Below are 55,643 nucleotides of genomic sequence, written 5' to 3'. Positions count from 1 at the left end.
ATCCTCAGTGCCCGCACGATCTGCGGCTCGTCGTCCACCACCAGCACGGTGGCACCCTGCTCGCTCATCGCACCCCCTCCTCCTCGAATTCGACAACGTGGGCGGGCAGCGACACCACGACCGTGAGCCCGCCGCCGGGTGTGTCCTCGGCGCGGATCGTGCCGCCCATCGCCTCGGTGAACCCCTTCGCCACCGACAGTCCCAGCCCGACGCCCGGGGTCGTGTCCCGGTCGCCGCCGAGCCGCTGGAACGGCGCGAACGCCGAATCCGCCGCTCCCTTGCGCAGTCCCTTGCCGTGGTCGACGATCCGCAGCTCAACCCGGCCCGAATGCGCGCTGGCCCGCGCCGACACCGGGGCGCCGCCGTGGCGCAGCGCGTTGTCGAGCACGTTTGCCACCACCCGTTCCAGCAGGCCGGGGTCGGCCAGCACCGCGGGCAGGTCGTCGGCCACCGCCACCTGCACCGCCGCCGAGCCGTCCACAGTGGACAGCGCGTGCGCGACGACCTCGTCGTAGCCGACCGGACGCAGGTGCGGGCGGACCGCGCCGGTCGCCAGGCGCGAGGAGTCCAGCAGATTGTCGATCAGCCCGGCGAGCCGGTCGGCCGACAGCTCGATGGCCTCCATCAGCTCCGCCGTGTCCTCTTCGGACAGCTGCAGGTCGGCGGCGCGCAGGCTGCCGATCGACGCCTTGATCGACGTCAGCGGCGTCCGCAGGTCGTGCCCGACCGCCGACAGCAGCGTCGTGCGCAGCTCGGTCGCCTCGGCCTTGCGCTCGGCCCGCGCCGCCGCCGCGGCCGTCCGCTGCTGGCGCAGGGCCAGCAGGGCCTGCCCGGCCACGGCCTCCAGGACCCGCCGGTCCGCCGCCGGCAGTGCCCGCCCGCGCAGGGTCAGGTGGACGTCAGCGGTGACGGCGATGTCGACGTCGGCTTCGTCCGGGTCGGCGCACGGGTGCTCCCCCGCGGTCGCCACGCACTGCCACTCGCCGTCCTGCTTTTCCAGCAGGGTCACCGAAGTCAGCGCGAAGTTCTCGCGGACCTTCGCCAGCAGCCGCTCGATCGGGTTCGGGTCGGTCAGGACGGTCCGGGCGTAGGAGGCGAGCAGCGCCGCCTCGGTCCGGGCCCGCGCCGCCTGGGTGGCCCGGCGCGCGGCCTGGTCGACGACCAGGGCGACGAGCACCGCGACCACGACCATCGCGATCAGCGTCACGAGGTTCTGCGGGGTGTGCACGGTGAGCGTGTACAGCGGGGGCGTGAAGAAGAAGTTGAGCAGCCCGGCCCCCAGCAGGGCCGCCACCAGCGCCGGGCCGAGCCCGCCGACGAGCGCCACGACCACCGTGGCGAGCACGTAGGAAATGACGTCGGTGGCGAAGTCCAGGCCGCTCGGCAGGAAGAAACCGACGGCGGTGACGAGCACGGGCAGCACGACGCTCAGCACCCAGCCCGCGACCAGCCGCGGCAGCCCCAGCGGGCTCGCGCCCAGCCGGGCCCGCAGGCGCCCGCCCGCTTCGTCGTGGGTGACCATGTGGACGTCGATCGGCCCGGAGCGGCGGACCACCGACGCGCCGATGCCCTCGTCGAACAGCCGCGCGACGCGTGAGCGCCGCGAAGTGCCGATCACCAGCTGGGTCGCGTTGACCCCGCGGGCGAAGTCGAGCAGGGCGGCCGGCACGTCGTCGCCGACGACCGTGTGGAACGTCGCGCCGACCTCCTCGGCCAGCGTGCGGCAGCGGGCCATCGCGGCAGGCCCGATCCCGGACAGGCCGTCGCCACGCAGGATGTGCACCACCTGCAGCTCCGCGCCGGCCCGGGTGGCGATCCGGCTGGCGCGGCGGATGAGCGTCTCGCTCTCCGGCCCGCCGGTGATCGACACGACGACGCGCTCGCGGGCCTCCCACGTGTCGGTGATCCGCTGCTCGGCACGGTAGCGCTGCAGCGCGACGTCGACCTGGTCGGCGACCCAGAGCAGGGCCAGCTCCCGCAGCGCGGTGAGGTTGCCGGGGCGGAAGTAGTTGCCGAGCGCGGCGTCGATCCGCTCGGCCGGGTAGACGTTGCCGTGGGCCAGGCGCCGCCGCAGCGCCTCCGGGGTGATGTCGACCAGCTCGAGCTGCTCGGCGCGGCGGACGACCTCGTCCGGCACGGTCTCCTGCTGGGTGACGCCGGTGATCCGCTCGACGACGTCGTTGAGGCTCTGCAGGTGCTGGACGTTGACCGTGGACAGCACGTCGATGCCCGCGTCGAGAAGTTCCTCGACGTCCTGCCAGCGCTTGGTGTTGCGCGACCCCGGCACGTTGGTGTGCGCCAGCTCGTCGACCACCGCGACCTCCGGGGCGCGGGCGAGGATCGCGTCGACGTCCATCTCGTCGAACGCGCGGCCGCGGTGCTCGGCGTGCCGCCGCGGGACGATCTCCAGGCCGTCCAGCAGCTCGGCCGTCTTCGCGCGGCCGTGGGTCTCCACCAGCCCGACGACGACGTCGGTGCCGCGGTCGCGGCGGCGCCGTGCCTCGCCGAGCATGGCGAAGGTCTTGCCGACGCCCGGTGCCGCGCCGAGGTAGATCCTCAGCTCTCCCCGGCGCGGCCTGTTCTCCGTGGTCACGCTGTCAGTGTGCCCCTCCGGCCGCGGCGCGCACGGCCAAGTTGAGCGGGAGCACAGCCACGCCGGGGACGCCGATCCCGGCCCCGCTCGTGTTCTGGGCGATCAGCTGCTTCACCCGGTCGAGGGGCAGCCCGGTGTTGCGGGCGACCCGCGGGGCCTGCAGATCGGCGTAGGCGACGCTGATTGCCGGGTCGAGGCCCGAACCCGACGCCGTCACCGCGTCCGGCGGCACCTGATCGGGCGTCACGCCTTCGCGCTTCGCGATCTGGTCACGCCGTTCCTGGATGGACTTCACCAGGTCCTCGTTGTACGGGCCCTTGTTGGACGCCCCGGAGGGCATGTCGGGCCCGGCCGCCGAGGGCCGGGTGTGGAACCACGGGTCGTGCGCCGGGTCGGCGGGCACCGGGTCGATGCCGATGAGGGACGACCCGGCGGCCTGGCCGTTCTGCGTGACGATCGAGCCCTCGGCGTTCGCTTCGAGCCCGGGGATGCGGGCGACCGCCCACACCGCCAGGGGGTAGAGGATGCCGAGCAGGACGGTCATGACGAGCAGGACGCGCAGCCCGGCCCAGGTCTGCTTGACGAGCGTGGACATCGAAGTCACCCGATTCCCGGAATGAGGCGGACGAGGTGGTCGATCAGCCAGATCCCGAGGAACGGGCTGACGATGCCACCGAGGCCGTAGACGAGCAGGTTGCGGCGCAGCAGCGCCGAGGCCGATGACGGCTTGTACCGCACGCCGCGCAGGGCCAGCGGGATGAGCACGACGATGATCAGCGCGTTGAAGACGACCGCCGACAGGATCGCCGACTCCGGCGTGGCCAGGTGCATGATGTTCAGCGCGCCGAGCTGGGCGTAGATGCCGGTGAACATCGCGGGCAGGATCGCGAAGTACTTGGCCAGGTCGTTGGCGACGCTGAACGTCGTCAGCGCGCCGCGGGTGATCAGCAGCTGCTTGCCGATCTCGACGATCTCGATGAGCTTGGTCGGGTCGCTGTCGAGGTCGACCATGTTCCCGGCCTCCTTGGCGGCCGAGGTGCCGGTGTTCATCGCGACGCCGACGTCGGCCTGGGCGAGCGCGGGGGCGTCGTTGGTGCCGTCGCCGGTCATCGCGACCAGGCGCCCGCCCTCCTGCTCCTTCCTGATCAGCGCCATCTTGTCCTCGGGCTTGGCTTCGGCGAGGTAGTCGTCGACGCCGGCGTCCGCGGCGATGGCCTTGGCGGTGAGCGGGTTGTCGCCGGTGATCATCACCGTCTTGATGCCCATCGCGCGCAGCTCTTCGAAGCGCTCCTTCATGCCCGGCTTGACGACGTCGGACAGCCGGATCACGCCGCGCACCACGGTGTCTTCGGCGACGACGAGCGGCGTCCCGCCCTGCGCGCTGATCTCGTCGACCACGCGCTCGGTCTCCTCCGGGAAGTCACCGCCGTTGTCGCGCACCCAGGCGCGGACAGCGGACGCGGCACCCTTGCGGATCCGGCGGCTGCCGATGTCGAGGCCCGACATCCGGGTCTGCGCGGTGAAGGGCACGAACTCGCCGTGCTCGTCCTGGTCGGCGTAGGCCGACGTCAGCTCGACGACGCTGCGGCCTTCGGGCGTCTCGTCGGCCAGGCTGGCCAGCCGCGCGGCGCGGGCGAGTTCGTCCGGAGTGGACGCCCCGACCGGGATCAGCTCGGTGGCCCGGCGGTTGCCGAAGGTGATGGTGCCGGTCTTGTCGAGCAGCAGCGTCGAGACGTCGCCCGCGGCCTCGACCGCGCGGCCGGACGTGGCCAGGACGTTGCGCTGCACCAGGCGGTCCATCCCGGCGATGCCGATGGCGCTCAGCAGCGCGCCGATCGTCGTCGGGATGAGGCAGACCAGCAGCGCGGTCAGCACGATCACCGACTGCTCGGAGCCGGAGTAGCGGGCCATCGGCTGGAGCGCGACGACGGCGAGCAGGAAGATGATCGTCAGCGTCGAGAGCAGGATGGTCAGCGCGATCTCGTTGGGCGTCTTCTGCCGCGACGCGCCTTCCACCAACGCGATCATGCGGTCCACAAAGGACTCACCGGGCTTGGTGGTGATCCGGACGACGATCCGGTCGCTCAGCACCGTGGTGCCGCCGGTGACCGCGCTGCGGTCGCCGCCGGACTCGCGGATGACCGGGGCGGACTCGCCGGTGATGGCCGACTCGTCGACGGTCGCGATGCCCTCGACGACGTCGCCGTCACCCGGGATCACCTGTCCCGCCTCGACGACGACCAGGTCGCCGATCTGCAGCTCGACGCCGGGTACCTGCTCTTCGCCGTCGTCGGTGAGCCGCCGGGCGACGGTCTCCTTCTTCGCCCGGCGCAGGCTTTCCGCCTGCGCCTTGCCGCGGCCTTCGGCGACGGCTTCGGCGAGGTTGGCGAACAGGACCGTGAACCACAGCCAGACCGCGACGAGAACGGTGAACACGCTCGGGTCGGTGATCGCGAAGACGGTGGTGAGCGCGGAACCCGCCCACACCACGAACATCACCGGGTTGCCGAGCTGGTGCTTCGGGTTGAGCTTCCGCAGCGCCTCCGGCAGCGACTTCCAGAGCTGGCGCGGGCTGAAGACGCCGGCGCCGACCCGGCCCGGAGTTCCGGGGGAAGTCACCTGGGGGCGTTCTTCGGTGACGGTCATGCGAGTGCCTCCGCGATGGGCCCGAGCGCGAGCGCCGGGATGAACGTGAGGGCCGCGACGAGCACCACCGTGCCGGTGAGCAGGGTGGCGAACAGCGGCCCGGTGGTGGGCAGCGTGCCCGCGGTCTCGGGCACCTTGCGCTGCGCGGCCAGCGAACCGGCCAGGCAGAGCACGGCGAGGATCGGCACGAACCGGCCGATCGCCATGGCGACGCCGAAGGAGGACTGGAACCAGTCGCTCGTCGCGGTCAGGCCGCCGAACGCACTGCCGTTGTTGTTGCCGGTCGAGGCGTAGCCGTAGAGGATCTCGGACAGCCCGTGCGCGCCGCCGTTGCCGAGCGCGCCCGCCGTGCCGGGCAGCAGCAGTGCGATCGCCGAGCCGAGGAGCACCACGGTCGGCATCGCGAGCATCGCGATCGCCGCGCAGGTCACCTCGCGCCTGCCGAGCTTCTTGCCCAGGTACTCCGGGGTGCGCCCGACCATCAGCCCGGCCAGGAACATCGCGATGATCGCCAGCACGAGGATGCCGTAGAGGCCGGTGCCGACGCCGCCGGGCGAGATCTCGCCGTAGAGCATGTTCAGCATCGATCCCCCGCCGCCGAGGCCGGACAGGCTGTCGTGGGCGCCGTTGACCGCGCCGGTGGACGTGCCCGTGGTGGTGTCGGCGAACAGCGACGTCAGCCCGATGCCGAACCGCTGTTCCTTGCCCTCCATGCTCGCCCCGGCGGCCAGGGCGGCCGGATTGCTCGCGTGGGCTTCGGAGAACCAGATGAGCGCCAGCGAGGCACCCCAGAGCAGGCCCATCACGCTGAGCAGGACGTATCCCTGGCGGCGGTTGCCGACCAGCGTGCCGAACGCGCGGGTCAGGCTGACCGGGATCACCAGGATGAGGAACAGCTGGACGAGGTTCGACCAGGCATTGGGGTTCTCGAAGGGGTGCGCGGAGTTGGCGTTGAAGATGCCGCCGCCGTTGGTGCCCAGTTCCTTGATGGCCTCCTGGCTGGCCGCGGGCGCGAGCGCGATCGTGCCGCGGCTGCCGTCCGGTCCGGTGACGGTGACGCCGGCCTTGAGGCTCTGCACGACGCCGAGGGCGACGAACACGAGCGCGAACAGGAACGCCATCGGCAGCAGGACGCGGATCGTGCCGCGGGTGAGGTCCACCCAGAAGTTGCCGAGCCGGTCGGTCTTCGCCCGGACGAACCCGCGCGTCACCGCGATCGCCACGGCAAGGCCGACGGCCGCCGACAGGAAGTTCTGCACGGTCAGCCCGGCCATCTGGACGAAGTGGCCCATCGTCGTCTCGGGGACGTAGGACTGCCAGTTCGTGTTGGTGACGAACGAGATCGCCGTGTTGAACGCGACGCCCGGGCTCACCGCGCCGCGGCCGAGGTCCCACGGCAGGAGCGGCTGGAGCCGCTGCAGCAGGTAGAGCAGGACGACCGAGACGAACGAGAAGCCGAGCACGCCCGCGGCGTAGGTCGGCCAGCGCTGCTCGGAGTCCGGGTCGACGCGGAAGAGCCGGTAGAGGCCCTTCTCCAGCTTCAGGTGCTTCCCGGTGGAGAAGACGCGCGCCAGGTAGTCGCCGAGCGGTTTGTGGACCGCGGCGAGGGCGACGAGCAGGAGGCCGAGCTGGATGAGCCCGGCGGTGGTGTCGGTCATTTCAGAACTTCTCCGGCCTGATCAGCGCGACGAACAGGTACACGAGCAGGCCCAGCGCCAGCAGGCCGCCGACGACGTCGGCCACGGTTCCGGCGCCGTTCACAGCTTCTCCAGCCCGCGCAGCGTCAGCGCGAGCACCACGAAAACGCCGATCAGCAGGACGGCGTAGAGCAAGTCGGCCACAGGCACCTCTCAGGACAGGTCACCGGATCCGGTGACCGGGGACGACGTCACTGTGCGTCCCCGGAACGCCGTCGCGAAGGCCGGCTGATGGCGCCTTGATGCTTTCCTGACGGCCGTTTACGCGTCCTTGACGGCCGGTGGCGGCGGTCACGCAAGCGTTTGCCCCGATGTGGCTGCATGTAGTTGGTCAGTGACTCACACCACAGGACGTGACCAAATGAGCGCGGAACGTGCAATTCGGGCAGACAAGATCTCCGGACCGTGTTACACCTGGGTTACCGATAGTTGTATCGGCTAAGCAATTTCAGGGAGGGGTATCCCCATGTGCGGTATCGCCGGCTGGGTTTCCTACGACGCCGACCTCACCCGCCGCCAGGACGTCGTCGACGCCATGACGGGGACCATGGCCTGCCGCGGCCCGGACGACTCGGGCACCTGGGTGCGCACGCACGTCGCGCTCGGCCACCGGCGGCTGGCCATCATCGATCTGCCCGGCGGCCGTCAGCCGATGACGGTGTCCACGCCGAACGGCGACATCGCGATGGTCTACAGCGGTGAGGCCTACAACTTCACCGAGCTGAAGGAGGAACTGACCAAGCTGGGCCACACCTGGGAGACCGACAGCGACACCGAAGTGGTGCTGCACGGCTACCTGCAGTGGGGCGACGCGGTCGTCGACCACCTCAACGGCATGTACGCCTTCGCGATCTGGGACGAGCGCGACGACCGGCTCGTCATGATCCGCGACCGGATGGGCATCAAGCCGTTCTACTACTACCCGACCGCCGACGGCGTCCTGTTCGGCTCCGAGCCGAAGGCGATCCTGGCGAACCCGCTGGCGGCCAGGGTGGTCGACACCGACGGCCTGCGCGAGCTGATGGCGTTCACCAAGCGGCCCGGCTGGTCGCTGTGGAAGGGCATGGAGGAGGTCCGGCCCGGCACGATCGTCACCGTGTCGCGCGAGGGCGTCCGCACCCGCACGTACTGGAAGCTGGACGCCAAGCAGCACACCGACGACCAGGAGACGACGGTCGCCCGCGTCCGCGAGCTGATGACCGACATCGTCAACCGCCAGCTCGTCGCCGACGTCCCGCGCTGCGTGCTGCTGTCCGGCGGTCTCGACTCCAGCGCCGTCACCGGCCTGGCGGCCGCGCGTCTGGCGGAGCAGGGTGAGCAGCTGCGGACGTTCTCGGTCGACTTCTTCGGCCAGGAGGAGAACTTCAAGCCGGACGAGATGCGCGACACCGCGGACTCGCCGTTCGTGCGCGACGTGGCCGCGCTGGTCGGTTCGGCGCACAAGGACGTCGTGCTGAACCCGGCCGAGCTGACCGACCCGGAGGTGCGGCGCGCGGTCCTGCGGGCGCGGGACATCCCGGCCGGGCTCGGCGACATGGACACGTCGCTGTACCTGCTGTTCAAGGCGATCCGCGGCGAGTCGACGGTGGCGCTGTCGGGCGAGTCGGCCGACGAGGTGTTCGGCGGCTACCGCTGGTTCTTCGACGAGGCGTCGGTGAACGCGGACACGTTCCCGTGGATCGCCTTCCGCAGCGCGATGATGAGCGAGCGGACGTCGCTCTACACACCCGAGCTGATGGCGAAGATGGACCTGGACTCCTACCTGCGCGACGAGTACCGCTCGGCGGTCGCTTCCGTCGAGCACCTGGACGGCGAGTCGCCCGTCGAAGCCCGGATGCGGACGATCTGCCACCTGCACCTGACCCGCTTCGTGCGGATGCTGCTCGACCGCAAGGACCGCGCGTCGATGGCGGTGGGCCTGGAGGTCCGCGTCCCGTTCTGCGACCACCGGCTGGTGGAGTACGTGTACAACACACCGTGGTCGCTGAAGACGTTCGACGGCCGCGAGAAGAGCCTGCTGCGGCACGCGACCAAGCACGTCCTGCCGGAGTCGGTCGCCCAGCGGGTGAAGAGCCCGTACCCGTCGACCCAGGACCCGGGCTACGCGGCGGCGCTGCAGCAGCAGGTCAAGGAGGTACTGGCCGAGCCCGGCCACTCCGTCTTCGGCCTGGTGGACCGGTCCTGGGCGCATCGGGTGTCCGAAGTGGACCCGGCAACGATGGACCCGGCGGCCCGCGTCGGCCTGGACCGGCTGCTGGACCTGTACCACTGGATCGAGATGTACTCGCCGGAACTGCAGCTGGACTGACTCTCAGGCCGTGAATGCCGCCTCGACGGGGCATTCACGGCCTGAGCCGCAGCACGGCGGTGACCTCGTCGCCCTCCGTGGTGAGTGCCGCCCCGAGGCCGCCGAGGAGGGCGCGGGCGCCGCCGTTGCCCGCCGTCGTCGAGGCGACGAAGCTTGCCGCGCCGCTTTCGCGGGCTTCGGCCAGCAGCAACGCCGTCACCTGCCTGCCGATGCCGCGGCCGCGGGCGGCGCGGCTCAGCCAGATGCCCGCCTCCAGCGCGTCCCCGTGCGGCTCCAGCCGGGCCGCGCCCACCGCCGTGCCGTCGACGTCGATCACCCACGTGCGTTCCACCGCCGTCGCCGGGTCGAGGGAGCGGGCGCGGTGGAAGGCCAGGAACGCCGCGCGGCGCCGGGGTGTCCAGCCGGGCGGGTCGTCGACCGGGGGCATGACCTCCAGCGGGTCGGCCCCGGTGACGGCGGCTTCGAGCAGCCGGGCCAAGGTGTCTTCGTCCAGCGGCGTCAGGCGGATCACGCCCGCAGTGTCGCCTCCGTGCGGGTGCGGCGCGACCGGATTTCCGCCAGTCCACGCAGGAACCGGACGTACGACGACCATCGGGCCGGCTGCGCGACGCGGCCGGTCAGTGCCCGTTCCGCGCGGTCGAGGAGCTGCTCCAGCAGGGCGTCGTGCAGGGGGCGGAAGACCAGCGGCCAGGTCAGCCGGGCCCAGCCGTGCAGGGACGCCGTCAGGACGTGGGTCAGCGCGTCGCCGTCGACGGTGAACTCGTGGTGGCCGTGGACGCCCGCCGGTGCCGTGAAGCGGAACCGCAGCCGGTCGGGCTCCGCCTCCTCCAGCACGTAGCGGATCGGCCCATGTCCGGCCGGCGTGCCCGGGACGCGCGGGCCGTCGAGCCGGGTCGGCGGCCAGTCCGCCACCGGCCAGAGCTCGTCGGCCGGGGTGCCGAGGGTGTCGAGGAGCCGGACGAGATCGTCCCGGTGACCCGGGAACCGGCGGGTGTGCACGTTGCGGACCACGGTGAAGCCCTCCCAGTTCTGGAGACTGTCCTCCAGAACTTATTAGAGCATAGTCTCTACAACATGGGCCGCCCCGCGACGCACACCACAGCACAGTTCCTGGACGCCGCCACGGCGTTGTTCGCCGAAGGCGGCGCCCGCGCGGTCACGATGGCCGCGACGGCGAAAGCCGCGGGCGCGCCGAACGGCTCGATCTACCACCGCTTCCCGGACCGCCCGGCCCTGCTGTCCGGCCTCTGGATCCGCACGCTGCGCGACTTCCAGGCGACGTACATCCAGGCACTCGGCGACGCGGCCACCCTCGACGCGGCCGTGTCGGCGGCGGTGAGCGTCGTCCGCTGGTGCCGCAAGCACCCCGCGGGCGCCCGGGTCCTCGACGCGGGCAAGCACGCCTTCGGCCCCGCCGACTGGTCGGCCGAAGCCACGGCGGCGCTGGCCGAGGCGGAGCAGGAGCTGCGCGACGCCCTGAAGCGCGCCACGCTCACCCTGCCCCCGCTCACCGGCTGCACGGACGAGGACGTCGTCCTGGCCCTGGTGGAGGTCCCCCGCGCGGTGGTCCACCGGTACGTCTCGAGCGGCCGCACACCGCCGCCGAAGGCCGTGGACCTGGTGGAACGCACCGTCCGGAAGCTGCTCAGGCCGTGATCAGCGCCGGACTTCCTCCAGGCGGACCGGACGGCGCTCACGGCGGGAGACCTCGCAGGCCTCGGCGATGTAGAACGCTTCGAGCGCGTCGGCCGCGCCGCAGGGCGAAGGCGCGCGGCCCGCGACGACGTCGAGGAAGGCCCGCAGCTCCGTCGTGTACGCCGCACGGAAGCGCTCCATGAAACCCGGGTACGGCGGGCCCGGCAGCGGGGCCACGCCCGGCTCCGCCGAGCGCAGCGGCGACCGGTCGTCCAGGCCGACCACCACGCCCGACACCGAGCCCAGCACGTCCAGCCGGACGTCGTAGCCCGCGCCGTTGTAGCGGGTCATCGAGACCGTCGCCAGGGTTCCGTCGTCCAGGGTCAGCGTGGCCGCCGCCGTGTCGACGTCGCCCGCGTCCGCGAAGAACTGCTCGCCGCGGTTGGCTCCCGTCGCGTAGACCTCCGCGACCTCGCGGCCGCTCACCCAGCGGATGATGTCGAAGTCGTGGACGCCGCAGTCGCGGAACAACCCACCCGAGTGGGCGACGTACTCGGCCGGCGGGGGTGCCGGGTCGAACGTCGTCGCGCGCAGCGTGTGCAGCCAGCCCAGCTCGCCCGACGCCACCGCCGCCCGCGCCGCCGCGTAGCCCGCGTCGAAGCGGCGCTGGAAGCCGATCTGGACCGGCACGTCGGAGCCCTCGATGCGGTCGATGACGGCCAGCGTGCCCGGGATGTCCGCGGCGACCGGCTTCTCGCAGAACACCGGGAGGCCCGCGTCGACCGCCGCGATGATCAGGCCGGGGTGCGCGTCGGTGGCCGCGGTGACGACCAGCCCGTCCAGTCCCGCGGTGAACAGCTCCTCCAGGGAAGCCGATTCGACACCCAGCTTCGCCGCGGCGGAAGCCGCACGCGCGGCGTCGACGTCGGCCACGACGACCGACTCGACCTCCTCGAAGCCCTTGAGCGTCTCGGCGTGCGCGGTGCCGATCCGGCCGGTGCCGGCCAGTCCCAACCTCATCGTCATGACCTTCCTGTCGCGGAAAACGGGGCGGTGGTCGCACGGACCACCAGGGAGGGGTGCAGCAGGTGCCGGACCGGCTCCGTGCGCTCCCCGCGGACGCGCTCGATCAGCGCTTCGAAGGCCAGCCGCGCCATGTCCTTGCGCGGCTGGTCGATCGTGGTCAGGGAAAGGTGCCGCAACGCGGCGAGCGAGGTGTTGTCGTAGCCGACGACCGAGACGTCCCCCGGCACCCGCAGCCCCGCCTCTTCCAGCGCCGAGATCGCCCCCACGGCGTTGAAGTCGTTGCCGGAGACCAAGCCCGTGGGCAGCTCCGCGCGCGAGTACGCGGCCAGCAGCTCGCGCACGGCCTTCTCGCCCCCGATGTCGGTGTGCTCGCTGCGCACGACGATCGGCTCCAGGCCGTGCCGCCGCATCGCCGCCTCGAAACCGCGCCGTCGCTGCGCCGCTCCGGCCGCGCCGCCGCCGTCGAGGTGCGCGATGCGCCGGTGCCCGAGGCCGACCAGGTGGTCCACGGCCAGCGCGGACCCCGCCTCGCCGTCGTCGTTCACCGTGTCCACTGTGGACGCCCGCGTCGTCCGGGACACCAGCACGACCGGGCACTGCCGGGCGGCGACCTGGATCGCCGAGGCAGGGACGACCGGGGAGAGCAGGATGATCCCGGCCGGGCGGAAGGAAAGCAGGTTGTGCAGGGCGTTCCACTCCCGCGTGGGACTGCGGCCGCCGGTGTTGAGGATCAGGTCGAACCCCGCGGCCTGCGCGGCGGTGTCCAGCTCTTCGACGATGTCGGCGAAGAAGGCGTTGCGCAGGTCGTTGACCATCACGCCGAGCACCGTGGACGTGCGGCTGGCCAGCGACCGCGCCATCACGTGCGGCTGGTAGCCGAGTTCTTCGGCCGCACGCAGCACGGCCGCGCGCCGGGCTTCGGAGACCTTCGGTGAATTGTTCATCACCAGGGAGACCAGCGCGCGGGAAACTCCCGCACGCGCGGCGACGTCCTCCATCGTCGGGCGCACCGTCCGCACCTCCCTGAGCACCGGAAACCCACCCTTGACTTTGCTGTGACGGACGCTACAAGATTAGAGCGCTCTAATCAATAGAGCGCTCCAACGGACCAACGGAGGCCCCTGTGACAGCGACGTTCCGAGTAGCCGCCGCGCCGATCTCCTGGGGCGTCTGCGAAGTCCCGGGCTGGGGCCGCGTGCTGGACGCGGCCACCGTGCTCGGCGAGATGGCGGAACTGGGCGTCCAGGCCACCGAGCTGGGCCCGCCCGGCTACCTCCCGCGCGACCCCGCCCAGCTGCGCGAGCTGCTCGGCCGGTACGGCCTGACGCTCGTCGGCGGCTTCCTCGCCGTCGTGCTGCACGAAAACCCGGAGAACGCGCTGAAGGAGGCCGAGGAGTCGGCCGCGCTGTTCGCCGCCTGCGGGGGCGACGTCCTCGTGCTCGCCGCCGCCACCGGTCTCGACGGCTACGACGACCGCCCGCGGCTCTCCGACGCCGAATGGGCGACGCTCGTCGAAACCGCCGGCAAGATCCGGGACATCGCGGCCCGCCACGGCCTGCGCACGGTGCTGCACCCGCACGTCGGGACGCACGTGGAGCAGCAGGCCGAGGTCGAGCGGTTCCTCGACGGCTCCGATCTCGGGTTGTGCCTGGACACCGGGCACCTGATGATCGGCGGGACGGATCCGGTGGAGCTGGCGAAGCGGTATCCCGAACGGGTGGGGCACGTGCATCTCAAGGACGTCCGGGAAGACCTCGCGGCCGAGGTCCGCGCGGGCAGGCTCGGCTACACCGAAGCGGTCGGGCGGGGCCTGTACACCCCGCTCGGCGAGGGGGATGTGGACGTGGCGGCGATGGTGCGCTCCGTCCAGGCGGCAGGCTACGACGGCTGGTACGTCCTCGAACAGGACACCGCCCTCGGCGCGGAGAGTCCCGACGACCTACCCCGGCGGGACACCGAGCGCAGCCTGGCCCACCTCACGAAGATCATCGGCTCTCTGTAGACCCCCCTGGTCCCAAAGGAGTGACTGTGTTTTCCCTCAAGAAGCTGGCAGGCGTGGCGGCGATCGCCGCCACCGGCCTCGTGCTCTCCGCGTGCAGCGGCCCCGCGGCCGACAACTCGAACAGCAACAACAACCCCAGTTCCGCGACCGTCGCGGCGCCGAACGCTGGCGGCCCGCTCAAGGTCGCCGTCGTCACCCACGGCAGTGCCGGCGACGCCTTCTGGAACGTCGTCAAGAACGGCGCCGAGCAGGCGGGCAAGGACCTGAACGTCGGCGTCGACTACTACTCCGACGGCGACCCGGGCAACCAGGCCAAGCTGATCGACAACGCCGTCGCGCAGAAGGTCGGCGGCCTGGTCGTCTCGATGGCCAACCCGCAGGCCCTGCAGACGTCGATCCAGAACGCGGTCAAGGCGGGCATCCCGGTCATCACGATCAACTCCGGCGAGGACTCCAGCGCGGCGTTCGGCGCGATCGCGCACGTCGGGCAGAGCGAGGGCCTCGCGGGCCAGGGCGCCGGCCAGCGGCTGAAGGCGGCAGGCAAGACCAAGCTGCTGTGCGTCATCCACGAGGCGGGCAACATCGGCCAGAACCAGCGCTGCGACGGCGCGAAGCAGACCTTCGGCAACGTCACCACGCTGCAGGTCGACATCTCCAACCCGACCGACGCACAGGCCCGCATCCGCGGCGCCCTGCAGTCCGACCCGTCGATCGACGCGGTGCTGGCGCTGAACTCGCAGGTCGCGGCCCGTGCCGTCGCCGCCGCGAAGGAGGCGAGCTCCAAGGCCCAGGTGGCGACGTTCGACCTGAACGCCGACGTCGTCGCGGCCATCAAGGACGGCAGCATCCTCTTCGCCGTCGACCAGCAGCAGTACGAGCAGGGCTACCTGCCGATCGTGTTCCTCAAGCTGTACAAGGAGAACGGCAACACCATCGGCGGCGGCAAGCCGGTGCAGACCGGCCCCGGCTTCGTCGACAAGACCAACATCGACACCATCGCCCCGTACGCCCAGCGTGGTACCCGATGACCGCAGCAATCCAGGCACAACCCGACGAACGCATAGCCAGTAAGAGCCTGATCGACCGGCTGGTCGTCCGGCCCGAGATCGGCGCGCTGCTCGGCGCGGTGCTGGTGTTCGTGTTCTTCTCCGTCGTCACCAGCCAGTTCCTCAGCCCGCTGGGCGTGGCGACCTGGCTGGACGACTCCTCGACGCTGGGCATCATGGCCGTCGTGGTCGCGCTGCTCATGGTCGGCGGCGAGTTCGACCTCTCCGCCGGCGTCATGACGGCGTCGACGTCGCTGGTAACGGCGATCCTGGCAACGCAGGCGGGCTGGAACGTCTGGCTCGCGCTCCTGGTGTCGCTGGCGTTCGCCCTGGGCGTCGGCGCCTTCAACGGCTGGCTGGTGATGAAGACCGGCCTGCCCAGCTTCATCGTCACGCTGGGGTCGTTCCTCGCGCTGCAGGGGCTCAACCTCGGCGTGACACGGCTGGTCACCAACACCGTCCAGGTGTCGGGGATGCGCTCGACCAGCGGTTACGAGTCGGCGGGCGCGCTGTTCGCGTCCACTTTCGACATCGGCGGCACACAGTTCCAGTCGTCGATCGTCTGGTGGATCGTGGTCACGGCGATCGCCGCCTGGCTGCTGGTGCGGACCCGGTTCGGGAACTGGATCTTCGCCGTCGGCGGGTCGCAGGTGTCGGCCCGCTCGGTCGGCGTGCCGGTGGTGCGCACGAAGATCCTGCTGTTCATGGGCACCGCGCTCGGCGCGTGGCTGGTCGGCTCGATCAACATCCTGCGCTTCGCCAGCGTGCAGGCCAACCAGGGCATCGGGCTGGAGTTCCAGTACATCATCGCCGCGGTGATCGGCGGCTGCCTGCTCACCGGCGGGTTCGGCTCGGCGGTGGGCGCGGCGATCGGCGCGCTGATCTTCGGCATGGCGCGGCAGGGCATCGTGTTCGCGCAGTGGAACAGCGACTGGTTCATGCTGTTCCTCGGCATCATGCTGCTGGCCGCGGTCCTGGTCAACAACGCCTTCCGGCGCCGTGCGGAGAGGGTACGCCGATGAGCCTGCTGGAAGTCCGCGACATCGGGAAGACCTACGGCAGCGTGATCGCGCTGCGCGATGTGTCCACTGTGGTCAATGCCGGTGAGGTCACCTGCGTGCTCGGCGACAACGGCGCCGGGAAGTCCACTTTGATCAAGATCCTGGCCGGCGTGCACCAGCACGACCGCGGCGAGTTCCTCGTCGAGGGCGAGCCGGTGCGGTTCTCCTCGCCGCGCGAGGCACTGGACCGCGGGATCGCGACGGTGTACCAGGACCTCGCCGTGGTCCCGCTGATGAGTGTCTGGCGGAACTTCTTCCTCGGCTCCGAGCCGACGACCGGGTTCGGCCCGTTCCGGATGCTCGACCGCAGGAAGGGCCGCGAGACGACCAAGAAGGCGCTGTCCGACATGGGCATCGACCTGCGTGACGTCGAGCAGCCGGTCGGGACGCTCTCGGGTGGTGAACGCCAGTGTGTCGCCATCGCGCGGGCGGTCTACTTCGGCGCGAAGGTGCTGATCCTCGACGAGCCGACGGCCGCGCTGGGCGTCAAGCAGGCCGGGGTCGTGCTGAAGTACGTCGCGCAGGCCCGTGACCGCGGGCTCGGCGTCGTGCTGATCACGCACAACCCGCACCACGCCTACCCGGTGGCCGACCGGTTCCTGCTGCTCAAGCGGGGTGCCGCGCTCGGGCACTACGAGAAGTCCGAGATCGGCATCAACGAGCTGACCCGGCAGATGGCGGGCGGTGCCGAACTGGAAGCACTGGAACACGAGCTGCGGCAGGTGGAGAAGGCGTGAGCCCCGCCGACGCACTCTTTCCCGCGGAGGCGGCATGACCATCGAGGCGTTGACGATCGGCCGGGTCGGGGTCGACCTCTACCCGGAGCAGAGCGGGGTCCCGCTGGCCGGGGTCAGCACGTTCGCCAAGTCGCTCGGCGGGACCGCGACCAACGTCGCGGTCGCCGCCGCGCGGCTGGGCCGCCGCACGGCCGTGCTCACCAAGGTCGGGCCGGACGGCTTCGGCGACTACGTCCGGCAGGCACTGGACGGCTTCGGGGTCTCACCGTCCTATGTGGGCACTTCCCCGGAGCTGCAGACACCCGTGGTGTTCTGCGAGCTGAACCCGCCCGCGGACCCGCCGCTGCTGTTCTACCGCTCCCCCATCGCCCCGGACCTCACCCTGACCGACGACGACGTGCCGTGGGACGTCGTGGAGTCGGTGCCGCTGCTGTGGGTCACCGGCACCGGCGTCTCCGCCGAGCCCGCGCGGGCCACCCAGCGGAAGATCCTCGAAGCCCGGGGACGGCGGGAGCACACCGTGCTGGACCTGGACTACCGGCCGATGTTCTGGCCCTCGGTCGAGGAGGCGCGGGCGGAGATCGGGGCGATGCTCGACCACGTGACGGTCGCGGTCGGCAACCGCACCGAGGTGGAGGTCGCCGTCGGCACCGCGGACCCCGACACCGCCGCGGACCGGATGCTCGACCGCGGGCTGCGGCTGGCCGTGATCAAGAAGGGCGCCGAAGGCGTGCTGGTGGCGACCCCGGACGGCCGCTGGACCGTCCCGCCGCAGCGCGTCGAGGTCGTCTGCGGGCTCGGCGCGGGCGACGGCTTCGGCGGCGCCCTGATCCACGGTCTCCTCGCGGGCTGGGACCCGGTGCGCATCGCGGAGTACGCGAACGCGGCGGGCGCGCTCGTGGCGTCCCGGCTGGCCTGCGCCGACGCCATGCCGACCGCGGAGGAGATCGAGGAGCTGCTGTGATCCTCACCGACGAGCGGTGGCGGGACCTGCTGCACGTCCGCGCCACGGACCCGGGCGCGGTCCGGCAGGCCTACGCGACCCGCAAGCGGCGGTCCCGGCTGCTGTCCGACCAGGGCACCCTGTTCCTGGTCGCCGCCGCCGAGGGGGACGGCGAGGGCCGGCGGACGCTGCTGGAGCGGCTGCTCACCGCGCTGGAGAACCCCGCTGTCGACGGCGTCCTCGGCACCCCGGACGTCGTCGAGGAGCTGCTCCTGCTCGGCGCCCTGCACGACAAGGTCGTCTTCGGGGCGATGAACCCCGGCGACCGGTTCACCGGCTACGACGCCCGCACGCTGGTCGACTGCGGCCTCGACGGCGGACGGCTGCTGCTGCGCCTGCCCGGCACCGCCGCGGCACTGCAGGCCTGCGCCGACGCCGTCACCGAGCTGGCCGCGTACGGCCTGATCGCCCTGATCGAGCTGCCGGAGGACCCGGCGCCGACAGCGCGGGCGGTCGCGGTCGCGTCCGGCCTCGGGACGACGTCGGCGCACACCTGGCTGCGGCTGCCGCCCCCGGAGTCGGCCGCCGTCCTGGACGCCACGACGCTGCCGGTGGTGCTCCGCGACGCGCCGTCGGACTGGATGCTGTCGCACCCGGTCGTCCGCGGCCTGGTCCTGGACCACACCCGGCTCGGCGGGAACGCCGGGGCTGCCGTCGAAGCCGCCGCAACGGCACTGGAGGCCGCGAAGTGAGCAAGCTGCACCGTCCTTTCGGGACACTGTCCGACGACGCCGACCCGGTCCGGCTCACCCCCGACAGCGCGGGCTGGACCTACACCGGGCTGCGGGTCCTGGGCCTGGCGCCGGGCGAGACGCGGGTCGTCCACACGGGTGAGTACGAGGCGTTCGTGCTGCCCCTGTCCGGCTCGGCGACCGTCCGGGTCGACGGCCAGGCCTTCGAACTCCGCGGCCGCGACTCGGTCTTCACCCGGGTCACCGACTTCGCCTACGTGCCGCGCGAAGCCGAAGTCGAGGTGTCGGCAAGGGACGGTCTCGAAGTCGCGCTGCCGATGGCACGCTGCACCCGCCGTCTGGAACCGAAGTACGGACCGGCCGAAGACGTCCCGGTCGAGGTGCGCGGCGCCGGGCAGGCGACGCGGCAGGTGACCAACTTCGGCGTCCCGGGGGTGTGGGACCACGCCGACAAGCTCAACGCCTGCGAGCTGATCACCCCGGGCGGCAACTGGTCGTCCTACCCGCCGCACAAGCACGACGAGGCGTCCGAGTGCGAGGTCGTCAACGAGGAGATCTACTACTTCCGCATCGCCGGCCGCGACGGCGTGACGCCCTCGCGCGAAGGCTTCGGCCTGCACCGGACGTACACGGGCGACGGCGAGCTGGACGAGGACGTCGCCGTGCGCGACCACGACGTCTTCCTCGTCCCGCGCGGGTATCACGGGCCGTGCGTGGCCGCGCCCGGCTACCCGATGTACTACCTGAACGTCCTGGCCGGGCCCGCTCCCGAACGGTCGATGGCGTTCTGCGACGACCCCGCGCACGGGTGGGTCCGCGACACGTGGGCGGCGCAGGACCCCGACCCGAGATGTCCCGTCACAAGTCACGAAGGGCGTGTTCAGTGAAACTCACGACGGCTCAGGCGCTGGTCCGCTGGCTTCTCGCGCAGCGGTCGGAAACCCTGGACGGGCGCGAAGTCCCGTTGTTCCCCGGCGTGTTCGCGATCTTCGGGCACGGCAACGTCCTCGGCCTCGGCACCGCGCTGGAGGAGCACCGCGGCGACATCCCGGTCTGGCGCGGGCACACCGAGCAGGGCATGGCGCTGGCCGCGGTCGGCTACGCGAAGGCCACGCACCGGCGGCAGGTCGGCGTCGTGACGTCGTCGATCGGACCGGGCGCACTGAACATGGTGACCGCGGCGGGCGTCGCGCACGCGAACCGGCTGCCGGTGCTGCTCCTGCCCGGCGACACGTTCACCAACCGGGCACCGGACCCGGTGCTGCAGCAGATCGAGCCGTTCGGCGACGCGACGGCCACGGTGAACGACGCCTTCCGCGCGGTCTCCCGCTACTTCGACCGGATCACCAGGCCCGAGCAGCTGATCTCGACGTTGCCGCAGGTCGCCCGGGTGCTCACGGACCCGGCCGACGCCGGGCCGGTCACCCTCGCGCTGCCGCAGGACGTCCAGGCGGAGACCTACGACTTCCCGGAGGCGCTGTTCGAGCCGGTGCTGCACCGGCCGCTGCGGCCGCGCCCGGACCGGCGGTCGGTCACCGAGGCGGCAGCGGTCCTGCGGTCGGCGCACCGGCCCCTGCTCGTGCTCGGCGGCGGTGTCCGGTACTCCGGTGCCGGGCAGCGGGCGCTCGACTTCGCCGAGCGGCACGGCATCCCCGTCGTGGAGACGACCGCGGGCCGGACGCTGGTGCCGCACGACCACCCGTTGCACGCGGGCCCGCTGGGCATCACGGGCTCGACGTCGGCGAACGCCGTGGCCGCGGCCGCGGACGTGGTCCTCGCGGTCGGGACGCGGCTGCAGGACTTCACGACCGCGTCGTGGACGGTCTTCTCCCCCGACGCCCGGCTGGTGACGCTGAACGCGGCCCGGTTCGACGCGGTCAAGCACGGCGCGCTGGCCGTCGTCGGGGACGCCGACGCCGGTCTCGTGGACCTGTCGGCGCAGTTGGAGAGCTGGCGCGTGGACACGTCGTGGACCGCGCGGGCGGCGGCCGAGCGGGCGTCGTGGGACGCGCACATCGGCTCGCTGCGTTCGGCTGCCGGGGACATCCCGTCGTATGCGCAGGTGGTCGGCGTGGTGAACGACCTGTCCGCGGCGGACGACTACGTCATGACGGCGTCCGGCGGCCTGCCGGGCGAGCTGATCGGCGGCTGGCGCGGGTCCGGGTCGCTGTCGATGGACGTCGAGTACGGCTTCTCGTGCATGGGCTACGAGCTGTCCGGCGCGTGGGGCGCGGCGATCGCGTGGCCGGGCCTGGTGACGACGCTGCTGGGCGACGGCTCGTACCTGATGCTGAACTCCGAGCTGTTCTCGGCGGCGTTCGCGGGCCACCCGTTCGTCGCGGTGGTGTGCGACAACGACGGCTACGCGGTGATCGCCCGGCTGCAGGAGGGCCAGGGCGGCAAGCCGTTCAACAACTTCTACGCCGACTGCACGACTTCGCATGCCTCGCCGCCGCGGGTGGACTTCGCCCGCCACGCGGAGTCGCTGGGCTGCCTGGTGTTCACGGCGTCCACAGTGGACTCGCTGCGGGAGGCCTACGCGGCCGCCCGCGAGGCGGCGGTGACGCAGCGGCGTCCCGCCGTGGTCGTGGTGAAGACGCAGCCGTCGGCGTGGACCGAAGCCGGGGCCTGGTGGGAGGTCGGCGTGCCGGAGCACCTGGCCGGGCGGGACGGGTACGAGCGCGGCAAGGGCGGGCAGGTCCGCTACCTGCGGTCCTGAGCCGGCGCGAACCGCTTGGTGCAGGCGGAGATCACCGCGGTTTCGACCCGCTCGACACCCGGGCGCACGCCCACCCGCTCGTAGACGTACCGGTACAGGTGCTCGGCATCCCGGCACACCACCACGGCCAGCAGGTCGTGGCTGCCGGTCGTCGCGGCGACGTACGCGACCTCGGCGTCCGCGGCCAGCTGCCGGGACACCTCGGCGGCCCGCGCCGGGGTCACGGTCAGCCACAGCAGGCACTGGGCCCGGCAGCCGAACAGGGCGGGATCCACCTCGACGTGGAACCGCAGCAGGCCGCGCAGGTCCTCGAGACGGCGGCGGACGGCGGATTCGGACCAGCCGACGCGGGCGGCGAGGTCCGCGCAGGCCGCCCGCCCGTCCGCAGCCAGTGCGGGCAGCAGCCGCCGGTCCAGCTCCGCCGTCCGGACCGGCTGCGGCCCGTACTCCGGTACCCGCAGCGCGTCGGCCTGCTCGGCCGTGAGCGCCGAGGTCCGCCCCGCCCACGAACGGTCCATGAGGGGGCGGAGGAGCTGCTGCACGCTGACGCCGGTGACGTGCGGGTGGCGGCTCAGCCCGGCGGGCGGGGCCGCGCCGTCGCCGGTCCGGAAGACGCAGGCGACCTCGCTGCCCCCGGACAGCACCGTCACCCACGCCGTGTCGGCGTGCCCGGCGAGGGTCCGGGCGAGCCCGGCGGCGCCGTGCGGGAGGACGCGCAGCCGGACGAGCCATTCGGTCCGGTCGCGGGGCGTGGCGCTGACGCGGACGGCGCCGGCCGCGCGGAGGCGGGCGAAGCGGCGGGCGACCGTGCGGTCCGAGACGTCCAGGACGGTCGCGATCCGGCTGAACGGCGCACGGGCGTCCAGCTGGAGCGCGTGCAGCAGCCGCCGGTCCAGCGGGTCGAGCGTGACGGATTCCACCCGGACAGGGTAGTGCGGCGCCGGATTCCGGCGTGCGGGTTTCCGGCTGCTGCCCCGGCGGCGCCGCCCACCGCACGATCAGCCCATGACCATCGACGGCTTCCACCACACCGGCGTCGTGACCCGCGACCTCGACGGGCTCGCCGCCCGGTACACCGCGCTCGGGTTCGCCGTGAGCCCGCGCTCGCGCCATCTGCTCAGCCCGGAACCGGGCTCGCCCCCGGTGCCCGGCTGCACCGCGAACCAGTGCGTCTACCTCGGCAACGCGTACATCGAGCTGCTGGGCATCCTCGACGAGACCTCGCCCGATCCGTGGCACAGCCGCACCATGGGCACGGGCTTCCGGCTCCTCAACTTCGAAACCCCCGACGCCGCGGCCGCGGCGGAGGCGCTGGCGTCCGCCGGGGTCCCGGCTTCCGGCGTGCTCGACCTGGAGCGCGACGTCCGCACCCCGGACGGCGTCCGCACGCTGCGGGCGCGCGCGGTGCACCTCGACCCGCGGCGGACACCGGAGGGGTACGTCGGCGTGGCCCAGCACCTGACGCGCGACCACGTGCGGGGCGTGGCGCACCCGAACGGTGCCCGCCGCCTCGCCGCGGTGCGGATCTCGGCCGCGGACACCGACTTCGACGCGATCGTGGACCGGTACGCCCGGCTGCTCGGCCTCCCGTCCGCGCCGCCGGGACCGATCGCCGTGCTGCCGGCGGGGGACGCGCGGCTGGAGATCGTCCGCGGTCCGGTCTCCCGGCTCGAGGCGATGACGATCGCGGTCGCCGACCTCGCCCACGCCCGCCGGACCGTCGAAGCGGGCGGCACCCCGGTCACCGCCACCGGCAGCGGCTTCTGCGCCGGGTGCCTGTTCTTCGAGGAGACGGCATGACGTTCGCGCTGTTCGCCGGGACGAGCCTGCTGTTCCGGCTGCTGGGCGCGCGCGGCGTCCGGCGCTTCGCGACCTGGCCGGTGAGCGCGGCCCACGGCCTCGCGGTCATGCTGGTGGCGACCGCGTCCGCGCACTTCGCCCCGGACGGCCTCGGGTTCATGCCGGGCCACGGCTCGCTGACCGCGATGGTCCCGCCGTTCGTGCCGTTCCCGTCACTGGTCGTCTGGGTGACCGGCGTGCTGGAGCTGGCCGGCGCGCTCGGGCTCGTCGTGGCACGCACCCGCCGGGCGGCCGGATGGTGCCTGGCCGCGCTGTTCGTCTGCCTGCTCCCGGCGAACGTGCACGCCGTCGCCGCGGACGTCGCACTCGGCGGCCAGGCCCCGCCTCCGCTGTGGGCCCGGCTTCCGGAGCAGGCCGTCTACATCGCGGTCGCGGTGGCCGCCGCACGATGGCGGACCGCCAGTACTGTCAGGACCGTCAGCCGGTGACGGCGGGCGAGGCCGCGTCGGCGACGAGCTGCCGCGGAGTGCCGGACCCGTCGGCCGGGACCGCCCACACGGCGTTGTCCAGCCCGTAGAGCACGGTGTGGTCGTCCTGCCACAGCGCCTGGTCGTCCACGCTGCGTGTCTCGGCCAGCTCGGTTTCCTTCAGGCTCGCCAGCTCCAGCACCGACAGCCGCCAGGTGCCCTCGGCGGTCTTCTTCTTGAACGCCACGCGCGTGCCGTCCGGGGACAGCGACGGGCACTCGACGTTCTCCCGCAGGGTCTTGCCGCGGAAGCGCCCGTAGTCGGCTTCGACGAGGTACGTGCGGCCCTTGCTGCCGAGGGTGGCGTAGAAGCGGTTGCCGTCGGCGGCGAAGGTGATGCCCCAGTAGTTGACGTCGGGGGCGAAGTACCGCTTGCCGCCGGTGAACACCGGCAGCTCCTCGATCGACTTGGTCAGCCGTCCGCTGTCCACTGTGTATATTCCGGCGCGCGTCGAGAAACCCGTTGCCGCGTAGGAATCACCGGTGACGAACAGGGTCCAGTAGACGCGCTTGCCGTCCGGGGAGACGCGGGCCCGGCTCGGCGTGCCGGGAAGGCTTTCGGTGTGGCGGACGCCGAAGCGGCCGTCGAGGACGAGGACGTCGGTCACCGCCGGCAGCGTGCCCGGCTGCACGGCCAGGCACACCGCGGTCTGCTTCGCCACCGCGAACCGGTCGCACTTCAGGCCGCTGAGCTGCGGTTTCGCCGTCGGGTCGGTCAGCGGGACGGCGCCGACGCGGCCGGTCGAGACACTGCGGAACAGCAGCTGCCCCGGCGCGAGGGTGAGCTGGGCGGCGGGCCCGGCTTCCGCGGTGTCCTGCCGCGCGCTGACGACGTAGGTCACGGCCGCGGCGGCGAGCACGGCGGTGGCGGCGAGGGCGATGACGAGTTTCTTCACGGGCGCACCGGTTTCACGAGGGCGGCGGCGAGGGCGACGGCGGCCAGGCAGCCCGCGGCGACGAGCACCGCGGGCCGCAGGTCCCACAGCGTCCACGCCAGTCCGAAGAGGACGGACGAGAGCATCCGGGCGACGGCCTGCCCGGTCTGCACGACGGCCATCCCGGTGGCCCGCAGGTCCGCCGGGATGAGCGGCCCGGCGGCGGCCATCAGGACGCCGTCGGTGGCCGCGTAGAACACGCCGTGCAGGGCGAGCGCGACCACCGCGAGCCAGAGCCCGGCCCGCGGGCCGCACAGCAGCACCAGCGCCAGGCACAGCGCGGCGTGCCCGCCGAGGAACACCGGCCAGCGGCCGATCCGGTCGGCGAGCCTGCCCAGCGGCACGGCGAGCACCAGGTAGACCCCGGCAGTGCCCAGCGGCAGCAGCGGGAACCAGGTCGCCGCGATCTCCCACCGCCGCTGCAGGACGAGGTAGACGAACGAGTCCCCGACCGTCACCAGGCCCAGCAGCGCGGCCCAGAGCGCGACGCGCCGGAAGTCCCTGGCCCGCAACAGGCCGAACGCGGCCCGCGCGGACACCGCGGCCCGGCCGGCGCTGCCGGGGTGGTCCCGGACGAACAGCACGAGCAGCAGCACGGCGATCGCCGCAATGCAGAAGCTGGTGAAGAACACCGACGTGTAGCTGCCGAGGCTGAGCGCGAGCACCGCCATCGCCACCAGCGGCCCGAGGAAGGCGCCGACGGTGTCGAGCGCGCGGTGCACGCCGAACGACCGGCCGAGCGCGTCCGGGGCACTGCTGAGGGAGATCAGCGCGTCCCGCGGGGCGGTGCGCACGCCCTTGCCGGTGCGGTCGGCGGCGAGGACGACCCCGATCGCGGCGACCGACGAGCCGGCCGCGACCAGGCCGAGCTTGCACACCGCGGACAGGCCGTACCCGAGCCCGGCGACGGCCTTGAGCCGCCGCCACCGGTCGGCGAGGTGCCCGCCGAGCACCCGCACGACCGCGGTGGCGCCCGCGTAGAGCCCATCGAGCAGGCCGAACTGCAGCGGGTTCAGCCCGAGGCCGAGCACCAGGTAGAGCGGCAGGACGGCGGTGACCATCTCGGAGGAGACGTCGGTGACCAGGCTGACCATGCCCAGCGCGACGACGTTGGCGGAGACCCGTTTCAGCGCGGGCTTGCGGTCGGTCCCGGCCGCCAGGTCCGAGGTCCGGCTTGTCGCGATGTACATGCCCGTTCTCCTGGTGTCGCGGGTTCGAGGGCCGGGGTGAGCGCCCCGATGTGGCGTTGGTCAAGCCACACCGGGGCGCTCGGACGGAACTAGTGGCAGGTGTAGGTGGGGCTGCTGTCGAGGACCTTGCCGTCGACGCCGATCAGCTGCGTCTGGAAGCTCGTGTCCGTCATCGACAGCTTCAGGACACCGAAGGTCTTCAGCAGCTTCGCGGTCGTCGAGTGCGCGGGGCTCAGGTTGTAGAGGTTCGCCCCGCCGGTTCCGCCGACGATCTCGACCGGGCCGTTCGCGTCCGCCTGGCCGTCGGCGTTCTGGGGCACGAACCGCTCGTAGTTGTGGTCGTGTCCGTTGAGGACCAGGTCGACCTTGTTGGCCACCATGAGGTTCCACAGCTCGATGCTGTCGTCGTTGTCGCCGTGGTCACCGGAGCTCCAGCGCGGGTGGTGCCAGTACGCCGCGACGCAGCCCTTCGTGTTGTTCGCCAGGTCCTGCTTCAGCCACTCCAGCTGCTCGGCCGGGCCGAAGTCGTGGGTGGCGAAGTCGTTGGAGTCAAGGGCGATGAAGTGCCAGTTGCCCATTTCCCAGCTGTAGTACCGCTTGCCCTGCGGCTTGGCGATGGCGCCGAAGTAGTCCTCGTAGCCCTTGAACGGTGTGTCGTCGTAGGTCTCGTGGTTGCCGGGGATCGGCTTGAGCTTGCTCTTGAACCGGCCCCACGTGGTGTCGAAGTAGGACTTGAAGTCCGACAGGTGGGCGTCGTCGTATTGGTTGTCGCCCATGGTGATCACCGCGGCGGGGTTCATCGCCTCGACGAGCTTCGCCGTCTTCGGGTGGACGCAGCTGGAGCTGCTCGCGGTGCACCGCTCGGCGATGTCCCCGGCCGCGGCGAGGACGAATCCCGCGCTCCCGGCCGCGGTCTTCACGGTGATCGGCGTGCCGGACGGCGAGACGTTGCCCGCGGTGTCCCGGGCGCGGACGGCGTAGGTGTAGCTCGTCTCCGGCGTCAGCCCGGTGTCGGTGTAGGACGTCGTCGCGCTGGTCGCCACGACCGTGCCGTTGCGGAGGATGTCGTAGCCGGCGACGCCGACGTTGTCGGTGGAGGCACCCCACGTCAGCGCGACGCTGGTGGCGGTCGTCGCCCCGGCGGTCAGCCCGGACGGCGTGGTCGGGGGCTGGGTGTCGCCGGAGGCGTCGGTGACGCCGAAGACCTGCATTTCCCAGAAGGAGTAGCCGTAGCTCGTGCCGCGGGTGAGGCCGACGAAGCGGACGTAGCGGCCGTGCCCGTTCAGCCCGCCGAGGTCGTCGATCTTGCCGTCGCCGGTGTCGATGCTGGCGATGGGGCTGAACTGCGTGCCGTCGTCGGAGACCTCGATGCGGTACTTCTTGGCGTAGGCGGCTTCCCAGTTGAGGACGACGCGGTGGACGGTGGCGGCCTGGCCGAGGTCGATCCGCAGCCACTGCGGGTCGGAGCCCTCGGCGCTGGCCCAGCGGGTGGTGGTGTTGCCGTCGACGGCCTTCGCGCCGGTGTAGGAGGACCCCTCGATACTGGAGGTGGCCACGGGTTTGCCCTGCGACAGCAGGACATCGGCGGCTTCGGTGGTGGCGGCCGCGGCAATGGCCGACGGCAGCAGCACCACGGCGGCGAGCACCGGGGTGATGCGGGCAAGAGGTCGTAGTCGTGACGAAGGCACGTCGCGCTCCTTACGGGCCTGGCGGTGGCTGGTGGGCTGCGGCGTCGGCTACTGTTAAGAAAGTTTCCTAACTAAAACGGACTGTAACGAGGCCCTGTCCCGGCTGACAAGACTTGTCCGGTCCTTGAATCGGTCAAGAGGGTGAATTCGCCCGCGTTTGCGCTGCTCAGGCCGTGTGTCGCTGAGCGGGGCACTGCTCCGCGGCGCGGGATGACCGAGCTACCGCCGCCCGCGGAAGGTGCGGCGCAGGTCCTCGACCCACCGGTCCGGGATCTCCCACGGGATGAAGTGCCCGCCGGTGTCGTGGACCGTGAGGTTGACGTGGTTGTACCAGGCGGCGCGGTCGCTTTCCAGGAAGTGCCGGACCCGGTCCTCAGTCCGCACCCCTGGCGGGTTTTCGTAGGCCACGAAGGTGATCCCGGTCGGCGTCTCGACCACCGGCCACCGGTCGTGCGACGGCGTCCACGGATACCGGTTGTTGTTGGCGTACGTGCGGATCGACGTGCCGATCGAGTTCGTGACCCAGAAGATCATCGCGTGGGTGAGCAGGTCGTCCTTGCCGAACACGCTTTCGACGTCCCCGCCGTTGTCGCTCCAGTTCACCCAGCGTTCGAGGATCCAGGCGAGCATCCCCGGCGGCGAGTCCGACAGGCCGTAGGACAGCGTGCTCGGGTCGAGCACGTGCGCGGCGAAGTGGACGGCGAACTTGTCCCCCACGGTGGCCAGCCGCGCACGGAAGTCGTTGAAGAAGTCCAGCGTCAGCCCGGATCCGATGTGGATCCCGTGCAGCTCGGCGGCGTACTTGTGCCCGAGCTGGCCGGTGACGAGGGCGCCGACGTCACACCCGGCGGCCGCGTACTTCTCGTAGCCGAGGACGCCGGTCATCAGCGTGTGCCAGAGGTCGGCGACCTTCCAGAAGTTCAGGTCCGGGTGCCGCGGCAGCGGACCGGAGAACCCGAAACCGGGGAACGACGGGATGATCACGTCGAACGCCTCGGCCGGGTCGCCGCCGTGCGCGCCCGGGTCGGCCAGCGGGCCGGCGACCCTGGACCAGTGCCAGAACGTCCACGGCCAGCCGTGGGTGAGGATCAGCGGCGTCGGGTCCGGGCCGGTTCCTGGCTTGCGCATGAAGTGCACCGGCACGCCGTCGACGTCGACGCGGTAGTGCTCGTAGGCGTTGATCGCGGCCTCGGCCCTGCGCCAGTCGTAGCCGGTGCGCCAGTACTCGACGAGTTCCTGCAGGTAGGCGCGGTTGACGCCGTAGGACCAGTCGTCGTTGCCCACGTCGTCCGGCCAGCGCGTCAGGTCGAGCCGCCGCCGGAGGTCGTCGAGCACCTCCTCGGGCACGTGGATCGGCGCCGGTGTCAACGGAAACGGCCGCATCGTCAGCTCCCCTGGCGGTTCAGGTCGACCATGCGCGCCAGCGCGGGCAACGCCGCCGCGATGGCCGCACGCTCCTTCGGGCCGAGGCGGCCGGCGAGTTCGGCGAGACGCGCCACGCGTTCGGCACGCCGTCCCTCCACGACCGCGCGGCCCGCGTCGGTGATGTGCACGAGGACCCCCCGGCCGTCCGCGGGGTCGGGACGGCGCTCCACCAGCCCGTCCCGTTCGAGCTTGGTGACGAGCTGGGAGATCGCCGACTGCGTGACCTGCTCGCTGGCCGTCAGGTCGGTGAGCCTGCTCGGGCCGGTGCCTGCCAGCGTGTGGAGCACCGACAGCGTCGTGAAGCTCCAGCGCTGCGCCGACGGCAGCCGGATGACCATCCGGGTGAAGTCCTCGAACACGGCCGTCAGCTCGGCGACGCTCAACTCGGCAGGCACAGCCGGACTATATCAGGAACTTAATTAGTTGCTAATGCTTTTCGGATCTCGGCGACGGCGGCCCGGCCCGCCCGGTTCGCCCCGACCGTGCTCGCCGACGGCCCGTACCCGACCAGGTGCAGCCGCGGCTCGCGGACCACCCGCGTGCCGTCCATGCGGATCCCGCCGCCCGGTTCCCGGAGGTGCAGCGGCGCGAGGTGGTCGATCGCCGCACGGAACCCGGTGGCCCACAGGATGACGTCGGCGTCGAAGCGGGAGCCGTCCGCCCACTCCACGCCGGACGGCACGATCCGGGCGAACATCGGCCTGCGGTCGAGGATCCCGGCGGCCCGCGCGGCGCGGACCTCGGGCGTCACGGCCAGGTCCGTCACGCTGACGACGCTTTCGGGCGGCAGCCCGGCGCGTACCCGCTCGGCGACCTTGGCGACGGCTGTGCGTCCCCAGTCCTCGCTGAAGGGTTCGTCCCGCCAGACCGGCGGCCGCCGGGTGACCCAGGCGGTCGCGCGGGCCAGCGGTGCGAACTCCATCAGCAGCTGGACGGCCGACGCGCCGCCCCCGACGACGACCACCCGCCGCCCGCGGAAGTCCTCCGGGCCGGTGTAGTCGGCGGTGTGCAGCTGACGGCCCGCGAAGGTCTCCTGGCCGGGGTAGTGCGGCCAGAACGGCCGGTCCCACGTCCCGGTCGCGCTGATGACGGCCCGCGCGGCCCAGGACTCGGCCGGGCTCGACACCACGAGCCGCTCCCCCGCCCGCGTCACCGACTGGACGTCGACGGGCCGCAGCACGGGCAGGTCGTAAACGCTTTCGAAGCGGGCGAAGTATTCGGACACGACTTCGGACGCCGGCCGCGTGACATCCGGGGAACCGAAAGCCATGCCGGGCAGGTCGTAGATGCCGTGCACCTTCCCGAGCACCAGGGACGGCCACCGGTACTGCCACGCTCCCCCGGCGCGTTTCCCGTGGTCGAGCACGACGAACCCGGTCCGGTTGGCGAACCCGGCCCGGCGCAGGTGGTAGGCGGCGGACAGGCCCGCCTGCCCGGCCCCGATCACCACCACGTCCGTCTCGTGATCCGCGCCGCTCATACCGGGTTCAACGGCTGCCCCGGCGGGCTATTTCGCGCCGTTCGTCACACGGCGACCTGGTTGCGCCCGGCTTCCTTGGCCCGGTACAGCGCCGCGTCGGCCGAGCGGAGGACGTCGTCGAGGGTGGGCCCGGCGTCGGGGTGCCGCGCGACGCCGATCGACACCGACAGGCCGTTCACCCGGACGGTGCCGCTCCCGGTCGAGATCGCCACGTCGAGCTCGCCGACCGCCACCCGGACCCGCTCGGCGATGGCGAGCACGTCGGCGCGGCCGATGCCGGGCAGCAGCACGACGAATTCTTCGCCGCCGAACCGGCCGACGGTGTCGCCCTGGCGCACCGAACCGGTGATCGCCACCGCGACGGCGGCGAGGACGTCGTCGCCGGTCAGGTGGCCGTAGGTGTCGTTGATGCGCTTGAAGTGGTCGAGGTCGATCATCAGCACGGCGTAGCCGCTCGCGGCGCGGCGCTGGGTGCGGGCGTGCTCGCGGACGGCGGATTCGTGCCAGCCGGTCGTGTTGAGCAGCCCGGTCTTCTCGTCGGTGACGGCGGCGACCTGCAGCTGCTGTTTCAGCAGCAGGTAGCGGTGCAGCAGCAGCAACGGCGCGACGACGAACACGACCAGCACCGGCTGCTCGACCAGCGCGAGCGCGGCGAGCCCGCCGAGGCAGAGGGTCGCCAGCTCGAAGGCGTTGTCCTCCCAGGTGCCGATCAGGTCCGCGGCGGAGCGCTGGCTGGTGTACAGGTAGATCCCGGTGGCGACGAGCCCGACGTTCACCAGCTCGAACACGGCGGCAGCCAGGCACAGCGCCACGACGCCGCGCGGCGTCTGCAACGGCGTCCCGTGCAGCCCGAAGAGCGCGAGAACGGACGAAGCGGCGAAGCACGACAACATCGCCCACGCCGTGCTGGCGACGAAGCGGTGCGCGGGGCGCGTACGCACCTGACGCCACACGCGCACCCACAGGTGGGTGTAGAGGACGACGGCGAGCAGCGCGACCCACGCCGGCGGCAGCAGGACGACCCCGGCGAGATACCAGACGGAGGTGACGTTGATGTGCGTCTGCCCGCTCATCCACCGCCGCAGCCGCTCGATGCGCCGCGACATCTCGGCCTGCGCCACCCCGAGGGCGACGAGCACCCCGAACCAGACGGGCCGGACGGGCCCGCCGAACCCGGTCACCAGCGCGGCCCCGGTGGCGACGACGGCGACCAGTTCACAGCCGAGGGCATAGGTGATCCACCTGGGTTTCGCCCCGGCCCACATTTCCCAGCGCGCAGGCCACCCCGGCCAGGCGGAAAGCGCATCCCGGCGCACGGCGGCCTGGGCTCTCAAGAGCGGAAGCCACCGACGAGACGGACCGGCATCGTGACGTACCCCTTGCGCGAAGTTCGGCCGACCAGGTAGCCCAGCGTAGCCGGTCGGACGACCGGCGTCGCCAGTCCGGGGGAATTCCGGGCAAAGCCGCTGCGCGGGGGACCGCTCAAGGTGGGTGTCGTGGGTTATTTGCGCAGGGCGCGCACGATGGCGACCACCCCGGCCAGCGCGGCAATCGCGACCAGCACGGGCACGAGCCGCTTGGCGACCGAGGGGCCCGCGTAGTCGAGCAGGTCGATGGCCTCGGTCTCCGGCGCGGCCGGGACACTCCGCAGGGGCGGACGGTCCGCGGGCTTGGCGGCGGGCCGGGGATCGGTGTTGATGTCGGCCGTGGTGGGGGCTTTCTTGACCGAAGGCTGCGGCGAGGCGACCGGCTCGGGGGTCGCGGCCGGGTCGGTTTCGGCCGAGGAGGCGGGCTTCGGCGAAGCGATCGGCTCGGCCCCGGCGGACGGCTCGGCCGGGGTGGCCGAGGGGCTCGGGCCGGCTTCCGCAGTCTCCTCCGCCGCCGGCTTCTCCGGTGCCAGCTTGCCCGACAGGCAGCCCGCGAAGGTGTCCAGGATCTTGCCGCCCACCTCGCTGATCAGCCCGCGGCCGAACTGCGCCGGCTTGCCCGTGATCGACAGGTCCGTGGCCACCGCTCCGTGCGTTCCGCCGTCGGTCTCCGTCAGCGTCAGCGTCACCGTGGCCGCCGCCGTTCCTGCTCCGCGGGCGTCCTTGCCCGAGGCCTTGATCGTGACCTTGCGTGCCTGCTCGTCCTTCTCCAGGAACTCGCCGTTTCCCTTGTACAGCAAGGAAATCGGCCCGAGCTTGACCTTCACCGTGCCGCTGAACCGGTCGCCTTCGACCTGGGTCAGCGTCGCGCCCGGCATGCACGGGGCGACGCGCTCGGGGTCGACCACCGCCTGCCAGACCTCGCCGATCGGGGCCGGGACGGTGAATTCGTGGTCGAGCCGCACGGCGCGACCTCCTTCCTCGAGACGGGCCTGCCGGACCCCACCCTAGCCGCCGGCGGGGCGGCGGCCAGGGTGAAGAACCGGCAGGCTCAGGCCCCCGCGGCCGCCGCGATCGCGCGGCCCGTCAGCACCTGGGCCAGGTGACGGCGATATTCGACGTCGGCGTTGCCGTCCACCGGCGGATTCGTGCCCTCCGCCGCGTGGGACGCCGCCGCGCCGATCGCTTCCGCCGTCGCCTGGGCGCCGACCAGCGCCGCCTCGACGGCCGTCGCGCGGACCGGGGTCGAGCCCATGTTCGTCAAGGCCACGCGGGCTTCCTCGATCACGCCCGCCTCGGTACGGACGGTGACCGCGACCGCGACCATCGACCACGCCTGGGCGACACGGTTGAACTTCTCGTAGTGCGCCCGCCACCCCGTGTGCTTGGGCACGCGGATCTCCACCAGCAGCTCGTCCGGGGCCAGCGCCGTGGTGAACAGGTCCTGGAAGAACTCCGCCGCGGGCACCGTCCGGCGACCCGACGGCCCGGCGATCACCAGCGACGCCTCCAGCGCCAGCACCGGCGCCAGCAGGTCACCGGCCGGGTCGGCGTGCGCGATCGCGCCGCCGAGTGTGCCGCGGTGGCGGATCTGCGGGTCGGCCACCGTGTCCGTCGCTTCCTTGAGCAACGCCGCGTGCTCGGCGACCAGCGCGTCCCGCTGGACGTCGTAGTGGGTCGTCATCGCGCCGATCACCAGCGCGTCGCCCTCCTCGCGCACGCCGCGCAGCTCCGGGACGCGCCCGAGGTCGACCAGCGTGGCCGGCGTGGCCAGCCGCATCCGCAGCACCGGCAGCAGGCTCTGCCCGCCCGCCAGGACCTTGGCGTCCTCGCCCGCCGACGCCAGCGCCTGCACCGCTTCGTCCACTGTGGACGGACGGACGTAGTCGAAGGGAGCCGGGATCACTGCGCACCTCCGGTCGCGTCGATCGAACCGAGCCCGCCACCGGCTTCGCCGCGGCCGGGGCCGCCCGCGTCGCTGGTGCCGTGCTGGATGGCGTGCCAGACCCGCATCGGGGTCAGCGGCATCTCGATGTCGTTCACCCCGAACGGCCGCAGCGCGTCGACCACCGCGTTGACCACCGCCGGGGTCGACGCGATGGTGCCCGCCTCGCCGACGCCCTTGGCGCCGAGCGGGTTCGTCGTCGACGGCGTTTCCGTGCGGTCGGTGGTGAACGACGGCAGGTCGGCCGCCGACGGCAGCAGGTAGTCGGCGAACGTGCCCGTCGTCAACGTGCCGCTCTCGTCGTGCTCGGTGCCTTCGAACAGCGCCTGCGCGATGCCCTGCGCGAGCCCGCCGTGCACCTGTCCCTCGACGATCAGCGGGTTCACCGCGACGCCGACGTCGTCGACGCAGACGTACGAGCGCAGCTTGATCCGGCCCGTCTCGGTGTCCACCTCGGCGGCGCACAGGTGCGTGCCGTGCGGGAACGAGAAGTTCTCCGGGTCGAACGTCGCGTCCGAGTCCAGTGACGGCTCGACCCCGTCGGGCAGGTTGTGCGCCGCGAACACCGCGAGCGCGACGTCGGCGATCGTCGTCGACGTCTCGGTGCCCTTGACGGTGAACTTGCCGCCGGCGAACTCGAGGTCGTCCTCGGCGCATTCGAGCAGGTGCGCCGCGATCGGCTTGGCCTTCGCGACGACCTTCTCGGCGGCCTTGACGACGGCGATCCCGCCGACGACCAGCGACCGCGAACCGTAGGTGTCCATGCCCTTGTGCGAGGACTGCGTGTCACCGTGGATGATCTCGACGTCCTCGAAGGCGACGCCCAGCTGGTCGGCGACGATCTGGCTCCACGCCGTCTCGTGGCCCTGGCCGTGCGCGGACGCGCCGGTGATGACCTCGACCTTGCCGGTCGGCAGCATCCGGATCGACGCGTGCTCCCAGCCGCCGGCGCCGTAGTCGAGCGAGCCGAGCACACGCGACGGCGCGAGCCCGCACATCTCGGTGAACGTCGAGATGCCGATGCCGAGCTGCACCTTGTCCTTCGCCGCGCGGCGCCGCTGCTGCTCGGCGCGCAGGCCGTCGTAGTCGAACAGCTGCTTGGCCTTCTCGGTGGCGGCCTCGTAGTCGCCCGAGTCGTAGGTCAGCCCGCACACCGTGGTGAACGGGAACTCCTCGTGCTTGATCCAGTTCTTCTCCCGCAGCTCCAGCGGATCCATGCCGAGTTCGACGGCGAGCTCGTCCATGATCCGCTCGATCGCGAACGTCGCTTCCGGGCGCCCGGCGCCGCGGTAGGCGTCGGTGAGCGTCGTCGTCGTGTACACGTTGGTGCAGGCGAAGTGGTACGCCGGGATCTTGTAGATCGCGTTGAACATGAACGCGCCGAGGATCGGGACACCCGGTCCGACCAGGCCGTTGTACGCGCCGAGGTTGGCCAGCAGCTCGACCTTGAGACCGGTGACGCGGCCGTCGCGGGTGGCCGAGACGGTGATGTCCTGGATCTGGTCGCGGCCGTGGTGCGCGGCGAGCATGGTCTCCGAGCGGGACTCGTTCCACTTGACCGGCTTGCCGAGCTTCTGCGCAACCAGCAGCGCCATCATCTCTTCCGGCAGGACGCCGATCTTGCCGCCGAAGCCGCCGCCGACGTCCGGGGCGATCACGCGCAGCTTGTGCTCGGGGATGCCGAGCGTCAGCGCCGACATCACGCGCAGGATGTGCGGGATCTGCGTGGCCGACCACATGGTGATCTGCGTGCCGGTCGGGTCGACGACGCACGCGCGTGGCTCCATGAAGGCCGGGACCAGGCGCTGCTGGCGGAAGCGCCGCTTGAGCACGACCTCCGCCGAGCTGATCGCGTCCTCGACGTTGCCGCCGGTGCCCGCCTCGGCGGAGTCGAACTTCCAGACCGCGCTCGTGTTGGTGCCGAGGTCCTCGTGGACCAGCGGGGCGCCGTCGGCGATCGCGGCTTCCATGTCGAGGACGACCGGCAGCTCGTCGTACTCGACGTCGATCTCCTCAAGCGCGTCGTGCGCTTCGGCCGACGACCGCGCGACGACGACCGCGACGCCCTCACCGGCGAAGTTGACCTGGCCGTCGGCGAGCACCGGGCGGCGCGGCGCCTTCATGTCCGGCGTGATCGGCCACGCGCAGGGCATGCCGATCGAGCCGTCCGGGTCGAGGTCCTTCGCGGTGTAGACGGCGACGACACCGGAGGCGTTCTTCGCCGCCGAGGTGTCGATCGAGACGATCCTGGCGTGCGCGAACGGGCTGCGCAGGACGGCCAGGTGCAGCATGCCGGGCAGCGTGATGTTGTCGGTCCACCGCGTGCGGCCGGTGATGAGCCGCTCGTCCTCCTTGCGGCGGCGGGACTTGCCGACCTCCGGTTCGAGCGTGGCGGTCATCAGTCACCCCCCACGCCGGCGTGCTTGCTCTCGGCGATCCGCTCGGCTTCGGGCCCGGCGCCGGGACTCATGTGCTTCGCGGCGTCGCGCACCGCGCGGACAATGTTCTGGTAACCGGTGCAGCGGCAGAGGTTGCCTTCGAGCCCTTCGCGGACGGCCTGCTCGTCCGGGTCGGGGTTGTCGGCCAGCAGGTCGATCGACTGCATGATCATGCCGGGGGTGCAGAACCCGCACTGCAGCGCGTGGTTGTCGTGGAACGCCTTCTGCACCGGGTGCAGCTGCCCGTCCCTGGCCAGCCCTTCGATGGTGGTGACCTCGCAGCCGTCGGCCTGGACGGCCAGCACGGAGCAGGACTTCACGCTGTGCCCGTCCAGGTGGACGGTGCAGGCACCGCAGTTGCTGGTGTCGCAGCCGACGACGGTGCCGACCTTGCCGAGCCGTTCGCGCAGGTAGTGCACGAGCAGGGTGCGGGGCTCGACTTCGTCGGTGTACTTCGTCCCGTCGACAGTGACGGTGATGCGCATCAGGCCTCCAAAAGCCGGGTTCGGGAACGGCCTGCCCGAAGTGATCGGGCTCACAAACCCCGAGCGTGCTACGCGACCTTCACGCGGACAAGCCCTGATGTCACACGTTCAACTACCTGTTCCGCAGATACGCGGGAAATGGCTGCATGGACCCGATTCTGCGGAGCGCCGGATGGGTGAACTTTTGTGGCCACCCGGCGTACTCAGCCGTGAATCCGCCCCGACAGCTCCGCCAGCCGCGTGCCGCTGCCGCCCCAGCGCAGGGAAATGATCTCCGCGGCGATGGACACCGCCGTCTCCTCCGGGGTGCGGGCACCGAGGTCGAGCCCGATCGGGGACGACAGCCGCGCCAGTTCCGCCTCGGTGATCCCCGCTTCGCGCAGGCGCGCGAAGCGGTCGTCGTGGGTCTTGCGCGAGCCCATCGCGCCGACGTACCCGACGTCCAGGCGCAGCGCGACCTCCAGCAGCGGCACGTCGAACTTGGGGTCGTGGGTCAGCACCGCGATCGCCGTGCGCCGGTCGACGCGGCCCGCCTCGGCCTCCGCCTTCAGGTAGCGGTGCGGCCAGTCGACGACGACCTCGTGCGCGTCCGGGAACCGGCTCCTGGTCGCGAACACCGGGCGCGCGTCGCACACCGTCACCTGGTAGCCGAGGTAGGCACCCATGCGGGCCATCGCGGCGGCGAAGTCGATCGCGCCGAAGACCAGCAGGCGGGGCGGCGGCTCGAAGGAGTTGACGAACACCGCCATCCCCTCGCCGCGGCGCTGCCCGTCCGGGCCGTAGTGCAGGGTGCCGGTGCGGCCGCTGGCCAGCAGGCCGCGGGCGTCGTCGGCGACCGCGTCGTCCATCCGCGACGACCCGAGCGAGCCCGCGGTGCGGTCCGGCCACACGATCATGTGCTCGCCGACCAGGCCTTCGCGCTCGTGCTCGATGATCGTGACGACCGCGACCGGCTCGCCGCCGCGCACCGACTCGACCACCTCGCCGAGCTCGGGCATCGACTCGCGGTCGACGTGCTCGACGTAGATGTCGATGATCCCGCCGCAGGTCAGGCCCACGGCGAAGGCGTCGTCGTCGCTGACGCCGTAGCGCTGCAGCACCGGCTTGCGCTCGGCGACGACCTCCTGCGCCAGCTCGTAGACCGCGCCTTCGACGCAGCCGCCGGACACGCTGCCGGCAACCGTGCCGTCCTGGGCGACGACCATCGCGGCGCCCGGGGCACGCGGCGCCGAGGAGAAGGTGGCGACCACGGTGCCCAGCCCGACCGTCTCGCCCGCCGACCAGCGGCGGAACACGTCGTCGAGTACGTCACGCATCGGCAATCTCCCCGAGCAGTCGTTCCAAGGTGGCCAGGCTGTGCCCGGCCAGCAGGCGGTCGATGTGCGGCAGCGCGGCCACGATGCCCGACTGGACGGGAGCGTACCCCGCCCGGCCGGCGTGCGGATTCACCCAGAACACGGCGTGCGCGAGCCGCCGCAGGCGGGCGAGCTGCTCGCCGAGCAGGCCGGTGTCGCCGCGTTCCCAGCCGTCGGAGAAGACGGTGACGACGGCGCGGCGCGCCACGCCCCGGCGTCCCCAGCGGTCGAGGAACGCCTGCAGCGTCTCGCCGAGCCGGGTGCCGCCGGCGAAGTCCGGGACCGCCGAGCCCGCCGCGAGCATCGCGCGTTCCGGGTCACGACGGCGCAGCTGGCGCGACACCCGGGTCAGCCGCGTGCCGAGCGTGAAGACCTCGACGGACTGCGGCGCGGACCGCGTCAGGACGTGGGCGAACCGCAGCAGGGCGTCGGCGTACGGGCTCATCGAGCCGGAGACGTCGACGAGCAGCACGACCCGCCGCGGCCTGCTGCCGCGCCGGACGTGGGCGAGCCGCACGGGCTCGCCGCCGCTGGCGAGCATGGCGCGCAGCGTGCGCGACGGGTCCAGCCGCCCCCGCCGCGACGGCGTACGCCGGGCGGCCGGACGCCTCGGCGGCGCGGGCCGCAGGGCGGCCAGCAGCTCACGGAGGTGTTCGCGCTCGGCGGTGGTCAGGGCGGCGAGGTCCCGGTGACGCAGGACTTCCTGCGTGCTGGCGGCGACCTTCAGCTGGTCGTGCCCGTCGCCGCCCTCGGCGTCCCCGCCTCCGGCGTCGGTGAGCGGCGCGATCCGCGACTGCCGGGGGACGGCCGACCTGGCGCGTTGCGGCGTGGTGGTTTCGATCGAGAACCACTGGCTGAACGCCTCTTCGTAGCACGGGAGGTCGTCGGGGCTGGAGCACAGGGTCAGCCGCCCGGCCCAGTAGAGCTGGGTGGGTTCGGCGACGTCGATCTCGGAGACCGCGGCCAGGTAGGCCTGCACGCGATGCGCGTCGCAGGCAACCCCGGCTTCGCGCAGCGCGGCGGCGAACCCGGCATACCCGGCGACAGGATCGGCGGCGGTGGTCATGCACTCCATTGTGCGCCTGTTTTGTGCGTGCGGTTTGTGTCCCGGCGAGGAGTCGAACCTCGGACCTCGGCGTTCGTAGCGCCGCGCTCTGTCCTGCTGAGCTACCGGGACAAGGGCGGCCTGCGCACACCCCTCCCCGGGCAGGCGCAGACCGCGCTCTTCGCTGCGGCCGACCCAAGGTAGCGGCGGGTGGGCGCGAAGAGCCTTCGGAAAGAACGGAATTTCAGCGAACGGCGCGGGAGATCGTGCCGCATCGCATCGGGTCTTGCCGCTTGGTCACGATCTCCTCCTCTCGGTGGCGGTTCTGCCGGACTGGGAAAAGGATGCCGGAGCCCGGCGGACCGGGCAACGCATTTATCGACAGTCCTGTGTGGACGGACGAAGGTCAGGCGAACAGGGCGTCGAGTTTCGCGCGGACGCGGTCGAGATCTTCGCTGTATTTCAGGACGGCACCGAGGGTCCTGGCCGCCGAGGCGGCGTCCAGTTCGTCACGCTGCAGTGCCAGCAGGGCCCGCGCCCAGTCGAGTGACTCCGCGACTCCCGGCGGCTTCAGCAGGTCCATTTCGCGGAGCCGGTGCACGGCCTCGGCGATCTGCCGGGCCAGCAGCTCACCGACCTCGGGAATGCGGCGCCGCAGGATCGCGACCTCCTGGGGGAGGTCCGGGTGTTCCAGCCAGTGGTAGAGGCAGCGGCGCTTGAGGGCGTCGTGCACTTCGCGCGTCCGGTTGGAGGTGAGCACGACCAGCGGCGGCTGTTCGGCACGGACTTCGCCGTATTCGGGGATGGTCACGGCGTGTTCGTCGAGAAGCTGCAGCAGGAAGGCTTCGAACTCGTCGTCGGCGCGGTCGATCTCGTCGATGAGCAACACGCACGGCGCGCTGACCAGGGCTTGGAGCAGCGGCCGGGCCAGCAGGAACCGTTCGGTGTAGAGAGAGCGTTCGGCGGTCTCGACGTCGAGCCGGCCCCCTTCGGCGGCTTCGAGGGCGCGCAGGTGGAGCAGCTGGCGGGGAAAGTCCCATTCGTAGAGTGCCTGGGCGGCATCGATGCCCTCGTGGCACTGGAGGCGCACGAGCGGACGGCCGAGCGCGGTGGCCAGCGCGAGCGCGAGCGACGTCTTGCCGGTGCCGGGTTCGCCTTCGCAGAAGAGCGGACGGCCCATCCGCAGGGCGAGAAACCCGGCGGTGGCGAGCCCGTCATCGGCGAGATAGCCGGTCGCATCCAGGGCACCGGCAAGTTCTTCAGGCGAGGCGAGCAAGTCCGTCACACCGTCGATCGTAGGCGGCGCACGGGCACGCCGCGGCGCTCAGCCGGGAAGATCGGCCCGCCGATCGACGTCGCGGCCGTCGCCGAGATCCCCGCACTCGATCAACGCGAGGTCTGTGCGGCCGGCGAGCCAGTCCCGGGCCCCACGGTCGCCTTGGGCGGTCCCGGCAATTTCGGCCCACCAGTGACGGCCGAGCAGAACGGGATGCCCGGGCACACCGTGGTACGCGGCCCGAGCGACGGCGGTGTTCGTGGCGTGCGCCGCGACGCGGGCGAGGATGTCGGAGCCCACCCACGGCAGATCGACCAGGTGGATCAGTGCGGCAACGGGGCCGCCGGGTCCGGCCTCCGACAAACCCGACCCCGAACCACCCGGATCCGACGGCCCGGCCGCTGTGGCGGGGAGCTGGGTCAAGGCGGCCAGGCCGGCTCTCAGGGATGCGCCCATTCCGGTCTGCCAGTCCTCCGCCAGGACCGCTGTCACCGGGTCCGGCAGGAGTGCGCGGACCTCGGCGGCCGCTGCGCCGATCACCACTCGGATCGGGGTGCAGCCCGCCTCCTGCAGGGTGCGTACCGCGCGGCGGACCAGGGGTTCGCCGTCGAACTCGGCCAGGGCCTTCGGGCCGCCGAAGCGGCGGCCCGCGCCTGCGGCGAGGAGCAGGCCCGCTACGGCGGGCGGCCGCTCGGCCTCAGGCATGGGCGTGGCTTGGGGCGCCCGCCGACAGGTCCGCCTCGATCGCCTGGGCCGTCTTCAGCAGGGGCGGGATCAGGTTCTTCTCCACCGTGCGGGCGGGGGTGCGGCTGGCGTGCGTGGACAGGTTCACCGCGGCCACCACCTTGCCCTGGCGGTCGTGGATCGGGGCCGCCACCGAGCGGAGGCCCTCCTCCAGCTCCTGGTCCACCATGGCCCAGCCCTGGTCGCGGACCTTGGCCAGCTCTGCGCGCAGGCGGTCCGGGGCCGTCACCGTGCGGTCCGTCAGGCGCTCCAGCCTCGCTCCCGCGAAGTACGCCTCCAGCTCCGCCTCGCCGAGGCCGGCCAGCAGGACGTGGCCCATCGACGTCGCGTACGCCGGGAAGCGGGTTCCCACGTTGATGCTCACCGTCATGATCCGGGAAACCGCCACCCGGGCCACGTAGACGATGTCCGTGCCCTCCAGCACCGAGACCGAGCTCGACTCGTGCACCGCCGCCGACAGGTGCTCCAGGTGCGGCTGCGCCACCTCGGGCAGCGTCATGCTCGACAGGTACGAATACCCCAGCTCCAGCACCCGGGCCGTCAGGGAGAAGTACTTGCCGTCCGTGCGGACGTAGCCCAGGTCGGCCAGGGTCAGCAGGAACCGGCGCGCCGCCGCGCGCGTCAGGCCCGTCGCGCGGGCGACGTCGCTGAGGGTCAGCTCCGCCGCGCCCGCGTGGAACGCCTTGATCACCGCCAGCCCGCGCTCCAGCGACTGCACGTGGTGGGCACCACGGTGCGCCGGCTCGCTGCTCAGCCGGGCGTCGACGTCCCTCCCCGTGTCCATGACCGGCACCCTATCCGGCGTCGGCCGGGCGGGCGCTCGGCTCGCCGAGCTCGGCCAGGGTGCGCTGCGCGATGGCGAACGCCGCGTTCGCCGCCGGTGCGCCCGCGTAGACCGCCGTGTGCAGCAGGACCTCGCTGATCTCCGCCGCCGTGAGGCCGTTGCGGATCGCGGCCTTCACGTGCATCGCCAGCTCGTTGTGCGCCTGCAGCGCGGTCAGCGCCGCCAGCGTCACGCAGCTGCGGGTCCGGCGGTCCAGGCCGTCCCTCGCCCACACCGAGCCCCACGCGCCCTCGGTGATGTACTCCTGGAACGGGCGGCTGAAGTCCGTGGTGCCCGCCACCGCGCGGTCGACGTGCTCGTCGCCGAGCACCTCGCGCCGCACCTTCATGCCCTGCTCGCGGCGGTCGGTCATGGTCGCTCCAAGTGGTCCAGGATCAGCCGGGTGAACTCCGCCGGCCGTTCGTAGCTGCCCAGGTGTGCCGCGCCCGGCACGACTTCGAGCCGGGCGCCGGGGATGCCCTCGGCGATCGGCCGCGCGTGCTCCTCCGGCGGCGTCGCCGGATCGTCGGCGCCCGCGATGACCAGGGTGGGCGCCGTGATCTTGGGGAGCAGGTCGAGCAGGTCCATCCGCTCGATCGCCCCGCAGCAGGCCGCGTAGCCCTCGGCCGGGACCGCCGCGATCATCGTGCGGAAGAACCCGGCGCGGTCCGGGTGCCGCTCGCGGTACCCGGGCGTCAGCCAGCGCTGCACCCCGGCCTCGGCCACCGCCGCGGTGCCCTCGGCGCGGACCGTGCGGGCCCGCTCCACCCACATCGACGGCGGCCCGAGCTTCGCGGACGTGCAGCACAGCACCAGGCTCGCAATGCGGCCGGGCGCGTGGATCCCCAGCCACATCCCGGTCATGCCGCCGAGTGACAGGCCCACGTGGTGTGCCCGTTCGACGCCGAGCTCGTCGAGGAGGGCCAGGACGTCGGCGCCCAGGTCGTCGAGCTCGTACGGACCCGGCGGGACCGGCGACGCGCCGTGCCCGCGCGCGTCGTACCGGACCACCCGGAACCCGCGCTCCACCAGCGGCGCGACCTGGGGTTCCCACATCCGCAGGTCGCTGCCGAGCGACCCGCCGAACACGACCACCGGCCCGTCCCCGGGTCCGTCCACGACCCGGTGCAGTTTCACGGCGCTCATCGGCGTCACACCCGGAAGAAGACGGTCTCGCCGTCTCCCTGCAGCCGCACGTCGAAGCGGTAGCCGTCCTCGGTCCTCGGCGCGATCAGCGTGCCGCGCCGCTCCTCCGGCACCGTCGCCAGCACCGGGTCGGCGGAGTTGTCCTGGTCTGCGAAGTAGATCCGCGTGACGACCCGGTTGAGCAGGCCGCGCGCGAACACCGACACGTCGATGTGCCGGGCCTGCGTGGTGCCTCCCTCGCCGGGCACGACGCCGGGCAGCAGGGTGAGGATGGCGTAGGTGCCGTCGGGGTTCGTCGGGCACCGGCCGAAGCCGCGGAAGTCGCCGGACGCCTCGCCGCGCGGGTCGTCGGGGTGGCGGAAGCCGCCCTCGGGGTCGGCCTGCCAGGTCTCGATCATCGCGTCCGGGACCGGGTCGCCGTTGCCGTCGTAGACCGTGCCGCGGATCCAGATCGCGCCCGGCGTACCGTCGGGGACGACGTACGGGCCGTCGGGCCAGGGCAGCCCGATCGACAGGTACGGGCCGACGGTCTGCGAAGGCGTGGGCAGCAGCTGCGTCATCAGTCCTCGTCCTCTTCCTCTTCGAACACCGACGCGTCGCGCCCGCGCAGCACGATGTCGAACCGGTAGCCCAGCGCCCACTCGGCCTGGGTGATCGAGTGGTCGTAGCGGGAGACCATCCGCTGCCGGGCCTTCTCGTCGGGGATCGAGTTGAAGATCGGGTCCTGGGCGAACAGCGGGTCGTCCGGGAAGTACATCTGCGTGACCAGCCGCTGGGTGAACGCCGAGCCGAACACCGAGAAGTGGATGTGCGCGGGACGCCAGGCGTTGTCGTGGTTCTTCCACGGGTAGGCGCCCGGCTTGATGGTGGTGAACGTGTAGCGGCCGTCGCTGTCGGTCAGGGTGCGCCCGACGCCGGTGAAGTTCGGGTCGAGCGGGGACGGCCAGCGGTCGCCGGTGTGCCGGTAGCGCCCGCCCGCGTTCGCCTGCCAGATCTCGACGAGCGAGTTCCGCACCGGGCGGCCGTCGCCGTCGAGCAGCCGCCCGGTGACGATGATCCGCTGCCCCTGCGGCTCACCGGCGTGCTGGCGGGTGAGGTCGTTGTCGTGCTCGCCGAGGCGCCCGGGCCCGAGCAACGGGCCGGTGACCTCGGTCAGCATCTGCGGGAGCAGCACGAGCGGCTGCTTGGGGTGCCGCAGTGCCGTGGAGCGGTAGCCGCCGAAGTCCAGCGGCGGGTGGGTGCCTTCGGGCTCGTGCCCGTAGCGGGGCAGCTTCAGTTCGGTCGGAGTGGCCACGTCGTTTCTCCCTTACCGGCCTTCGAGGACGACGGCCAGCCCCTGGCCGACGCCGATGCAGATGGCGGCGAGTCCCCAGCCCCCGCCGCGGCGGTGCAGGTCGTGCGCCAGCGTGCCGAGGATGCGCCCGCCGGACGCGCCGAGCGGGTGCCCGATGGCGATCGCGCCGCCGTGGGTGTTGACGATCTCCGGGTCGAGCTTCTTCCAGTCGCGCAGGCAGGCCAGCGACTGCGCGGCGAAGGCTTCGTTGAGCTCCACCGCGGCCAGGTCGTCCCAGCCGATGCCCGCCCGCTCCAGCGCGATTTCCGCCGCGCGCACCGGGCCGATGCCGAAGACGTCCGGGTCGACGCCCGCCGCGCCACGGCCGGCGATCCGGGCCAGCGGTGCCTTGCCGAGGCGGTTCGCGGCCGTTTCGTCGCCGAGCAGCAGCGCCGAGGCGCCGTCGTTGAGCGGGGACGCGTTGCCCGCCGTGACCGTGCCGTTCTCCGTGCGGAAGACCGGCTTCAGCTTGGCCAGCTTCTCGGGACTGGAGTCCGGGCGGATGCCTTCGTCGCGGGTCAGGTCCACGCCTTCGACCGGGACCACCAGGTCGTCGTAGAAGCCCTCGTCCCACGCCTTCGCGGCGTTGACGTGGCTGCGCGCGGCGAAGGCGTCCTGTTCCTCGCGGCCGATGCCGTAGCGCTCGGCGAGCTGCTCGGTGGACTCGCCGAGGGAGACCGTCCACTGTGCCGGCATCGCCGGGTTGACCATGCGCCAGCCGAGCGCGGTGTTGTACAGCGTCTGGTTGCCCGAGGGGAACGCCTTCTCCGGCTTCGGCATGACCAGCGGGGAGCGCGTCATCGACTCGACCCCGCCCGCGACGACCAGTGACGCGTCGCCGACCTGGATCGCCCGGCTGGCCTGCATCACCGCGTCGAGCCCCGAGCCGCAGAGGCGGTTGACGGTGCTGCCCGGGACGCTCGTCGGCCACCCGGCGAGCAGGGCGGCCATGCGGGCGACGTTGCGGTTGTCCTCGCCTGCCCCGTTCGCGTCGCCGAGGGTGACCTCGTCCACTGTGGACGGATCGAGGTCGTTCCGCCGCTGCAGGGCCCGCAGGACACCGGCGGCGAGGTCGTCCGGCCGGACGCCGGCCAGCGCGCCGCCGTAACGGCCGAAGGGGGTGCGGATCGCGTCGAGGACGTAGACGTCGGTCATGCGCTCGCCTTTTCCAGGTCTCGCAGGAGGGTCAGCTCCTGCTCCGTGGGAGCCGGGGTCGTCTTGAGGTCGCCGGCCACCTTCAGTTTCCACCCGGTGGCCGCGACGGCCTGCTCGAGGTCGACGCCGGGGTGCAGCTCGGTGAGGGTCAGCTCGGCCGTCTCGGGGTCGGGCCGCAGGAGGCCGAGGTCGGTCACGACCAGCGTCGGCCCGCGGCCGGGCAGGCCCAGCTTCTCGCGGTCGCCCTTGCCGGTGCCGTGGCCGAACGACGTCACGAAGTCGACCTTCTCCACGAACGCACGGGGGTTCTGGCGCAGGACGACGAACACCTCGCCGCAGGAGGCCGCGATCTCCGGGGCACCGCCCGCGCCGGGCAGGCGCACCTTCGGGTCGTGGTAGTCCGAGCCGATCACGGTCGTGTTGATGTTGCCGAACTTGTCCAGCTGCGCCGCGCCGAGGAAGCCGACGTCGATGCGGCCCGGCTGGAGCCAGTAGTTGAACACCTCGGGGACGCTGACCACCGCGTCCGCGGTGTCGGCCAGCTCGCCGTCGCCGATCGACAGCGGGAGGCGGGACGGCTTGGCGCCCAGGCAGCCGGACTCGTAGATCAGCGTCAGGTTCGGGGCGTGCGCGCGGCGGGCGAGGTTCGCCGCCTTGCTCGGCAGGCCGATGCCGACGAAGCAGGAGGTGCCGTCGGCGAGCGCGCGGGCCGCCGCGACGCTCATCATCTCGTCGGCGGTGTAGGCGGTGCTCACGCCGTCACCCCCGTCAGCTCGTTCAGCCACTTCGTGAACTCCTCCCGGTCGCGGCCCACCGCGTCCCACGCCTGGTACGCCGCGTTGTCCCGCTCGTAGTACCCCGCCGCGTACGACGGCTTCGCGCCGCCCGGGACCTCGGCCACCGCGGTGACCACCCACGCCGGGAGCACGACCGCGCCCGGCCGGGGTGCCAGCTCGTCGACGACCTCCTCCACCGTCACCAGCGAGCGTTTCGCCGCCAGCACCGCTTCCTTCTGGACGCCGGTGATGCCCCACAGCTGCACGTTGCCCGCCCGGTCCGCGCGCTGGGCGTGGACGATCGTGACGTCCGGGTTCAGCGCCGGCACCGCGGTGAGCCGCTCGCCGGTGAACGGGCAGGTGATCGGCTTGATCGTGCTCGTCTGCGACGGCAGGTCCGTGCCGGTGTACCCGCGCAGCACCGCGAACGGCAGGCCGGACGCCCCGGCGACGTACCGGTTCGCCATGCCGGCATGGCTGTGTTCCTCGATCTCCAGTGGCACCGGCCAGCCGTGCTGGACGGCGTCGCGGAACCGGTGCAGGGACCCGACTCCGGGGTTGCCGCCCCACGAGAAGACCAGCTTGCGGGCACAGCCCGCGCCGATCAGCTGGTCGTAGACGATGTCCGGGGTCATCCGCACCAGGGTGAGGTCGCGACGGCGTTGCCGGATGATCTCCTGCCCCGCCGCGACCGGGATGAGGTGCGTGAAGCCCTCGAGCGCGACGGTGTCCCCGTCGTGCACCAGCCGGGCCACGGCCTCCTCCAGCGACAGCAGCTCCGCCATCACGCCCCTCCGCACAGTCGTCGGTGTTCGCATCTCGAACACTCGTTCTGCAACCGAACATAGCACGGGCTTCGTGGCAGCGGCCAGACGTCTTCCACCCAATGGATGGCCGGTGCAGGAAACCGGGGACTTTTCCCTCCGTTCGCACGATCCTTTGCCCTGCGGGACAAGGAATCCGGCCCATCACGCCGGACGAGCGGGCCCGTTTTGTCGGTGGGGTGCCCTAGGCTGTCGGGGTGTCCAAGATCGTGGTGACCCGATGGATTCCCGACGAGGCCGTGAAGCTCCTCGCCGAGGCAGGCGACGTGACCGTGTCGCCCGCCGATCGCCCGTTGACGCCCCAGGAACTGCACGAGTTCGTGCGTGGCGCCACGGCGGTGGTCGGCATGCTGCACGACCGGATCGACGGTGCGCTGGCCGACGCGGCGGGCCCGCAGCTGAAGGTGGTCGCGAACGTCGCGGTGGGCTACGACAACGTCGACGTCGCGGCGCTGGCCGGACGCGGCGTGGTCGTCACCAACACGCCGGGTGTGCTCACCGACGCGACCGCCGATCTCGCGTTCGGCCTGCTGCTCGCCGTCACGCGGCGGCTCGGCGAAGGGGAACGGCTGCTGCGCTCACGCACGCCGTGGTCGTTCCACCTCGGCTTCCTGCTCGGCTCCGGGCTGCAGGGCAAGACGCTCGGCATCGTGGGATTCGGCCAGATCGGCCGGGCGATGGCCCGGCGCGCGGAGGCGTTCGGCATGTCGATCGTCTACACAGGACGGTCGAGGCAGGACACCGCCGCGGAGTTCGTGTCGTTCGAGGAGCTGCTGGCCCGCTCGGACGTCGTTTCCCTGCACTGCCCGCTGACCCCCGAGACCCGGCACCTGATCGACGCGGCCGCGTTGCGCGCCATGAAACCCGGCGCCTACCTGGTGAACACCACCCGCGGCCCGGTCGTCGACGAGGCCGCGCTGGCGGACGCGCTCGAAGCAGGGGAGATCGCGGGCGCCGCGCTGGACGTGTTCGAAAAGGAACCCGAGGTCGAAACGCGGCTGCTCGGCCGCGACGACGTCGTGCTGAGCCCGCATCTCGGCTCCGCCACGGTCGAGACCCGCACCGCGATGGCCGTGCTGGCGGCCCGCAACGTCGCGGCGGTGCTCGCCGGGCAGCCCCCGCTGACGGAGGTGAAACCGTGACCAGGGTCGTCATCGCACCCGACAAGTTCAAAGGCAGCCTGACCGCGGTCGAGGCCGCGGAGGCGATCGCGCTCGGGGTCCGGGATGCCTTACCGGAGGCCGAAATCGTCTCGTGCCCGGTCGCCGACGGCGGCGAAGGAACACTGGACGTGCTCGAGGCGGCGGGCGCGCGGATCGTCCGGCTGACCGTGCGCGGCCCGCTCGACGAGCAGGTCAAGGCGCGGTACGCAGTGCTGGACGGCACCGCGTACGTCGAGTCGGCGCGCGCGTGCGGGATCGAATTCGTCGATCCCACACCGGAAACCGCGCTGGCCGCACACACGTGGGGCGTCGGCGAGCTGATCATGGACGCACTGGTGCACGGCGCCCGGCGGCTCGTCCTGACGGTCGGCGGCACGGCCAGCACGGACGGCGGCGCCGGGATGCTCGGCGCGCTGGGCGCGGGAGTGCTGGACGCGTTCGGCGCGCCGGTCGGCCTGGGCGGCGGGACGCTGGCACGGGTGGCATCCGCCGAGCTGACACCGGTGCGGGAACGGCTGGAGGGCGTGGAAGTCGCGGTCGCGACGGACGTCACGAACCCGTTGCTGGGGCCCACGGGAGCGGCGGCGGTCTTCGGGCCGCAGAAGGGCGCGGGACCGGCGGAGGTCGCGGTGCTCGACGAAGCGCTCGGGCGGTGGGCGCACGCGTTGCAGGTGGGTGGCGCGCCGGACGTCTCGCGCGTCCCGGGTGCCGGGGCGGGTGGTGGGGTCGCGGCGGCGTTGATCGCGCTGGGAGCGACGGTCGAGTCCGGGTTCGGTCTCATCGCCGGGCTGACCGGGGTCGACCAGGCACTGGCGGGCGCCGATCTCGTCATCACCGGCGAGGGTTCACTGGACGAGCAGAGCCTGAACGGCAAGGCACCCGCCGGGATCGCCGAGCGGGCGCGGGGAATCCCGTTGCTGGCGCTGGCGGGGCGGATCCAGCTCGACTCGGCAGGCTTGGCGCGGCTGGGAGTGGTGGGGAGCAGCGCGCTGGTGGATCACGCGCCGTCGGTGGAGCACGCGCGGGCTCATGCGGCGGAACTGCTGCGGGCGCGGGCCGCGGAACTGGTACGCGACTGGGCGGCCCGGTAGCGCAGAACGAATCCGCGCAGGCTTCCCGAACGCCGTGAATGAGTCATTCACGGCCACCGCGGCGGCGGGAATGCGATGCCGGGCACGGCCGCCGCGGCGGCGGGAATGCAATGCCGGGCTCGGCCGCCGCAGCAGCGAGGGATGCACTGCCGGGCACGGCCGCCGCAGCAGCGGGGGATGCACTGCCGGGCGAACGGACCTTCCGCCTCGTTGCGAAAGGCCCGTCCGCCGCGGTCAGCTCGTGTGCTGGGGCAGCACCGCGAACGCCACTCCGCCCGCTTCGTCCTCCTGGACGTCCAGCACCTTGTCGTCCAGGAGCGCTGCCGCCTGGGGCTCGAGGAAGACCTTCGGTCCCTCCTCCGCGCCCAGGACGCTGTCGCCCTCGGCAGGCTCGGGTGCCACCGACAGCGCCAGCTGGGCGCTTTCGCCGTCGGCGTTCTGGACTGCCAGGCGTAGCCCGGCGTCGCCGTCGCCCTGGCTGGTCAGTGCGGTGATCGCCTCGGCGGCGGCTTCGGTCACGGTCAGCATCTCGGCCTTCCCTTCGTCGCGGTCCGATGCACTGGTGCCCCACGCTAGGGGCGTCCGAACGGACGTGCAGCCTGAGCGGAACGGCTCAGCTCTGCCGCGCCGCGCGGATCGCGTCGGCCACCGAGCCGCCGGTGTAGCCCGCCGGCACGCCGCGGCCGGAGTCCGCATGGCGGTGCGGCACCTCGTCTTCCGCGGTCACCGGCTCGACGTCCGGTGGGGCGTCCTCGATCGACTCGTCGAGTTCCGCCGCGGGCGTCGCCGCCAGCGGGCGCTCCGGCACCGGCTCGGGGACGGCGTCCGGTTCCTCTTCGGCGAGGCGCTGGGCCATCGGCTCGCCCTCGCGGATTTCGCTGGGCGTCGTGCCGAAGCGGTTCGCGCCACTCCAGTGCTCCGGTGGCTCGACGCCCTCTTCGAGCGGGTCCACGCGCAGCTCGTCCTCGTCCAGCGCTTCGCTCGGGGGCAGGCTCTCGGGTTCGGCCGGGTCGCGGTCACTCACGTCGTCTCCTGGCGTCGAAGTGTCATCGCCGGTGACCTACCCCGCGGCTCGGGGCGCCGAAACCCCGCGGTGTCACCGGGATCACAGATCTTCAACCGGTTTAACACATTCACAAGTTTGTGAACGCAAGGTAGGTTGGCAGCATGGCCACCACCAGGTGCGCACCGGACCACCGGCTGCTCGCCACCGACCCGGACCGCCACCACGAGCTCGGCACGCACGCCGCGTGGTACGTCGTGGCCGGCGTGGTGACCACCGGCATCCAGGCACTCCTGTTCCTCCTGCTGCGCGACGAGCTGGGCTCCCAGGTGGCGAACCTGGCCGCGATCGCGGTGACGACGATCGGCAACACCGAGTTCCACCGCCGCGTCACCTTCGCCGGACGGCGCAGCAACGCGGGGAAACGCCACCTGCAGGACCTGCTCACCTTCGCCTTCTACGCCGGGTACGGCTCGGCCGTGCTGGCCCTGCTCGACGCGCTCGTCGACCGGCCGACGTCGTGGGAGGAGACCGGGACGCTGCTGCTAGCCAGCCTGGTCGGCGGGGTCGTGCGGTTTGCCGTGCTGCGCTGGTGGGTCTTCGCCCACCGCGACGGGCAGGTGCGGACCGCCTGACCGCCGCCGCGACGCGCGGGGACCCAGCGGCTAGCGTCTGCAGGCGTGGCCTCGGACGACATCAAGCCCCACGCGGGCGGCACCGAACCGGACTACCGCTTCACGCTTGCCAACGAACGCACCTTCCTCGCCTGGCTCCGGACCGCGCTCGGCCTGCTCGCCGGCGGTGTCGCCGTGCACCAGCTGGTCCCCTCGCCCGCCGCCGCGAGCGGGGTGCTGGCCGGGCTCTGCGTCGCGCTGGCCGCCGTCCTGGCCGCCACCGCCTATCCGCGGTGGCGGCGCGTCCAGATCGCCATGCGTGCCGGGGAGCCATTGCCGCGGAGCGTGATGATCCTCGTCCTCACCGGCGGGCTGCTCGGGCTCATCGTCGCCGCCGCCGTCCTGCTGGCCGTGTCGTGAACGAGCCGAGCCGCCAATCGCGACTAACGCTTCCTCGCGATTATCGCGACGTCAGAAATACCGTCATGGCCTCTCGGGCCTGTCCGTGACCACGCCCGCGGGTGCCCAGGCCGAGCGTACCGGGCTCGCCTGGCGGCGGACCGCCCTCGCGTCCGCTGCCTGCACCCTGCTGCTCCTGCACGCCGCCGCCCAGCAGCACTGGGGGCTCCGGCTGGTGCCCGTCGTGCTCGCCGCGGGGACATCTGCCCTGCTCGCAGCCTTCGGGACGCTCCGGGAGCGGGCTCTGCGGGCGCCCGAACCGGGGCCGCCGAGCCGGCTGCTGCCCGCGCTGGCGTCGCTCGCCGTGACCGCGACAGCCGCCTCCGTGGCGGTCTTCCACTGACGGGTGAACTCGGCACATCCTGAAACCGATTAATCGCAATGTGCGGCGCCGGGTCGCGGGAACATCACGGTCGCTCCTGCTAACGGGGTATTGGTCGTTGAATTCTGGACTGACCGCCTGAGAGGTGCTTACGATTACCCAGCGTCGCACGGAACGTGGATCGCCCCGGATCTCCCGGAGTATCCGCAACCGAAAAGTCACGCAGAGTGGAGCCCCCGGCAGCGACGGTCGAGGGTCGGCCGGGGAGACGACCATGACAGCACCGCCGAGGACCATCGAAGAATCCGCGTCCGCCGTTCGCGATTATCGCACTCCGGAGTCATTGCCCCGGCCGAGCGGACGGCTCACCAAGGAGGACCTCGACCCTCTCGTGAAGGACGCGGGCGAGGGCAACCCGGCCGCCATCCACTCGCTGCTGCAGATGATCGAGCCGGTGGTGGTCCGCTACTGCCGCGCGCGCATGGGCGGCCGCGACCTGTCCTACCTGTCGGCCGACGACGTCGCCCAGGAAGTCTGCCTGGCCGTGCTCAAGGCGCTCCCCGACTACCAGGACCGCGGCGGCTCCTTCCTCTACCTCGTGCACGCGATCGCGGCCAACAAGGTCGCCGACGCCTACCGCGCCGTCGCGCGCGACCGGTCCGAGCCCGTCCCCGAGCTCCCGGAGCGCCCGCTGATCGGCAACGAGCCGGAGACCCGCGCACTGCACCTCGACCTCGGCGCCCGGCTCGGGCAGCTGCTCGCCTCGCTGCCGCGCGTGCAGCGGGAAATCCTCACGCTGCGGATCGCCGTCGGCTTCTCGGCGCAGGAAACCGCCGAGGCGCTCGGCATCTCCGCGGGCAACGTCCGCGTGACGCAGCACCGCGCACTGACCCGGCTGCGCAGCCTGATCCGCGACGACGAGTTCTAGACCACCCGGCCGGGCGGGCGGGGAGACCTCTTTTACCCCCTGGAAGAGGTCTCCCCGTCCGCGTCCAAGCCGTACACCCGCCGGGCGTTGTGCTCGAAGACCGCCAGCCGCTCGGCGTCGGACAGCCCGCCGGTCAGCGCGACCGCCACGTCGAGGACCAGCTCGTAGGACGCCGCCAGCTCGCAGACCGGCCAGTCCGAGCCGAACAGCACGCGCGACGGGCCGAAGACCTCCAGCACGTGGTCGACGTAGCGGCGCAGGTGGCCGACCTCCCATCCCGGCCAGTCCGCCTCGGTGACCAGCCCGGACAGCTTGCAGACGACGTTCTCGTGCGCGGCCAGCGCGGCGATCCCGGACGCCCACGGCTCCCACTCCCCTGCCGCGATCGCGGGTTTCGCCGCGTGGTCCAGCACGAGCCGCAGCTGCGGCAGCCGTGCCGCCAGCGCGGCCGCCGCGGGCAGCTGGCCGACGCGGACCAGCAGGTCGTAGGCCAGCCCGGCCGACGCCACCGCGCCCAGTCCCGCGACCACCGGCGGGCGCAGCAGCCAGTCGTCGTCCGGCTCGGCCTCGACCTGGTGGCGGATCCCGACCAGCGGGCCGCGGAAGGCACCCAGCCGGTCGGCCACCGAGGGCGCCGTCAGGTCCACCCAGCCGACGACGCCCGCGATCAGCGGTTCCGCCGCCGCCGTGGCCAGGAACTCCTCGGTCTCCGCCTCCGACGACACGGTCTGGACCAGTACCGTCGCGTGCACCCCTGCCGCCTTCGTCACCGCGCGCAGATCGTCCACTGTGTACGGACGGCGGATCGGGTCCAGCGCCGCGCCCGCCATCCACGGGTACGCGCGCCGCGCCGGGTCCCAGAGGTGGTGGTGCGCATCGATCATGAGACTCCTTCGGCGATGACGGCGTCGGCGCGCAGCAGTCCCGCGCCGGCCAGGTCGGTCCACAGCCGCGGCGGCACCACGGTCCGCGCCCGCCGCGCGTTGACGCCGACCTGCTCCGGATCGTGCGCGCCGACGACCACCGACGCCACCGCGGGATGCGCCATCGGCAGCGCCAGTGCCGCTTCCGGCAGCTCGACACCGTGCCGCGCGCAGATCTCCGCGATCCGGCAGGCCCGCTCGACCAGTTCCGCCGGCGCCTCGGCGTAGTCGTAGACGTGGCCCGGCCGGGGCGTGGCCAGGATGCCGCCGTTGAACGCGCCGCCGACCACCACCCGCACGCCCCGCGCAGCGCACAACGGCAGCAGCTCGTCCAGCGCGGGCTGGTCGAGCAGGGTGTAGCGGCCGGCCACCAGCACCACGTCCAGGTCGGTGCGGCGGACGAACTCGGCCAGCATCGGCGCCTGGTTCATCCCGGCGCCGAACGCGCCGATCACGCCCTGCTCCCGCAGTTCGAGCAACGCCGGGAAGGCGCCGCGCAGCGCGTCCTCGAAGTGGTCGTCGGGGTCGTGGACGTACACGATGTCGACGCGGTCGAGCCCGAGCCGGGTCAGGCTGTCCTCCAGGGACCGCAGGACGCCGTCGCGGCTGAAGTCCCAGCGGCGGCGGTACGCGGCAGGCACGGCGAACCCCTGGTCGTCCCGCTCGCCGGCACCACCGGGGTTCGGCTCCAGCACGCGGCCGACCTTCGTGGACAGCACGTACTCCTCGCGCGGGAACGCCCGCAGCGCCGCGCCGAGCCGGGTCTCCGACAGGCCGAGGCCGTAGTGCGGGGCCGTGTCGAAGTAGCGGATGCCCTCCTCCCACGCCCGCCGGACGGTCGCCGTGGCGGTTTCGTCGCTGATCGCGTGGTAGAGGTTGCCCAGCTGCGCGCAGCCGAGACCCAGCGGGGACAGGGAAGGTTCCAACGCCGTCACTCCTTCGCCGGCAGTTCCCAGACCAGCCCGATGCCGGTGTCGCCGCCGGAGTAGTCGTCCTGGACGTCCAGCAGCTCGGCCATCCTGGCCTGCCACGGCACGTTCGCGGGATGGTCCCGCAGTGCCGCGCGCATTGCCGCGTAGTCGTCGACTTCGACGACGTGGAAGAGGTCGAGACCGTTACGCCAGATCCGCCACGTCCGGACGCCCGCCTCGCGCAGCGCGGTGTCCAGCTCGGGCAGGATGACGGCGTGGACGCGCTCGTAGTCGGCTTCCTTACCGGGCTTGAGCCGCGTGTGGAGAGCCACTCTTTGCGGTGCGGGTTCGTGGGTCATCACCACTCCTTTGCCGGGACATGGCACGCTGGTGGGCGAAACATCCGAGGTCTGTTGCAGGGAGGGCGGACGGATGCCCGTCACCGATGTCGCGATCGACAAGATCAAGGACATGATCATCTCCGGCGAGCTGGCGCCGGGCGACCGGCTGCCGAAGGAGGCCGAGCTGGCCCAGCGGCTCGGGCTCTCGCGCAGCTCCCTGCGGGAGGCCGTGAAGGCGTTGTGCCTGATCAGGGTGCTCGACGTCCGGCAGGGCGACGGCACGTACGTCACCAGCCTGGAGCCGAACCTGCTGCTGGACGCGATGACGTTCGTGGTCGACTTCCACCGCGACGACACCGTGCTCGACTTCCTCGCCGTGCGGCGGATCCTCGAACCCGCCGCGACCGCCCTGGCCGCGATGCACATGAGCGACGACGACATCGCCGAGCTGGGCACGCTGCTCGAAGAGCTGGAGGAGTCGCCGACCGTGGAGGCGCTGGTCGCCAACGACCTGCAGTTCCACCGCAAGATCGCCGACGGCTCCGGCAACCCGGTGCTCTGCTCGCTGCTCGACAGCCTCTCCGGCCCGACCGCCCGCGCCCGGATCTGGCGCGGCCTCACCCAGGAGGGCGCGGTCGCGAAGACCCGCGAGCAGCACACGGCGATCTACGAGGCCATCGCGGCCCGCGAGCCGGAACTGGCGCGCTCGTGGGCGACAGTGCACGTCGCGGGCGTGGAGCAGTGGCTGCGCAACGCCCTGGGCACCGCCGACGACCCGACGGCCACGGACCTCGCCGCCGAAGCCTCCTGACACGCACTCACCTCCCTGCGGTCGTGAGGGCGAGCCGGAACTCCAGCTGCCCGGCCGCGGTTTCGGCGTCGAGGCCGGCGTCGGTCAGCGCCCGCAGGTAGGTGACGCCCGAGGCGACGAGAGCGCCCAGCTCCTGGGCGTCCGAGCCGCCCGCTT

At 72.1% G+C, this 55,643-nt stretch carries 58 protein-coding genes, 1 tRNA gene and 1 pseudogene (1 of these 60 only partly in view); 19 read left to right on the top strand and 41 right to left on the bottom strand.

Annotated elements, in window-relative coordinates:
* The 6 genes in view from ABJI51_RS06670 to kdpF are tightly spaced (at most 5 nt apart) and all read right to left on the bottom strand, a layout consistent with a single transcriptional unit that may run on beyond the window.
* On the bottom strand, window positions 1-68 hold the 5' end (the start) of the coding sequence (locus ABJI51_RS06670; protein ID WP_348948302.1) for a response regulator. 631 nt of this gene lie to the left of the window's left edge; 68 of the gene's 699 nt are visible here — the first part of the coding sequence; the start codon lies at window positions 66-68; its stop codon lies off the left edge, out of view.
* Window positions 65-2,593, bottom strand: a complete 2,529-nt coding sequence (locus tag ABJI51_RS06665) for a sensor histidine kinase (RefSeq protein ID WP_348948300.1) — start codon at window positions 2,591-2,593, stop codon at window positions 65-67. The genes ABJI51_RS06670 and ABJI51_RS06665 overlap by 4 nt, the downstream gene beginning before the upstream one ends.
* A gap of 4 nt (window positions 2,594-2,597) precedes the next feature.
* Window positions 2,598-3,188 (bottom strand): potassium-transporting ATPase subunit C, encoded by a 591-nt coding sequence (locus ABJI51_RS06660; protein WP_348948299.1) that lies wholly within the window; start codon window positions 3,186-3,188, stop codon window positions 2,598-2,600.
* 5 nt (window positions 3,189-3,193) lie between these two features.
* Window positions 3,194-5,239, bottom strand: coding sequence for a potassium-transporting ATPase subunit KdpB (kdpB, locus tag ABJI51_RS06655; protein ID WP_348948297.1), 2,046 nt, complete (start codon window positions 5,237-5,239; stop codon window positions 3,194-3,196).
* A complete protein-coding gene (gene kdpA, locus ABJI51_RS06650) occupies window positions 5,236-6,897 on the bottom strand; it encodes a potassium-transporting ATPase subunit KdpA (protein ID WP_348948295.1) in 1,662 nt (553 codons plus the stop codon). Before kdpA ends, kdpB begins: the two co-directional genes overlap by 4 nt.
* A 1-nt stretch (window position 6,898) precedes the next feature.
* Window positions 6,899-7,000, bottom strand: a complete 102-nt coding sequence (gene kdpF, locus ABJI51_RS06645) for a K(+)-transporting ATPase subunit F (protein ID WP_348948294.1) — start codon at window positions 6,998-7,000, stop codon at window positions 6,899-6,901.
* Window positions 7,001-7,402: 402 nt separating this feature from the next.
* Here kdpF and asnB point away from each other — a divergent pair, with 402 nt between their 5' ends.
* Entirely contained in the window at window positions 7,403-9,244 is a 1,842-nt protein-coding gene (gene asnB / locus ABJI51_RS06640; protein ID WP_348948292.1) for an asparagine synthase (glutamine-hydrolyzing), read from the top strand.
* Window positions 9,245-9,278: 34 nt separating this feature from the next.
* On the opposite strand, the gene ABJI51_RS06635 is transcribed toward asnB, so the two are convergent.
* A complete protein-coding gene (locus ABJI51_RS06635; RefSeq protein ID WP_348948290.1) occupies window positions 9,279-9,755 on the bottom strand; it encodes a GNAT family N-acetyltransferase in 477 nt (158 codons plus the stop codon).
* Complete coding sequence (locus ABJI51_RS06630; protein WP_348948289.1) at window positions 9,752-10,255, bottom strand: protein kinase family protein; 504 nt, start codon at window positions 10,253-10,255, stop codon at window positions 9,752-9,754. Before ABJI51_RS06630 ends, ABJI51_RS06635 begins: the two co-directional genes overlap by 4 nt.
* A 63-nt stretch (window positions 10,256-10,318) precedes the next feature.
* Here ABJI51_RS06630 and ABJI51_RS06625 point away from each other — a divergent pair, with 63 nt between their 5' ends.
* A complete protein-coding gene (locus ABJI51_RS06625) occupies window positions 10,319-10,900 on the top strand; it encodes a TetR/AcrR family transcriptional regulator (protein ID WP_348948287.1) in 582 nt (193 codons plus the stop codon).
* Here ABJI51_RS06625 and ABJI51_RS06620 read toward each other — a convergent pair whose 3' ends face one another.
* Window positions 10,901-11,899 carry a Gfo/Idh/MocA family protein gene (locus ABJI51_RS06620; protein WP_348948285.1) on the bottom strand — a complete coding sequence of 333 codons (999 nt, stop codon included), beginning with the start codon at window positions 11,897-11,899 and terminating at the stop codon, window positions 10,901-10,903. It lies immediately after the preceding gene.
* A 2-nt stretch (window positions 11,900-11,901) separates the two neighbouring features.
* Window positions 11,902-12,903: a LacI family DNA-binding transcriptional regulator gene (locus ABJI51_RS06615; RefSeq protein ID WP_348948713.1), complete on the bottom strand. Its 1,002-nt coding sequence runs from the start codon at window positions 12,901-12,903 to the stop codon at window positions 11,902-11,904.
* A gap of 125 nt (window positions 12,904-13,028) precedes the next feature.
* Here ABJI51_RS06615 and ABJI51_RS06610 point away from each other — a divergent pair, with 125 nt between their 5' ends.
* The 8 genes from ABJI51_RS06610 to iolD are packed head-to-tail and all read left to right on the top strand — an operon-like array spanning window position 13,029 to window position 21,165.
* The gene (locus ABJI51_RS06610) at window positions 13,029-13,907 is read left to right on the top strand and encodes a TIM barrel protein (RefSeq protein ID WP_348948283.1); all 879 of its coding nucleotides are present in this window, start codon (window positions 13,029-13,031) and stop codon (window positions 13,905-13,907) included.
* A 26-nt stretch (window positions 13,908-13,933) separates the two neighbouring features.
* Entirely contained in the window at window positions 13,934-14,935 is a 1,002-nt protein-coding gene (locus ABJI51_RS06605; RefSeq protein WP_348948282.1) for a sugar ABC transporter substrate-binding protein, read from the top strand.
* Window positions 14,932-15,975: an ABC transporter permease gene (locus ABJI51_RS06600; RefSeq protein WP_348948281.1), complete on the top strand. Its 1,044-nt coding sequence runs from the start codon at window positions 14,932-14,934 to the stop codon at window positions 15,973-15,975. Before ABJI51_RS06605 ends, ABJI51_RS06600 begins: the two co-directional genes overlap by 4 nt.
* A complete protein-coding gene (locus tag ABJI51_RS06595) occupies window positions 15,972-16,751 on the top strand; it encodes an ATP-binding cassette domain-containing protein (protein ID WP_348948279.1) in 780 nt (259 codons plus the stop codon). The genes ABJI51_RS06600 and ABJI51_RS06595 overlap by 4 nt, the downstream gene beginning before the upstream one ends.
* A 34-nt stretch (window positions 16,752-16,785) precedes the next feature.
* Window positions 16,786-17,715 (top strand): 5-dehydro-2-deoxygluconokinase, encoded by a 930-nt coding sequence (gene iolC / locus ABJI51_RS06590; RefSeq protein ID WP_348948277.1) that lies wholly within the window; start codon window positions 16,786-16,788, stop codon window positions 17,713-17,715.
* Complete coding sequence (locus ABJI51_RS06585) at window positions 17,712-18,446, top strand: Cgl0159 family (beta/alpha)8-fold protein (protein ID WP_348948276.1); 735 nt, start codon at window positions 17,712-17,714, stop codon at window positions 18,444-18,446. The genes iolC and ABJI51_RS06585 overlap by 4 nt, the downstream gene beginning before the upstream one ends.
* Window positions 18,443-19,333: a 5-deoxy-glucuronate isomerase gene (gene iolB / locus ABJI51_RS06580; protein ID WP_348948274.1), complete on the top strand. Its 891-nt coding sequence runs from the start codon at window positions 18,443-18,445 to the stop codon at window positions 19,331-19,333. Before ABJI51_RS06585 ends, iolB begins: the two co-directional genes overlap by 4 nt.
* Window positions 19,330-21,165 (top strand): 3D-(3,5/4)-trihydroxycyclohexane-1,2-dione acylhydrolase (decyclizing), encoded by a 1,836-nt coding sequence (gene iolD, locus ABJI51_RS06575; protein WP_348948272.1) that lies wholly within the window; start codon window positions 19,330-19,332, stop codon window positions 21,163-21,165. The genes iolB and iolD overlap by 4 nt, the downstream gene beginning before the upstream one ends.
* Here iolD and ABJI51_RS06570 read toward each other — a convergent pair.
* On the bottom strand, window positions 21,150-22,085 hold the full coding sequence (locus ABJI51_RS06570) for an Lrp/AsnC family transcriptional regulator (protein ID WP_348948270.1): 936 nt from the start codon (window positions 22,083-22,085) through the stop codon (window positions 21,150-21,152). The two genes, iolD and ABJI51_RS06570, sit on opposite strands and share 16 nt — an antisense overlap.
* 85 nt (window positions 22,086-22,170) lie before the next feature.
* On the opposite strand from ABJI51_RS06570, the gene ABJI51_RS06565 reads away from it, so the two are divergent.
* Window positions 22,171-22,965 carry a VOC family protein gene (locus tag ABJI51_RS06565; RefSeq protein ID WP_348948268.1) on the top strand — a complete coding sequence of 265 codons (795 nt, stop codon included), beginning with the start codon at window positions 22,171-22,173 and terminating at the stop codon, window positions 22,963-22,965.
* Window positions 22,962-23,453, top strand: coding sequence for a DoxX family protein (locus tag ABJI51_RS06560; protein WP_348948266.1), 492 nt, complete (start codon window positions 22,962-22,964; stop codon window positions 23,451-23,453). Before ABJI51_RS06565 ends, ABJI51_RS06560 begins: the two co-directional genes overlap by 4 nt.
* On the opposite strand, the gene ABJI51_RS06555 is transcribed toward ABJI51_RS06560, so the two are convergent.
* The 24 genes from ABJI51_RS06555 to ABJI51_RS06440 form a co-directional block, all read right to left on the bottom strand.
* Entirely contained in the window at window positions 23,443-24,387 is a 945-nt protein-coding gene (locus tag ABJI51_RS06555) for a TolB-like translocation protein (protein ID WP_348948264.1), read from the bottom strand. The two genes, ABJI51_RS06560 and ABJI51_RS06555, sit on opposite strands and share 11 nt — an antisense overlap.
* Window positions 24,384-25,616, bottom strand: a complete 1,233-nt coding sequence (locus tag ABJI51_RS06550; RefSeq protein ID WP_348948263.1) for an MFS transporter — start codon at window positions 25,614-25,616, stop codon at window positions 24,384-24,386. The genes ABJI51_RS06555 and ABJI51_RS06550 overlap by 4 nt, the downstream gene beginning before the upstream one ends.
* 89 nt (window positions 25,617-25,705) lie before the next feature.
* Entirely contained in the window at window positions 25,706-27,262 is a 1,557-nt protein-coding gene (locus ABJI51_RS06545; protein ID WP_348948711.1) for a discoidin domain-containing protein, read from the bottom strand.
* A 261-nt stretch (window positions 27,263-27,523) separates the two neighbouring features.
* Window positions 27,524-28,687, bottom strand: coding sequence for an epoxide hydrolase family protein (locus ABJI51_RS06540; protein ID WP_348948261.1), 1,164 nt, complete (start codon window positions 28,685-28,687; stop codon window positions 27,524-27,526).
* A 2-nt stretch (window positions 28,688-28,689) separates the two neighbouring features.
* A complete protein-coding gene (locus ABJI51_RS06535; RefSeq protein WP_348948259.1) occupies window positions 28,690-29,124 on the bottom strand; it encodes a MarR family winged helix-turn-helix transcriptional regulator in 435 nt (144 codons plus the stop codon).
* Window positions 29,125-29,144: 20 nt separating this feature from the next.
* Entirely contained in the window at window positions 29,145-30,209 is a 1,065-nt protein-coding gene (locus tag ABJI51_RS06530; RefSeq protein WP_348948257.1) for an NAD(P)-binding domain-containing protein, read from the bottom strand.
* 44 nt (window positions 30,210-30,253) lie between these two features.
* A complete protein-coding gene (locus ABJI51_RS06525) occupies window positions 30,254-31,474 on the bottom strand; it encodes a GGDEF domain-containing protein (RefSeq protein WP_348948710.1) in 1,221 nt (406 codons plus the stop codon).
* 236 nt (window positions 31,475-31,710) lie between these two features.
* A complete protein-coding gene (locus ABJI51_RS06520) occupies window positions 31,711-32,541 on the bottom strand; it encodes an SRPBCC family protein (protein WP_348948255.1) in 831 nt (276 codons plus the stop codon).
* Window positions 32,542-32,627: 86 nt separating this feature from the next.
* Window positions 32,628-33,482, bottom strand: coding sequence for an FAD binding domain-containing protein (locus ABJI51_RS06515; protein WP_348948254.1), 855 nt, complete (start codon window positions 33,480-33,482; stop codon window positions 32,628-32,630).
* Complete coding sequence (locus ABJI51_RS06510) at window positions 33,479-35,920, bottom strand: xanthine dehydrogenase family protein molybdopterin-binding subunit (protein ID WP_348948252.1); 2,442 nt, start codon at window positions 35,918-35,920, stop codon at window positions 33,479-33,481. The genes ABJI51_RS06515 and ABJI51_RS06510 overlap by 4 nt, the downstream gene beginning before the upstream one ends.
* Complete coding sequence (locus tag ABJI51_RS06505; protein WP_348948250.1) at window positions 35,920-36,444, bottom strand: (2Fe-2S)-binding protein; 525 nt, start codon at window positions 36,442-36,444, stop codon at window positions 35,920-35,922. The genes ABJI51_RS06510 and ABJI51_RS06505 overlap by 1 nt, the downstream gene beginning before the upstream one ends.
* A gap of 203 nt (window positions 36,445-36,647) precedes the next feature.
* On the bottom strand, window positions 36,648-37,760 hold the full coding sequence (locus ABJI51_RS06500; protein ID WP_348948248.1) for an XdhC family protein: 1,113 nt from the start codon (window positions 37,758-37,760) through the stop codon (window positions 36,648-36,650).
* Window positions 37,753-38,865 (bottom strand): vWA domain-containing protein, encoded by a 1,113-nt coding sequence (locus ABJI51_RS06495; protein WP_348948246.1) that lies wholly within the window; start codon window positions 38,863-38,865, stop codon window positions 37,753-37,755. Before ABJI51_RS06495 ends, ABJI51_RS06500 begins: the two co-directional genes overlap by 8 nt.
* A 37-nt stretch (window positions 38,866-38,902) precedes the next feature.
* Window positions 38,903-38,976: transfer RNA gene (locus tag ABJI51_RS06490), tRNA-Arg, on the bottom strand.
* A gap of 274 nt (window positions 38,977-39,250) precedes the next feature.
* Window positions 39,251-40,129, bottom strand: coding sequence for an AAA family ATPase (locus tag ABJI51_RS06485; RefSeq protein ID WP_348948244.1), 879 nt, complete (start codon window positions 40,127-40,129; stop codon window positions 39,251-39,253).
* A gap of 39 nt (window positions 40,130-40,168) precedes the next feature.
* Window positions 40,169-40,825 (bottom strand): nucleotidyltransferase family protein, encoded by a 657-nt coding sequence (locus tag ABJI51_RS06480; protein ID WP_348948242.1) that lies wholly within the window; start codon window positions 40,823-40,825, stop codon window positions 40,169-40,171.
* On the bottom strand, window positions 40,818-41,648 hold the full coding sequence (locus tag ABJI51_RS06475) for an IclR family transcriptional regulator domain-containing protein (protein WP_348948240.1): 831 nt from the start codon (window positions 41,646-41,648) through the stop codon (window positions 40,818-40,820). Before ABJI51_RS06475 ends, ABJI51_RS06480 begins: the two co-directional genes overlap by 8 nt.
* 10 nt (window positions 41,649-41,658) lie before the next feature.
* Window positions 41,659-42,060: a 4-carboxymuconolactone decarboxylase gene (pcaC, locus tag ABJI51_RS06470; RefSeq protein ID WP_348948239.1), complete on the bottom strand. Its 402-nt coding sequence runs from the start codon at window positions 42,058-42,060 to the stop codon at window positions 41,659-41,661.
* The gene (gene pcaD, locus ABJI51_RS06465) at window positions 42,057-42,833 is read right to left on the bottom strand and encodes a 3-oxoadipate enol-lactonase (RefSeq protein WP_348948237.1); all 777 of its coding nucleotides are present in this window, start codon (window positions 42,831-42,833) and stop codon (window positions 42,057-42,059) included. Before pcaD ends, pcaC begins: the two co-directional genes overlap by 4 nt.
* Before the next feature lie 5 nt (window positions 42,834-42,838).
* Window positions 42,839-43,393 (bottom strand): protocatechuate 3,4-dioxygenase subunit alpha, encoded by a 555-nt coding sequence (gene pcaG / locus ABJI51_RS06460; RefSeq protein ID WP_348948236.1) that lies wholly within the window; start codon window positions 43,391-43,393, stop codon window positions 42,839-42,841.
* On the bottom strand, window positions 43,393-44,127 hold the full coding sequence (gene pcaH / locus ABJI51_RS06455; protein WP_348948234.1) for a protocatechuate 3,4-dioxygenase subunit beta: 735 nt from the start codon (window positions 44,125-44,127) through the stop codon (window positions 43,393-43,395). Before pcaH ends, pcaG begins: the two co-directional genes overlap by 1 nt.
* A gap of 12 nt (window positions 44,128-44,139) precedes the next feature.
* Entirely contained in the window at window positions 44,140-45,321 is a 1,182-nt protein-coding gene (locus ABJI51_RS06450) for a thiolase family protein (protein ID WP_348948232.1), read from the bottom strand.
* A complete protein-coding gene (locus tag ABJI51_RS06445) occupies window positions 45,318-46,049 on the bottom strand; it encodes a CoA-transferase subunit beta (RefSeq protein WP_348948708.1) in 732 nt (243 codons plus the stop codon). The genes ABJI51_RS06450 and ABJI51_RS06445 overlap by 4 nt, the downstream gene beginning before the upstream one ends.
* 23 nt (window positions 46,050-46,072) lie before the next feature.
* The gene (locus ABJI51_RS06440) at window positions 46,073-46,882 is read right to left on the bottom strand and encodes a CoA transferase subunit A (protein WP_348948230.1); all 810 of its coding nucleotides are present in this window, start codon (window positions 46,880-46,882) and stop codon (window positions 46,073-46,075) included.
* A gap of 236 nt (window positions 46,883-47,118) precedes the next feature.
* Between ABJI51_RS06440 and ABJI51_RS06435 the strand changes: the two genes are divergently transcribed.
* Window positions 47,119-48,063 (top strand): 2-hydroxyacid dehydrogenase, encoded by a 945-nt coding sequence (locus tag ABJI51_RS06435; RefSeq protein WP_348948228.1) that lies wholly within the window; start codon window positions 47,119-47,121, stop codon window positions 48,061-48,063.
* Window positions 48,060-49,175, top strand: a complete 1,116-nt coding sequence (locus ABJI51_RS06430; RefSeq protein ID WP_348948226.1) for a glycerate kinase — start codon at window positions 48,060-48,062, stop codon at window positions 49,173-49,175. The genes ABJI51_RS06435 and ABJI51_RS06430 overlap by 4 nt, the downstream gene beginning before the upstream one ends.
* A 234-nt stretch (window positions 49,176-49,409) precedes the next feature.
* On the opposite strand, the gene ABJI51_RS06425 is transcribed toward ABJI51_RS06430, so the two are convergent.
* Entirely contained in the window at window positions 49,410-49,703 is a 294-nt protein-coding gene (locus ABJI51_RS06425) for an iron-sulfur cluster biosynthesis family protein (protein WP_348948224.1), read from the bottom strand.
* An 85-nt stretch (window positions 49,704-49,788) separates the two neighbouring features.
* The gene (locus tag ABJI51_RS06420; protein ID WP_348948222.1) at window positions 49,789-50,199 is read right to left on the bottom strand and encodes a hypothetical protein; all 411 of its coding nucleotides are present in this window, start codon (window positions 50,197-50,199) and stop codon (window positions 49,789-49,791) included.
* Between the two features lie 143 nt (window positions 50,200-50,342).
* Between ABJI51_RS06420 and ABJI51_RS06415 the strand changes: the two genes are divergently transcribed.
* The 4 genes from ABJI51_RS06415 (at window position 50,343) to shbA (ending at window position 52,501) form a co-directional block, all read left to right on the top strand.
* Window positions 50,343-50,813: a GtrA family protein gene (locus ABJI51_RS06415; RefSeq protein WP_348948220.1), complete on the top strand. Its 471-nt coding sequence runs from the start codon at window positions 50,343-50,345 to the stop codon at window positions 50,811-50,813.
* 45 nt (window positions 50,814-50,858) lie between these two features.
* Complete coding sequence (locus ABJI51_RS06410) at window positions 50,859-51,212, top strand: YidH family protein (RefSeq protein ID WP_348948218.1); 354 nt, start codon at window positions 50,859-50,861, stop codon at window positions 51,210-51,212.
* Between the two features lie 85 nt (window positions 51,213-51,297).
* Window positions 51,298-51,594 carry a DUF202 domain-containing protein gene (locus ABJI51_RS06405; protein ID WP_348948216.1) on the top strand — a complete coding sequence of 99 codons (297 nt, stop codon included), beginning with the start codon at window positions 51,298-51,300 and terminating at the stop codon, window positions 51,592-51,594.
* Window positions 51,595-51,847: 253 nt separating this feature from the next.
* Complete coding sequence (gene shbA / locus ABJI51_RS06400) at window positions 51,848-52,501, top strand: RNA polymerase sigma factor ShbA (protein ID WP_348948214.1); 654 nt, start codon at window positions 51,848-51,850, stop codon at window positions 52,499-52,501.
* A 32-nt stretch (window positions 52,502-52,533) separates the two neighbouring features.
* On the opposite strand, the gene ABJI51_RS06395 is transcribed toward shbA, so the two are convergent.
* From ABJI51_RS06395 to ABJI51_RS06385, 3 genes are read right to left on the bottom strand one after another with little or no spacing between them, the layout of a single operon-like run.
* Window positions 52,534-53,385, bottom strand: a complete 852-nt coding sequence (locus tag ABJI51_RS06395) for an amidohydrolase family protein (RefSeq protein ID WP_348948212.1) — start codon at window positions 53,383-53,385, stop codon at window positions 52,534-52,536.
* Entirely contained in the window at window positions 53,382-54,350 is a 969-nt protein-coding gene (locus tag ABJI51_RS06390) for an aldo/keto reductase (RefSeq protein WP_348948210.1), read from the bottom strand. Before ABJI51_RS06390 ends, ABJI51_RS06395 begins: the two co-directional genes overlap by 4 nt.
* A gap of 5 nt (window positions 54,351-54,355) precedes the next feature.
* Complete coding sequence (locus tag ABJI51_RS06385; protein WP_348948209.1) at window positions 54,356-54,694, bottom strand: L-rhamnose mutarotase; 339 nt, start codon at window positions 54,692-54,694, stop codon at window positions 54,356-54,358.
* Between the two features lie 73 nt (window positions 54,695-54,767).
* Between ABJI51_RS06385 and ABJI51_RS06380 the strand changes: the two genes are divergently transcribed.
* Window positions 54,768-55,487 (top strand): FadR/GntR family transcriptional regulator, encoded by a 720-nt coding sequence (locus tag ABJI51_RS06380; protein WP_348948207.1) that lies wholly within the window; start codon window positions 54,768-54,770, stop codon window positions 55,485-55,487.
* A 22-nt stretch (window positions 55,488-55,509) separates the two neighbouring features.
* Here the strand turns inward: ABJI51_RS06380 and ABJI51_RS06375 are convergent.
* A pseudogene (locus ABJI51_RS06375) lies at window positions 55,510-55,643 on the bottom strand (methylmalonyl-CoA mutase family protein); the annotation flags it as partial.

Origin of the sequence: Amycolatopsis melonis (genome assembly GCF_040064235.1) — a bacterium.
Taxonomy (GTDB): Bacteria; Actinomycetota; Actinomycetes; order Mycobacteriales; family Pseudonocardiaceae; genus Amycolatopsis; species Amycolatopsis melonis.
This window is presented reverse-complemented; position numbering and strand designations above follow the sequence as displayed.

Excerpts from the sequence above, each read along its gene's own strand:
- ABJI51_RS06395 (WP_348948212.1), bottom strand. The coding sequence starts at position 53,385 with ATGATCGATGCGCACCACCACCTCTGGGACCCGGCGCGGCGCGCGTAC.
- ABJI51_RS06600 (WP_348948281.1), top strand. The coding sequence starts at position 14,932 with ATGACCGCAGCAATCCAGGCACAACCCGACGAACGCATAGCCAGTAAG.
- kdpB (WP_348948297.1), bottom strand. The coding sequence starts at position 5,239 with ATGACCGTCACCGAAGAACGCCCCCAGGTGACTTCCCCCGGAACTCCG.
- pcaC (WP_348948239.1), bottom strand. The coding sequence starts at position 42,060 with ATGACCGACCGCCGCGAGCAGGGCATGAAGGTGCGGCGCGAGGTGCTC.
- ABJI51_RS06445 (WP_348948708.1), bottom strand. The coding sequence starts at position 46,049 with ATGATGAGCGTCGCGGCGGCCCGCGCGCTCGCCGACGGCACCTCCTGC.
- ABJI51_RS06425 (WP_348948224.1), bottom strand. The coding sequence starts at position 49,703 with ATGCTGACCGTGACCGAAGCCGCCGCCGAGGCGATCACCGCACTGACC.
- ABJI51_RS06510 (WP_348948252.1), bottom strand. The coding sequence starts at position 35,920 with ATGACCGCCACGCTCGAACCGGAGGTCGGCAAGTCCCGCCGCCGCAAG.
- ABJI51_RS06540 (WP_348948261.1), bottom strand. The coding sequence starts at position 28,687 with ATGCGGCCGTTTCCGTTGACACCGGCGCCGATCCACGTGCCCGAGGAG.
- ABJI51_RS06550 (WP_348948263.1), bottom strand. The coding sequence starts at position 25,616 with ATGTACATCGCGACAAGCCGGACCTCGGACCTGGCGGCCGGGACCGAC.
- ABJI51_RS06450 (WP_348948232.1), bottom strand. The coding sequence starts at position 45,321 with ATGACCGACGTCTACGTCCTCGACGCGATCCGCACCCCCTTCGGCCGT.
- ABJI51_RS06620 (WP_348948285.1), bottom strand. The coding sequence starts at position 11,899 with ATGAGGTTGGGACTGGCCGGCACCGGCCGGATCGGCACCGCGCACGCC.
- ABJI51_RS06525 (WP_348948710.1), bottom strand. The coding sequence starts at position 31,474 with ATGTGGGCCGGGGCGAAACCCAGGTGGATCACCTATGCCCTCGGCTGT.
- asnB (WP_348948292.1), top strand. The coding sequence starts at position 7,403 with ATGTGCGGTATCGCCGGCTGGGTTTCCTACGACGCCGACCTCACCCGC.
- ABJI51_RS06475 (WP_348948240.1), bottom strand. The coding sequence starts at position 41,648 with ATGGACACGGGGAGGGACGTCGACGCCCGGCTGAGCAGCGAGCCGGCG.
- ABJI51_RS06500 (WP_348948248.1), bottom strand. The coding sequence starts at position 37,760 with ATGCGTGACGTACTCGACGACGTGTTCCGCCGCTGGTCGGCGGGCGAG.
- ABJI51_RS06595 (WP_348948279.1), top strand. The coding sequence starts at position 15,972 with ATGAGCCTGCTGGAAGTCCGCGACATCGGGAAGACCTACGGCAGCGTG.
- ABJI51_RS06480 (WP_348948242.1), bottom strand. The coding sequence starts at position 40,825 with ATGCCTGAGGCCGAGCGGCCGCCCGCCGTAGCGGGCCTGCTCCTCGCC.
- ABJI51_RS06625 (WP_348948287.1), top strand. The coding sequence starts at position 10,319 with ATGGGCCGCCCCGCGACGCACACCACAGCACAGTTCCTGGACGCCGCC.
- iolC (WP_348948277.1), top strand. The coding sequence starts at position 16,786 with ATGACCATCGAGGCGTTGACGATCGGCCGGGTCGGGGTCGACCTCTAC.
- ABJI51_RS06530 (WP_348948257.1), bottom strand. The coding sequence starts at position 30,209 with ATGAGCGGCGCGGATCACGAGACGGACGTGGTGGTGATCGGGGCCGGG.
- ABJI51_RS06505 (WP_348948250.1), bottom strand. The coding sequence starts at position 36,444 with ATGCGCATCACCGTCACTGTCGACGGGACGAAGTACACCGACGAAGTC.
- ABJI51_RS06560 (WP_348948266.1), top strand. The coding sequence starts at position 22,962 with ATGACGTTCGCGCTGTTCGCCGGGACGAGCCTGCTGTTCCGGCTGCTG.
- ABJI51_RS06380 (WP_348948207.1), top strand. The coding sequence starts at position 54,768 with ATGCCCGTCACCGATGTCGCGATCGACAAGATCAAGGACATGATCATC.
- ABJI51_RS06615 (WP_348948713.1), bottom strand. The coding sequence starts at position 12,903 with ATGGAGGACGTCGCCGCGCGTGCGGGAGTTTCCCGCGCGCTGGTCTCC.
- ABJI51_RS06565 (WP_348948268.1), top strand. The coding sequence starts at position 22,171 with ATGACCATCGACGGCTTCCACCACACCGGCGTCGTGACCCGCGACCTC.
- ABJI51_RS06495 (WP_348948246.1), bottom strand. The coding sequence starts at position 38,865 with ATGACCACCGCCGCCGATCCTGTCGCCGGGTATGCCGGGTTCGCCGCC.
- pcaG (WP_348948236.1), bottom strand. The coding sequence starts at position 43,393 with ATGACGCAGCTGCTGCCCACGCCTTCGCAGACCGTCGGCCCGTACCTG.
- ABJI51_RS06440 (WP_348948230.1), bottom strand. The coding sequence starts at position 46,882 with ATGGCGGAGCTGCTGTCGCTGGAGGAGGCCGTGGCCCGGCTGGTGCAC.
- shbA (WP_348948214.1), top strand. The coding sequence starts at position 51,848 with ATGACAGCACCGCCGAGGACCATCGAAGAATCCGCGTCCGCCGTTCGC.
- ABJI51_RS06660 (WP_348948299.1), bottom strand. The coding sequence starts at position 3,188 with ATGTCCACGCTCGTCAAGCAGACCTGGGCCGGGCTGCGCGTCCTGCTC.
- ABJI51_RS06415 (WP_348948220.1), top strand. The coding sequence starts at position 50,343 with ATGGCCACCACCAGGTGCGCACCGGACCACCGGCTGCTCGCCACCGAC.
- pcaD (WP_348948237.1), bottom strand. The coding sequence starts at position 42,833 with ATGAGCGCCGTGAAACTGCACCGGGTCGTGGACGGACCCGGGGACGGG.
- ABJI51_RS06385 (WP_348948209.1), bottom strand. The coding sequence starts at position 54,694 with ATGACCCACGAACCCGCACCGCAAAGAGTGGCTCTCCACACGCGGCTC.
- kdpA (WP_348948295.1), bottom strand. The coding sequence starts at position 6,897 with ATGACCGACACCACCGCCGGGCTCATCCAGCTCGGCCTCCTGCTCGTC.